52 protein-coding genes and 1 riboswitch (2 of these 53 only partly in view) are annotated in these 54,411 nt (G+C 73.6%); of the genes, 25 read left to right on the forward strand and 27 right to left on the reverse strand.

The genetic code is table 11. The annotated features are described in order from the left end of the window. A protein-coding gene (locus tag ACSLTV_RS15590) for a PPOX class F420-dependent oxidoreductase (RefSeq protein WP_432136443.1) crosses the window boundary here: on the reverse strand, window positions 1-288 show its 5' portion. Its footprint begins 93 nt before the window's first position; the window shows 288 of its 381 coding nt (coding positions 1-288); the start codon lies at window positions 286-288; the stop codon falls past the left edge of the window. A gap of 357 nt (window positions 289-645) precedes the next feature. Here ACSLTV_RS15590 and ACSLTV_RS15595 point away from each other — a divergent pair, with 357 nt between their 5' ends. Beyond that, on the forward strand, window positions 646-1,476 hold the full coding sequence (locus tag ACSLTV_RS15595) for an SAM-dependent methyltransferase (RefSeq protein WP_432155229.1): 831 nt from the start codon (window positions 646-648) through the stop codon (window positions 1,474-1,476). A 110-nt stretch (window positions 1,477-1,586) separates the two neighbouring features. Continuing rightward, window positions 1,587-2,978, forward strand: a complete 1,392-nt coding sequence (locus ACSLTV_RS15600) for a S1 family peptidase (protein WP_432136441.1) — start codon at window positions 1,587-1,589, stop codon at window positions 2,976-2,978. 63 nt (window positions 2,979-3,041) lie between these two features. On the opposite strand, the gene ACSLTV_RS15605 is transcribed toward ACSLTV_RS15600, so the two are convergent. Then, window positions 3,042-3,215 (reverse strand): hypothetical protein, encoded by a 174-nt coding sequence (locus ACSLTV_RS15605; protein ID WP_432136440.1) that lies wholly within the window; start codon window positions 3,213-3,215, stop codon window positions 3,042-3,044. A gap of 156 nt (window positions 3,216-3,371) precedes the next feature. Then, window positions 3,372-4,067, reverse strand: coding sequence for a L,D-transpeptidase family protein (locus ACSLTV_RS15610; RefSeq protein WP_432136439.1), 696 nt, complete (start codon window positions 4,065-4,067; stop codon window positions 3,372-3,374). 182 nt (window positions 4,068-4,249) lie between these two features. Here ACSLTV_RS15610 and ACSLTV_RS15615 point away from each other — a divergent pair, with 182 nt between their 5' ends. Beyond that, entirely contained in the window at window positions 4,250-4,807 is a 558-nt protein-coding gene (locus ACSLTV_RS15615; protein ID WP_432136438.1) for a hypothetical protein, read from the forward strand. Here the strand turns inward: ACSLTV_RS15615 and ACSLTV_RS15620 are convergent. The 4 genes from ACSLTV_RS15620 to ACSLTV_RS15635 form a co-directional block, all read right to left on the reverse strand. After that, complete coding sequence (locus ACSLTV_RS15620; protein ID WP_435612333.1) at window positions 4,798-5,712, reverse strand: SDR family oxidoreductase; 915 nt, start codon at window positions 5,710-5,712, stop codon at window positions 4,798-4,800. The genes ACSLTV_RS15615 and ACSLTV_RS15620 overlap by 10 nt on opposite strands. Before the next feature lie 106 nt (window positions 5,713-5,818). Next, window positions 5,819-6,448 (reverse strand): MBL fold metallo-hydrolase, encoded by a 630-nt coding sequence (locus ACSLTV_RS15625; protein WP_432136436.1) that lies wholly within the window; start codon window positions 6,446-6,448, stop codon window positions 5,819-5,821. Further along, the gene (locus ACSLTV_RS15630) at window positions 6,448-7,533 is read right to left on the reverse strand and encodes an S-(hydroxymethyl)mycothiol dehydrogenase (protein ID WP_435612334.1); all 1,086 of its coding nucleotides are present in this window, start codon (window positions 7,531-7,533) and stop codon (window positions 6,448-6,450) included. The genes ACSLTV_RS15625 and ACSLTV_RS15630 overlap by 1 nt, the downstream gene beginning before the upstream one ends. Window positions 7,534-7,745: 212 nt before the next feature. After that, a complete protein-coding gene (locus ACSLTV_RS15635) occupies window positions 7,746-8,045 on the reverse strand; it encodes a hypothetical protein (RefSeq protein ID WP_432155231.1) in 300 nt (99 codons plus the stop codon). A 172-nt stretch (window positions 8,046-8,217) separates the two neighbouring features. Between ACSLTV_RS15635 and ACSLTV_RS15640 the strand changes: the two genes are divergently transcribed. Both ACSLTV_RS15640 and ACSLTV_RS15645 read left to right on the forward strand, forming a co-directional pair. After that, a complete protein-coding gene (locus ACSLTV_RS15640; RefSeq protein WP_432136433.1) occupies window positions 8,218-8,586 on the forward strand; it encodes a nuclear transport factor 2 family protein in 369 nt (122 codons plus the stop codon). Window positions 8,587-8,662: 76 nt separating this feature from the next. Continuing rightward, a riboswitch (ZMP/ZTP riboswitch) is annotated at window positions 8,663-8,748 on the forward strand. A gap of 22 nt (window positions 8,749-8,770) precedes the next feature. Further along, window positions 8,771-9,616, forward strand: coding sequence for a bifunctional 5,10-methylenetetrahydrofolate dehydrogenase/5,10-methenyltetrahydrofolate cyclohydrolase (locus ACSLTV_RS15645; RefSeq protein ID WP_432136432.1), 846 nt, complete (start codon window positions 8,771-8,773; stop codon window positions 9,614-9,616). A gap of 407 nt (window positions 9,617-10,023) precedes the next feature. Here the strand turns inward: ACSLTV_RS15645 and ACSLTV_RS15650 are convergent, their stop codons facing one another. Next, window positions 10,024-10,392: a VOC family protein gene (locus ACSLTV_RS15650; protein ID WP_432136431.1), complete on the reverse strand. Its 369-nt coding sequence runs from the start codon at window positions 10,390-10,392 to the stop codon at window positions 10,024-10,026. Window positions 10,393-10,883: 491 nt separating this feature from the next. Here ACSLTV_RS15650 and ACSLTV_RS15655 point away from each other — a divergent pair, with 491 nt between their 5' ends. Next, window positions 10,884-12,149, forward strand: a complete 1,266-nt coding sequence (locus ACSLTV_RS15655; RefSeq protein WP_435612335.1) for a YncE family protein — start codon at window positions 10,884-10,886, stop codon at window positions 12,147-12,149. On the opposite strand, the gene ACSLTV_RS15660 is transcribed toward ACSLTV_RS15655, so the two are convergent. The 6 genes from ACSLTV_RS15660 to ACSLTV_RS15685 all read right to left on the reverse strand — a co-directional run bounded on the left by ACSLTV_RS15660 (window position 12,142) and on the right by ACSLTV_RS15685 (window position 18,755). After that, on the reverse strand, window positions 12,142-13,995 hold the full coding sequence (locus ACSLTV_RS15660; protein ID WP_435612336.1) for an endoglycosylceramidase: 1,854 nt from the start codon (window positions 13,993-13,995) through the stop codon (window positions 12,142-12,144). The two genes, ACSLTV_RS15655 and ACSLTV_RS15660, sit on opposite strands and share 8 nt — an antisense overlap. A gap of 115 nt (window positions 13,996-14,110) precedes the next feature. Further along, window positions 14,111-14,596, reverse strand: coding sequence for a metallophosphoesterase family protein (locus ACSLTV_RS15665; protein WP_435612352.1), 486 nt, complete (start codon window positions 14,594-14,596; stop codon window positions 14,111-14,113). A 37-nt stretch (window positions 14,597-14,633) separates the two neighbouring features. Continuing rightward, window positions 14,634-15,590: a dTDP-glucose 4,6-dehydratase gene (gene rfbB, locus ACSLTV_RS15670; RefSeq protein WP_435612337.1), complete on the reverse strand. Its 957-nt coding sequence runs from the start codon at window positions 15,588-15,590 to the stop codon at window positions 14,634-14,636. A 50-nt stretch (window positions 15,591-15,640) separates the two neighbouring features. Further along, complete coding sequence (locus ACSLTV_RS15675; protein ID WP_435612338.1) at window positions 15,641-15,835, reverse strand: hypothetical protein; 195 nt, start codon at window positions 15,833-15,835, stop codon at window positions 15,641-15,643. A 40-nt stretch (window positions 15,836-15,875) separates the two neighbouring features. After that, window positions 15,876-16,241, reverse strand: coding sequence for a DUF6479 family protein (locus ACSLTV_RS15680; protein WP_432136426.1), 366 nt, complete (start codon window positions 16,239-16,241; stop codon window positions 15,876-15,878). Between the two features lie 66 nt (window positions 16,242-16,307). Then, the gene (locus ACSLTV_RS15685; protein WP_432136425.1) at window positions 16,308-18,755 is read right to left on the reverse strand and encodes a SpoIIE family protein phosphatase; all 2,448 of its coding nucleotides are present in this window, start codon (window positions 18,753-18,755) and stop codon (window positions 16,308-16,310) included. A 239-nt stretch (window positions 18,756-18,994) separates the two neighbouring features. Between ACSLTV_RS15685 and ACSLTV_RS15690 the strand changes: the two genes are divergently transcribed. After that, on the forward strand, window positions 18,995-21,145 hold the full coding sequence (locus ACSLTV_RS15690; protein WP_435612339.1) for a SpoIIE family protein phosphatase: 2,151 nt from the start codon (window positions 18,995-18,997) through the stop codon (window positions 21,143-21,145). Between the two features lie 119 nt (window positions 21,146-21,264). Here the strand turns inward: ACSLTV_RS15690 and ACSLTV_RS15695 are convergent, their stop codons facing one another. Next, window positions 21,265-22,608: a S1 family peptidase gene (locus ACSLTV_RS15695; protein ID WP_435612340.1), complete on the reverse strand. Its 1,344-nt coding sequence runs from the start codon at window positions 22,606-22,608 to the stop codon at window positions 21,265-21,267. Window positions 22,609-23,306: 698 nt separating this feature from the next. Here ACSLTV_RS15695 and ACSLTV_RS15700 point away from each other — a divergent pair. From ACSLTV_RS15700 to ACSLTV_RS15725, 6 genes are all read left to right on the forward strand, one after another. Beyond that, the gene (locus ACSLTV_RS15700; protein ID WP_432136422.1) at window positions 23,307-23,522 is read left to right on the forward strand and encodes a type A2 lantipeptide; all 216 of its coding nucleotides are present in this window, start codon (window positions 23,307-23,309) and stop codon (window positions 23,520-23,522) included. Between the two features lie 95 nt (window positions 23,523-23,617). Beyond that, window positions 23,618-24,424 (forward strand): HlyD family efflux transporter periplasmic adaptor subunit, encoded by an 807-nt coding sequence (locus ACSLTV_RS15705; RefSeq protein WP_435612341.1) that lies wholly within the window; start codon window positions 23,618-23,620, stop codon window positions 24,422-24,424. Window positions 24,425-24,540: 116 nt separating this feature from the next. Further along, window positions 24,541-26,658 (forward strand): NHLP family bacteriocin export ABC transporter peptidase/permease/ATPase subunit, encoded by a 2,118-nt coding sequence (locus ACSLTV_RS15710; RefSeq protein ID WP_435612353.1) that lies wholly within the window; start codon window positions 24,541-24,543, stop codon window positions 26,656-26,658. A 1-nt stretch (window position 26,659) separates the two neighbouring features. Next, the gene (locus tag ACSLTV_RS15715) at window positions 26,660-29,494 is read left to right on the forward strand and encodes an NHLP bacteriocin export ABC transporter permease/ATPase subunit (protein WP_435612342.1); all 2,835 of its coding nucleotides are present in this window, start codon (window positions 26,660-26,662) and stop codon (window positions 29,492-29,494) included. 74 nt (window positions 29,495-29,568) lie between these two features. Continuing rightward, on the forward strand, window positions 29,569-30,570 hold the full coding sequence (locus ACSLTV_RS15720) for a Ppx/GppA phosphatase family protein (RefSeq protein ID WP_432136419.1): 1,002 nt from the start codon (window positions 29,569-29,571) through the stop codon (window positions 30,568-30,570). Window positions 30,571-30,616: 46 nt separating this feature from the next. Next, window positions 30,617-30,811, forward strand: coding sequence for a hypothetical protein (locus ACSLTV_RS15725; protein ID WP_432155238.1), 195 nt, complete (start codon window positions 30,617-30,619; stop codon window positions 30,809-30,811). On the opposite strand, the gene ACSLTV_RS15730 is transcribed toward ACSLTV_RS15725, so the two are convergent. Then, window positions 30,808-31,416, reverse strand: coding sequence for a flavodoxin family protein (locus tag ACSLTV_RS15730; RefSeq protein ID WP_435612343.1), 609 nt, complete (start codon window positions 31,414-31,416; stop codon window positions 30,808-30,810). The two genes, ACSLTV_RS15725 and ACSLTV_RS15730, sit on opposite strands and share 4 nt — an antisense overlap. A gap of 23 nt (window positions 31,417-31,439) precedes the next feature. Between ACSLTV_RS15730 and ACSLTV_RS15735 the strand changes: the two genes are divergently transcribed. Genes ACSLTV_RS15735 through ACSLTV_RS15745 form a run of 3 tightly spaced genes read left to right on the forward strand, consistent with a single transcriptional unit; the run spans window position 31,440 to window position 33,350 of the window. Continuing rightward, window positions 31,440-32,444: an iron-containing redox enzyme family protein gene (locus tag ACSLTV_RS15735; protein WP_432136416.1), complete on the forward strand. Its 1,005-nt coding sequence runs from the start codon at window positions 31,440-31,442 to the stop codon at window positions 32,442-32,444. A gap of 53 nt (window positions 32,445-32,497) precedes the next feature. After that, complete coding sequence (locus tag ACSLTV_RS15740) at window positions 32,498-33,154, forward strand: HemK2/MTQ2 family protein methyltransferase (RefSeq protein ID WP_432136415.1); 657 nt, start codon at window positions 32,498-32,500, stop codon at window positions 33,152-33,154. Beyond that, entirely contained in the window at window positions 33,135-33,350 is a 216-nt protein-coding gene (locus ACSLTV_RS15745) for a CDGSH iron-sulfur domain-containing protein (RefSeq protein WP_432136414.1), read from the forward strand. Before ACSLTV_RS15740 ends, ACSLTV_RS15745 begins: the two co-directional genes overlap by 20 nt. 156 nt (window positions 33,351-33,506) lie before the next feature. Here the strand turns inward: ACSLTV_RS15745 and ACSLTV_RS15750 are convergent, their stop codons facing one another. After that, complete coding sequence (locus tag ACSLTV_RS15750) at window positions 33,507-33,929, reverse strand: subtilase-type protease inhibitor (RefSeq protein ID WP_432136413.1); 423 nt, start codon at window positions 33,927-33,929, stop codon at window positions 33,507-33,509. Window positions 33,930-34,254: 325 nt separating this feature from the next. Here ACSLTV_RS15750 and ACSLTV_RS15755 point away from each other — a divergent pair, with 325 nt between their 5' ends. Continuing rightward, a complete protein-coding gene (locus ACSLTV_RS15755) occupies window positions 34,255-34,860 on the forward strand; it encodes a hypothetical protein (protein WP_432155241.1) in 606 nt (201 codons plus the stop codon). 246 nt (window positions 34,861-35,106) lie between these two features. Beyond that, window positions 35,107-36,273 (forward strand): lactate 2-monooxygenase, encoded by a 1,167-nt coding sequence (locus ACSLTV_RS15760; RefSeq protein WP_432155242.1) that lies wholly within the window; start codon window positions 35,107-35,109, stop codon window positions 36,271-36,273. 45 nt (window positions 36,274-36,318) lie between these two features. On the opposite strand, the gene ACSLTV_RS15765 is transcribed toward ACSLTV_RS15760, so the two are convergent. The 3 genes from ACSLTV_RS15765 to ACSLTV_RS15775 all read right to left on the reverse strand — a co-directional run bounded on the left by ACSLTV_RS15765 (window position 36,319) and on the right by ACSLTV_RS15775 (window position 39,001). Further along, complete coding sequence (locus ACSLTV_RS15765) at window positions 36,319-37,968, reverse strand: ricin-type beta-trefoil lectin domain protein (protein WP_435612344.1); 1,650 nt, start codon at window positions 37,966-37,968, stop codon at window positions 36,319-36,321. 406 nt (window positions 37,969-38,374) lie between these two features. Next, on the reverse strand, window positions 38,375-38,752 hold the full coding sequence (locus ACSLTV_RS15770) for a toxin Doc (protein ID WP_432136410.1): 378 nt from the start codon (window positions 38,750-38,752) through the stop codon (window positions 38,375-38,377). 3 nt (window positions 38,753-38,755) lie between these two features. Then, entirely contained in the window at window positions 38,756-39,001 is a 246-nt protein-coding gene (locus ACSLTV_RS15775; RefSeq protein WP_432136409.1) for a hypothetical protein, read from the reverse strand. A gap of 175 nt (window positions 39,002-39,176) precedes the next feature. Between ACSLTV_RS15775 and qcrB the strand changes: the two genes are divergently transcribed. Next, entirely contained in the window at window positions 39,177-40,703 is a 1,527-nt protein-coding gene (gene qcrB, locus ACSLTV_RS15780) for a cytochrome bc1 complex cytochrome b subunit (protein WP_432136408.1), read from the forward strand. 5 nt (window positions 40,704-40,708) lie between these two features. Here qcrB and ACSLTV_RS15785 read toward each other — a convergent pair whose 3' ends face one another. Beyond that, a complete protein-coding gene (locus ACSLTV_RS15785) occupies window positions 40,709-42,949 on the reverse strand; it encodes a glycoside hydrolase family 9 protein (protein ID WP_435612345.1) in 2,241 nt (746 codons plus the stop codon). 384 nt (window positions 42,950-43,333) lie between these two features. Here ACSLTV_RS15785 and ACSLTV_RS15790 point away from each other — a divergent pair, with 384 nt between their 5' ends. After that, complete coding sequence (locus ACSLTV_RS15790) at window positions 43,334-45,703, forward strand: SpoIIE family protein phosphatase (protein WP_432155245.1); 2,370 nt, start codon at window positions 43,334-43,336, stop codon at window positions 45,701-45,703. Window positions 45,704-46,139: 436 nt separating this feature from the next. Here ACSLTV_RS15790 and ACSLTV_RS15795 read toward each other — a convergent pair whose 3' ends face one another. Both ACSLTV_RS15795 and ACSLTV_RS15800 read right to left on the reverse strand, forming a co-directional pair. Then, window positions 46,140-46,682, reverse strand: coding sequence for a flavoprotein (locus ACSLTV_RS15795; protein ID WP_432155246.1), 543 nt, complete (start codon window positions 46,680-46,682; stop codon window positions 46,140-46,142). A 45-nt stretch (window positions 46,683-46,727) separates the two neighbouring features. Next, window positions 46,728-47,186 carry a nuclear transport factor 2 family protein gene (locus tag ACSLTV_RS15800; RefSeq protein ID WP_435612346.1) on the reverse strand — a complete coding sequence of 153 codons (459 nt, stop codon included), beginning with the start codon at window positions 47,184-47,186 and terminating at the stop codon, window positions 46,728-46,730. Between the two features lie 127 nt (window positions 47,187-47,313). Here ACSLTV_RS15800 and ACSLTV_RS15805 point away from each other — a divergent pair, with 127 nt between their 5' ends. Beyond that, window positions 47,314-47,898: a TetR/AcrR family transcriptional regulator gene (locus tag ACSLTV_RS15805; protein ID WP_435612347.1), complete on the forward strand. Its 585-nt coding sequence runs from the start codon at window positions 47,314-47,316 to the stop codon at window positions 47,896-47,898. Between the two features lie 19 nt (window positions 47,899-47,917). Here ACSLTV_RS15805 and ACSLTV_RS15810 read toward each other — a convergent pair whose 3' ends face one another. Both ACSLTV_RS15810 and ACSLTV_RS15815 read right to left on the reverse strand, forming a co-directional pair. Beyond that, complete coding sequence (locus ACSLTV_RS15810) at window positions 47,918-48,133, reverse strand: ferredoxin (RefSeq protein ID WP_432136402.1); 216 nt, start codon at window positions 48,131-48,133, stop codon at window positions 47,918-47,920. Between the two features lie 8 nt (window positions 48,134-48,141). Beyond that, window positions 48,142-49,341, reverse strand: a complete 1,200-nt coding sequence (locus ACSLTV_RS15815) for a cytochrome P450 (RefSeq protein WP_432155249.1) — start codon at window positions 49,339-49,341, stop codon at window positions 48,142-48,144. 340 nt (window positions 49,342-49,681) lie between these two features. Here ACSLTV_RS15815 and ACSLTV_RS15820 point away from each other — a divergent pair, with 340 nt between their 5' ends. Continuing rightward, the gene (locus tag ACSLTV_RS15820; protein WP_432136400.1) at window positions 49,682-50,305 is read left to right on the forward strand and encodes a LysE/ArgO family amino acid transporter; all 624 of its coding nucleotides are present in this window, start codon (window positions 49,682-49,684) and stop codon (window positions 50,303-50,305) included. Window positions 50,306-50,803: 498 nt separating this feature from the next. On the opposite strand, the gene ACSLTV_RS15825 is transcribed toward ACSLTV_RS15820, so the two are convergent. Beyond that, window positions 50,804-51,721 carry a cation diffusion facilitator family transporter gene (locus tag ACSLTV_RS15825; RefSeq protein WP_435612348.1) on the reverse strand — a complete coding sequence of 306 codons (918 nt, stop codon included), beginning with the start codon at window positions 51,719-51,721 and terminating at the stop codon, window positions 50,804-50,806. 204 nt (window positions 51,722-51,925) lie between these two features. On the opposite strand from ACSLTV_RS15825, the gene ACSLTV_RS15830 reads away from it, so the two are divergent. Both ACSLTV_RS15830 and ACSLTV_RS15835 read left to right on the forward strand, forming a co-directional pair. Next, window positions 51,926-52,945, forward strand: coding sequence for a glutathione S-transferase family protein (locus ACSLTV_RS15830; protein ID WP_432136399.1), 1,020 nt, complete (start codon window positions 51,926-51,928; stop codon window positions 52,943-52,945). Between the two features lie 76 nt (window positions 52,946-53,021). Beyond that, complete coding sequence (locus ACSLTV_RS15835; protein WP_435612349.1) at window positions 53,022-53,348, forward strand: DUF4235 domain-containing protein; 327 nt, start codon at window positions 53,022-53,024, stop codon at window positions 53,346-53,348. 153 nt (window positions 53,349-53,501) lie between these two features. Here the strand turns inward: ACSLTV_RS15835 and ACSLTV_RS15840 are convergent, their stop codons facing one another. Further along, entirely contained in the window at window positions 53,502-53,963 is a 462-nt protein-coding gene (locus ACSLTV_RS15840; RefSeq protein WP_432136397.1) for a pyridoxamine 5'-phosphate oxidase family protein, read from the reverse strand. A 202-nt stretch (window positions 53,964-54,165) separates the two neighbouring features. Between ACSLTV_RS15840 and ACSLTV_RS15845 the strand changes: the two genes are divergently transcribed. Further along, on the forward strand, window positions 54,166-54,411 hold the 5' portion of the coding sequence (locus tag ACSLTV_RS15845) for a DUF1304 domain-containing protein (protein WP_432136396.1). Its footprint extends 117 nt past the window's final position; only the first 246 of its 363 coding nucleotides appear in the window; its start codon is at window positions 54,166-54,168; the stop codon falls past the right edge of the window.

Genomic DNA, 54,411 nt, shown 5'->3' on the forward strand with positions numbered 1-54,411 from the left:
GGCGATGAGCTGCCGGTAGCGGCCGGCGGTGGCCGCGTCCACGACCTCGGCGGTGGCCGGGACCTGCTCGCCGGTCGGACGGCCGCGCATGTCGCAGGGGCCGACGAGGACGTCGCCGCGCGCCCGGATCCGGCGCACCTTCCAGGAGTCGGCCGCGGTCCACACCCCGAGGCCGTCCCCGTCGCGCACCACCCACACCGGCGTCGGGACGCCGGTGCCGTTCTTGCGGTAGCTGGTGATCAGCAGGTACTTGCCCGCGCTGAGCGCGTCCAGCGTCGTGTCGTCCATGGCGGGCAGTCTAGGCCGACGCCCCCGCGCCTGTCCGGGTCAACGGCGCCGGGTGGCCGAGGCGGTACGGCGGCGACGACGGGCGACCGCCTGCCGGCGGGCGTGGCCGTGGCGGATCCCGGCCCCGGAGGGGGCCGCTCAGCGCGCGGGGCTGCGGCCGTCCGGTGTACGGCCTCGCCGGGGACTGCCGCCGAGGTGGCCGGATCCAGCCGTGCGTGGCCGGCGCCGCCGCTGCCGGAGGGGAGCCCCTGGGCCGAGCGCGGCGGCCGGGCCGTCGGATATGTGCTGTGGAGATCAACTGCTGGGTCTAGATTGCTCGTTGACCTCTGATTCACCAGCATCCGCAGGAGCCCAGCCGTGACCGACACCTCGCCGTCCGCAGCCCACGCCGCCAAGCAGCTGCGCGACCGTATCAACACCACCCAGCCGCACACCGCCCGGATCTGGAACTACTGGCTGGGCGGCAAGGACAACTACGAGGTCGACCGGGCGGCCGGGGACCAGATCCGGCAGCTCCACCCGGGCATCGGCGACTACGCGCGCGAGGACCGGCTCTTCCTGGGCCGCGCCGTGCGCCACCTGGTGACCGAGGCGGGCATCCGCCAGTTCCTCGACATCGGCACCGGGCTGCCCACCGCCGACAACACGCACGAGGTCGCGCAGCGGCTCGCCCCGGAGTCGCGGATCGTCTACGTCGACAACGACCCGCTGGTCCTGGCGCACGCCCGCGCGCTGCTCACCAGCACGCCGGAGGGCCGCACCGACTACCTCGACGAGGATCTGCGCAACATCGACGTGATACTCGAACACGCCGCCGAGATACTGGACTTCAGCCGTCCGGTGGCGCTGATGCTGCTGGGCGTGGTCATCTTCGTCGGCGACGACGAGGACCCCTACGGCCTGGTGCGGGGGCTGGTCGACCGGCTGCCCTCGGGCAGCCACCTGGTGCTGTCCCACACGGTGACCAGCCCGTCGATGCCGGACGTGGACGAGGCCGTGAAGTTCTGGAACGAGCACGGCACGCCGAAGCTGACCCAGCGCACCCCGGAGGCCGTCGCCCGGTTCTTCGACGGGCTTCAGCTGCTGGAGCCGGGCGTGGTGTCCTGTTCCCGCTGGCGCCCCGAGGGCACCGACGGCACCGAGCCGGAGGAGGTCGCGATGTTCGGCGGGGTCGCGGTCAAGCGATGATCGCCGCCGCCTGAACGCGGCCGGGCCTCGGCCCGTATGGAATGTGGGCACTCGACGACCGGAGCGCCCCGCGGTGTCGAGGCCGCGCGTTCGGTGTTCGGGAGCCATGCATGAGGCACGTACGACGACGAATCGTCCGGCGGGTGACACGGCTGGCGGCCGTCGGCGGGCTCCTCCTGGGAGGGGCGATGGTCACACAGGCGGCGCTGGCGAGCGAGCCGGCGGACGGTTCGGCGCTCCCCCGGGGCGCGGCACGGACCTTCGCGGAGACCGGCGCGGAGCTGGTGGCCCGGCTCGGTGACTCCCGTACGGCGGGCAGCTGGGTCGGGGCCGACGGGCGGACGGTGGTCGCGGTGACCGACGAGCGGACGGCGGCGCAGGTGCGGCGCTCGGGCGCCGAGGCGAAGGTCGTCGGGCACAGCATGAACGAGCTCAGGTCGGCCACGGAGGCGCTGCGTTCGGCGCCCCGGGTGCCGGGGACCGCCTGGGCCATGGACTATCAGCACAACCGGGTGGTGGTGCGCGGCGACAGCACGGTGTCGGCGGCGGACTGGGCGCGGCTGACCCGGGTGGCGGACCGGGTGGGGAGCTTCGTGAGGATGGAGCGCTCCGAGGGGACCTTCTCGCCGCGTCTCAACGGCGCCCAGCCGATCCTGTCGACCGGCGGCCGCTGCTCGGCCGGGTTCAACGTCACCGACGGGCGGCGGGACTACATCCTGACCGCGGGGCACTGCGGGCCGCAGGGTTCGGTGTGGTTCGCGGACACCGGCGGCAACCGGCAGGTGGGGCGCACGGTCGCGGCGAGCTTTCCCGGCGGGGACTTCTCCCTGGTGGAGTACGCGGGCGGCACGGCGGGCGAGGGCGCCGACGTGGTCGCCATCGGCAGCGGCACGGGGGTGCGGATCACGGGCCTGGGCGACGCGTCGGTGGGGCAGCGGGTCTTCCGCAGCGGCAGTACCAGCGGGCTGCGCGACGGCCGGGTGACCGCGCTCAACGCGACGGTGAACTATCCGGAGGGCACGGTCACGGGGCTGATCGAGACCGACGTGTGCGCCGAACCGGGGGACAGCGGTGGACCGTTGTTCTCGGAGGGGATCGCACTCGGCGTGACGTCCGGCGGCAGTGGCGACTGCGCGTCGGGCGGCACGACGTTCTTCCAGCCGGTCACGACGGCGCTGAGCCAGTTGAAGGTGAAGCTGATCGTGTCCGCGGGAGGCGCGGGCGGCCAGGGGGCCGGCAGCCAGAACGCGCCGTCGGCGGCGGCTCCGCAGCCGTCGGCACCGGCGAGCGCGCCGGACGCGGTCTCCCCCGGGGCCTCGGCTCCGGTGACGGACGGCACGGCCGGGCGGACGCTGGCCGCGCGACTCACCGACCCGCGCAACCTCGGGCCGGGTCTGCTGGTGATCGCGGGCAGTCTGGTGGCGCTGGCCGCCACCCGCTACATCCGCACGGAGCAGGATCGCAGGGCGTACCAACGCCATTACTCGACGACGTGGGGCTGAGGAGGGATCCGAGGGATCCGGGGGTCGTGGCGAGGGGGTCGGCCTCGCGCGGTGAGGCGGTGGTCAGGCCGCCTTCGCCCGCTGCGGGGCCACGGCGGCCCACTCCATGACGAGCCGCTGGTATTCCTCACGCTGCTCGACGCTCAGTGTCCCGCCCGACCGGAGCCACAGGGCCCGGATCTCCTCGTTGACCTCCACGGCCGATCGCTCGGAAACGGATTCAACACTGGTGGACATGGTGTGAATCTTACGGGGTAGGAGGTGAAGGCCGTGTGAGTTAATACGTAATATTCCAGACATTTCGGACCGTGTTACTGATCACGCGCACCACCGTGCCCCTGCACCGAGAGGCCGGGGCGGTCGGACCGCCCCGGCCTGGCCGGCTCAGGGTGCTCAGGTGCCGGGCTTGCGCCCGTAGACGTAGACGTCGTCGCCGTTCCTGAGCAGCGACCAGTACTTCGCGGCCGCCGTCTTGGTCATGTTCACACAGCCGTGGGAGCCCGGCGGGTTCCACATGGACACGCCGACCGAGTGGAAGGCCTGCCCGCCGTCGAAGAACTGGCTGTACGGCATGGGCACGTGGTAGATCGTCGAGAAGTGGTTCTTGTTGCGCCAGTAGACCTTCTTCAGCCCGGTGCGGGTCTCGTACCCGTCACGGCCGGTGCGCACCGGCACCGGACCGTAGACGAGCCGGCTGCCGTCCTGGATCCAGCTGATCTGCAGGCTGAGGTTGACGCAGGCGATGCGGCCCTTGTTCGTGGGGCACTTGCGGTCCCGGTTGGGGTTCTTGCCCACGGCCTTCTGCTTGTTCATGAGATCCATAACGCCCCAGGTGACGGGTCCCGCGTAGCCGATGTTCGGGCTGATGCCGTGCTTGGTCTGGAAGGCCTGGACGGCCTTGCAGTCGGCGGTGGACTGCCGGCCGTCGACGGGACGGCCGAGGAACCTCTCCACCTGCTTCTGGTACGGCCCCGCCTTCGTGGTGCAGCTCGCGGCCTCGGCCGGCGCCGCCCCCAGCACCATGGTCAGCGGCGCGACCAGCCCCGCCACCCCGAGGGCGACCACCCCTCGTCTGCGTACGTCCCCCATGCTGCTCCCTCATTCCGGCGTGTCGTCCGCGATGTCGTATTCCTAGACAGCCGGACGGCGCCCAGGGTTGCCCCGGCCGCGAGCCGTGACGAAACGGTGAACTTCGCCGCCCGGCGACCGTCGCGGTGCCGTGACCGCTGTGCGAGGCCCGCGCCGGCCGACGCTGCGGATACCGTGCGTCCATGTCTGCCTTCATACAGCAACTGCCCGCACTCATCGGCGTCGTGATCGGCGCGCTCGGATCCTACCTGGCCGTCGTCCGGGGTGACCGGGCGCGGTTCCGGCGGGAGCGGGCGGCACACTGGGAGGAGCGGCGGCTCATGGTCTACAGCGACTACGCGCGGGCGGTGAAGAAGTCGGTGACGGTCGCCTACCGGGTCGCCGCCCACCTGGGCAGCGGCTCGCATCCGCATCCCCTGTCGCCCGCGGAGGCGGAGCCGCTGCTGGTGGCGGCGGCGGACGTCCGTGATCCGGCCGGGGAGGCGCTGATCATGCTGGGCAGCCGGGAGGTGGTGGAACGGGCGCGGGCGTGGGTGACCGTGGTGATGGAGATGGAGGGGTCCGTCCGCGCCGGCGAGCGCGACCGGGCCGCCTGGCAGGCCCTGCTGGACCGGCAGCGGGCCGGCCGCGAGGGCTACTACGCCGCCGTGCGGGAGGACCTCGCCCTGCCGCCGGGGCACTCGGCACGCTGGCCGGTGACCGGACGGCAGGGAGCCGGGGCCGGTGATGCTCAGCGGTAGCCGGTGGTGTCGGCCGGCTTGCCCGCGTCCTGGACCTCCACCAGGTAGCGCCAGGCGTCCGGCCGGCTGCCGTCGAGGTCGGTGAAGCCGTACACCCGGGCGAGCCCGCCACTGGAGAGGGACTGTCCGTTCCAGCGCGCCACGTCCGGGTCGGCGGCGAGGGCGGCGACCGCCCGGCCGACGTAGCGGGGCGACTCCGAGATGGCGAAGTGCGGGACCTGTTCCAGGGCGTCGCGCCAGGTGTCCTCGCGGACGCCGAACTGGTCCAGCATGATCTCCGAGCGCAGCCAGCCCGGGGTGAGCGCGACGGCGGTGGCGCCGCGCGGGCCGAGTTCCCGGCCGAGGGCGAAGCCCATGCGCAGCACTGCGGTCTTGGCCAGGTCGTAGAAGAAGCTGTTGCGGTAGGTGTCGCGGTTGTACTCGGCGGTGCCGTCGGTGACCTCGACGACGAGTCCGCCGGGCCGGCGCAGCATCAGCGGCAGCGCGTGGTGGCTGGTGATCGCGTGGGTGTCGACCGCCAGCCGCAGCAGTCTGAGCCCGTTGTCGAGGTCGTGCTCCCAGACGGGGGTGTCCCACGCGAAGAGGTGTTCGCCGCCCCAGATGTCGTTGACGAGGACGTCGAGTGCGCCCTGTTCCTCGTCGATGCGGGCGATCAGCGCGCGCACCTGGTCGGGTTCGAGGTGGTCGGTGGCTACGGCTACGCCCCGGCCGCCGGCCCGGGTCACCAGGTCGGCGGTGTCCTCGATGGTCTCGGGGCGGTCGTACTCCGAGCGACGCGTTCGGGTGGTGCGGCCGGTGACGTAGACGGTGGCGCCGGCCGCGCCCAGTTCCACGGCGATCCCGCGGCCCGCGCCGCGGGTCGCCCCGGCCACCAGTGCCACCTTGCCGTCGAGCGGTCCTGACATGTCCTGCTGCCTCCCGGTCCCTTGTCTGCGGTGTCCCCTCAGGGTGGCGTGGAAACCGGACACCTTCTGTCGCCGTTTCCGGAGGGACACCGGACGGGCGGACCGCTCAGTGCCCGCGCCGCTCCCACTCCGCCAGGTGGGGAGCCTCGGCGCCGATGGTGGTGGAGTCGCCGTGGCCGGTGAGCACCTTGGTGCCGGCCGGCAGGGTGAGCAGCCGGTCGCGGATCGAGGCGACGATCGTCGGGAAGTGCGAGTACGACCGTCCGGTGGCCCCGGGGCCGCCCCGGAAGAGGGTGTCGCCGGTGAAGACGACACCGAGCCCGGGGTCGTGGAGGCACACCGCGCCGGGAGCGTGGCCGGGGGTGTGCAGGACGGTCAGGTCGGCGCCGCCGGCCTCGATGACCTGACCGTCGACGAGGTGCCCGTCGGGCTCGCGGTGGGGGTGAGTGAGCCTCCACAGCGGCAGGTCGTCGGGGTGCAGCCAGATGGTGGCGCCGGTGAGTTCGGCCAGCGCGGGGGCGGCGTCGATGTGGTCGTTGTGGGCGTGGGTGCAGACGATGGCGGTCAGCCGGCGGTCGCCGACGGCCTCGGCGACGGCACGGGCGTCGTGGGCGGCGTCGATGACGATCGCCTCGTGGTCGTCTCCGACGATCCACACGTTGTTCTCGACGTCCCAGCTGCCGCCGTCGAGGGTGAACCGGCCTGAGGTGACGAGGCGTTCGACGCGGGCGCCCATCACAGCACCACCACCGAGCGCAGCACGTCGCCGTGGTGCATCCGCTCGAACGCCTGCTCCACCTGGTCCAGCCCGACGGTCTCGGTGACGAACGCGTCGAGCGGCAGGCGGCCCTGCAGGTGCAGGTCGATCAGCATGGGGAAGTCGCGGGAGGGCAGGCAGTCGCCGTACCAGGAGGATTTCAGCGCCCCGCCCCGGCCGAAGACGTCCAGCAGCGGCAGTTCCAGCTTCATCTCCGGCGTGGGCACGCCGACGAGGACGACCGTGCCGGCCAGGTCCCGGGCGTAGAACGCCTGCCGGTAGGTCTCGGGGCGGCCGACCGCCTCGATGACCACGTCGGCGCCGAAACCGCCGGTCAGTTCGCGGATCGCCTCGACGGGATCGGTCTGCTCGGCGTTGACGGTGTGGGTGGCGCCGAGGGTACGGGCGGTGTCGAGCTTGCGGTCGTCGAGGTCGACGGCGATGACGCGGGCGGCGCTGGCCAGGTGCGCTCCGGCGACGGCCGCGCCGCCGACGCCGCCGCAGCCGATGACGGCGACGGAGTCACCGCGGCCCACGCCGCCGGTGTTGATCGCGGCGCCGATGCCGGCCATGACTCCGCAGCCGAGCAGTCCGGCCACCGCCGGGGAGACCGCGGGGTCGACCTTGGTGCACTGGCCGGCGGCCACCAGGGTCTTCTCGGCGAACGCACCGATGCCGAGGGCGGGCGAGAGCTCGGTGCCGTCGGTGAGGGTCATCTTCCGGGCGGCGTTGTGCGTGGCGAAGCAGTACCAGGGGCGGCCGCGCAGACAGGCCCGGCAGTTCCCGCACACCGCACGCCAGTTGAGGACCACGAAGTCGCCGGGCGCCACGTCGGTGACGTTCTCGCCGACCGACTCGACGACGCCCGCCGCCTCGTGGCCGAGCAGGAAGGGGAAGTCGTCGTTGATGCCGCCCTGTTTGTAGTGCAGATCGGTGTGGCAGACGCCGCACGCCTGCACCCGCACCACGGCCTCGCCGGGTCCGGGGTCAGGTACGACGACGGTCTCCACCCGTACCGGTTCGTTCTTGCCCGGTGCGATCACGCCGCGCACTTCCTGCGCCATCAGGCTGCCCCTTCCGTCGCGGATTGCTGTCCCTGCGACGACCCTAGACGCCGCTGATCGCCGAGGGGACCATCACGGCCGTCCGCCTGCGGGGGCGGCCCGGGCCCTGGGCGTATCGCCCCGCGACCTCGTACGGACGGAGGAGCGGAGCGGCGTCGGACGCTGAGAGGGGCCGCCCGGCCGGACGGCCCCTGGGGCGGTGCGGGCGGCGGTCAGGCCTGGACGGCGGGGAGCAGCCCGGTGACGGGGGCGACCAGGTCGGTGACCTGGTGGAGCTCGTTGAGCCGGTTCAGCTCGTTCACCTTGTTCAGCTCGGCCAGCTGGCGGGACACGCGGGGCATGTCGTCCCGGTGCTCGGCGGGGATGTCGCTGACGGCGAGCGAGTCCAGCGTGGCGATCGGGTTGATCTGGCCGGTTTCCGGGGCGCCGGCCGCGTTCGCCATCGGCGCGCCGAGGCCCGTGGCCCCGACGGCGAGACAGGCGGCGGCGACGATGCGTCGAGTGGAGATCATGCCCTCAGCAACGCGCGGAGGCCTGCCGCGGACACGGCCGGGCCGCACCGCTCACCCGTGAGGCGCACAGGCGGCCCTGCGCTTGCCGACCCGGTCGGGGCGGAGGACGCTCGGAGGTGAGGGTCACGCGGCATGTCTCCGCTCGGTCCGCGGCCCTCTCAGGGAGGTCACCATGGGCACCGCGACGGGCTCCAGCTTCGACAGCGAGACGCTGCGCAGGGCTGTGGAGGGAAACACCGGCAACAACCTGCTGTCGCTGTACGCCGACGACGCGGAGCTGCGCATCGTCGACCGCAACAGCCAGCCGAGCCACCCCACAGTGCTGCACGGCCGGGGTGAGATCGCCCGGATGCTCGACGACGTGTACAGCCGCGACATGACGCACCGGATGGAGGGGTGTGTGGTCCAGGGCGACCGGGCCGCCTACAGCGAGTCGTGCGAGTACGCGGACGGCGTCCGGGTCCTGTCGGAGTCGATGATCACACTGCGGGACGGCAAGATCGCCCAGCAGATCATGATCCAGGCGTGGGACGAGGAGTAGCCGAACGAGGAGGGCCGGTCGTCCGGGCCCGGGTCGCCCGTCCGGCGATCCGGGCCTTCTCACGTGCCGCTATCCTGTTCGAGGCCGTGACTGGCGCTGAGGTGGAGCACCACCGGGGAGCGGCCGGACAGACATCCGATGCCGTGCGCCTGGGCGACAAGCTCGACCAGCTCAGGAGTGGATCATGTCTCAGGCCCGGCTCATGGACGGCACCGCGCTCGCCCGCCGCATCGTCGAGGAGACCGCGAAGAAGGCGGCCGACCTCACCGGCCGCACCGGTACGACGCCCTGTCTGGCGACCGTCCTGGTCGGCGAGGACCCCGCGTCCGTCACCTACGTGCGGATGAAGCAGAACCGCTGCCGCAAGGCCGGCATCGGCTCGCGGCACGTGGCGCTGCCCGCCGCCACGACCACCGAGGAACTGGTGGACACGCTGGGCGCGTTGTCCGACGACCCGACCGTGCACGGCATCCTGCTGCAGCACCCGGTGGGCGACCACATCGACGAGCGGGCCGCGTTCGAGGCGATCGCTCCGCACAAGGACGTCGACGGGGTGACCTTCGCGTCGTTCGCGGCGATGAGCTTCGGCCTGCCGGGCTTCGTGTCCTGCACCCCGGGCGGCATCATGCGGCTCCTCGACGAGTACGACGTCGACCCGGCCGGCAAGCGAGCGGTGGTCGTGGGCCGCAGCGCCATCCTCGGCAAGCCGGCGGGCATGCTGCTGCTGGCCCGGGACGCCACCGTGACGTACTGCCACTCCCGCACCCGGGACCTGTCGGCGGCGGTGCGCGAGGCGGACATCGTGGTCGCCGCCGTGGGCCGTCCCGGGCTGATCACGGGCCGCGACCTCAAGCCGGGCGCGGTCGTGCTCGACGCCGGATACAACCCGGGCAACGTCGGCGACGTCGACTTCGACTCGGCCGTCGAACGGGCCTCACTGATCACGCCGGTACCGGGCGGCGTCGGCCCGATGACCATCGCCGTGCTGCTGGAACAGACGGTGCAGGCGGCGGTCCGGCAGCTCGGGTGAGCCGGCGGGCTCCGGCGCGCGGGGTGCGCAGAGGTCGGAGTATGTCGGGCAGACCCGGGGGGCCGGCATCATCCCCGCCCCCCGACCGGCCTCACGCCGGGCCCGGATGCCACCGCCACGCCGCAGCCCGCTCCACACGTCCGTCCCGGCTGTCGCGGGTGGGGGACCGCCGTCTCGACGCACCGCCCCGGTGCGCGGGTGGATCTCCACCGGAGCCAGGGCGGTTCACCACCTCGCCGATTCTCTGCGTGGCGGTCCGACGGCGATACGGTCCGCGTGGCGGGCGCCGGCGACCTGCAGGATCGCGCCCCTTGTCCTGGCCGTGCTGCGGCACGACCCGCGCTTGGCGGCCGACGGCGACGACGTGTCCGTCACCAGCGTCCGGCGCCCGGGTGACGAGAACGGCGTCACTGGGCCGGGATCGGCTGGGTGAGGTTCACCGGATTACCGTCGGGGTCCTGGATGTGGGCGACGCGCTGTCCCCACGGCATGTCGTTGGGGCCACCGCTGACCGAGCCGCCCAAGGCTGTCACCCGGGCCAGCGTCTCATCGACGTCGTCGACACAGATGCTGAGCAGGATTCGCGACGACTCCCGGTCCCCGGGGTTCGCCTTGGCCACCAGCCCGAGGTCGGTGTCGCCGATGCGCAGGCCGAGGTAGAAGACCGGGCCTTCCTCCGGTACCCGGAAGATCTCCTCGGCGTCGAACAGTTGCGTGTAGAAGGCGAGCAGGACGTCGTGGTCGGCGGTCAGGATGACTGGCTGGATGGTGGACATGGCACCCCTGTCGAGAACGGTCGTATCGCCGGGTAGACCGTTCGAGGACGGTGAACTCATCGGCCACCGCGCTGCCGGAAGAACTGCACCCCGCACCGCCGAGACGGTTCAGCTTCGGTGACGACCGCTCGGCCGGCTGCTCGCTGCCGTGGCCTGAAGCGCCGGCGCAGGTCCTTGTGCAGGACCAGGTACGGCAGCCCGGCCCCGGCCGGTCGTTGAAGGCTCAAGTCGGCTCGCGGGGAGACTTGGACTGGTCGCGCTGCGCGATCCTCCACGACAGCCAAGCGCTCGAACCACTCGTGCGGGGCACCCCGCCCATCCGCCCCCGCCATGTCGGTCACGGATCGATTTTGTCGTGTCCGCAGTCTTGTGGCGGAGGGCACCCCTTCCTTACTTTCCAGTAAATCCGCGTGAACGCAGCCGTGTTCAGTGACGGAAGAGCCGTACCGCCTTGCCCCCACACACCATCGCCCGCAGAGGAGGGAGCCCGCATGCCTGCCTTCAGACCCAGGTACCTGCGCTCCGTAGCCGCCGCCCTCGTCCTGACCGCCGCCGTCCCCGCGACCTCGGCCGGCGCCGCGTCCGACTCCGGTGCCGGCTCCGCCGGCGGCCTGCGGGAGGTGATGTTCGTGGGCAACAACTGGGACGGCACCGCGGACGTCATCAAGTCCTCCGGTGACTTCGCCAGGATCGGGCGGATCGACGTCGTCCCCGACAAGGACGCGCGGATGGCGGAGATCAACGCCAACCCGATCCGGTGGATCTACTTCATGGCGATCCGCAACAGCGTCGGCGAGGGCCACGACCAGTTCGTCGACGACATGTACTCCACGCCGGACGGCACCTCGGTGGTGGTGTCCCGGCCCAGCTTCGCCGACGTGGTGTCGATCGACCTGGCCACCGGGGCGGTCAACTGGCGCTTCCCGGTGTCCGGTTACCGCTCCGACCACATGGCGGTCTCACCGGACGGCAAGCGCGTCGCGGTCTCCGCCTCCCTGTCGAACACCGTGCACGTGCTGGACATCGACACCGGCGCGGAGCTGGGCCGCTTCGCCACCGGCGACAAGCCCCACGAGAACATCTTCACCAGGGACGGCAAGTACATCTACAACATGTCGATCGGCGACGTGAACACGGCGACCGACGCCCCCTGGCTGGACTGGACGAAGGGCGACCGGCACATCACCGTCGTCGACGCCACCACCTACCAGCAGGTCAAGGTCATCGACATGCGCTCGCGCCTGGACGCCATCGGGCTCAAGGACTACTCGGACGCGGTGCGCCCGGCCGTGTTCTCCCCCGACGAGTCCAAGCTGTACTTCCAGGTGTCGTTCTTCAACGGCTTCTTCGAGTACGACCTCGCCACGGACCGGATCACCCGGACGAAGACGCTGCCGAAGAACCCGGCCACCGGTGACGACCGCACCACGTTCGTCAACGACTCCCGCCACCACGGGCTGTCGATGAGCCCCGACGGCGCCAAGCTGTGCGTGGCGGGCACCATGGACGACTACGCGACGGTGGTCGACCGGGCCACCCTCCAGGAGGGCCCGCTGGTGACCGCGGCCAAGCCGTACTGGGCCACGGTCAGCGGCGACGGGAAGAGCTGTGTGATCTCCGAGAGCGGCGCCGACCAGGTCACCGCCATCAGCTTCGCCACCGGGCGCAAGACGGTGTCCGTCCCGGTCGGCGACCACCCGCAGCGGGTGCGTGTCGGCCACGTGGCCGCCGACTGGACGAGCCCGTCGGCTAGCTGATCCGCGCGGCCCACGCCGTCAGCTCGGCGCGGGCCGCGGCCAGCAGGTCCGCGGTCGGAGCCGTCGCCCCGTTGGTCACCAGCGCGTAGTGGACCCCCGGTTCCGGCGCGGTGAGCAGCAGGCGGCGGCTTCCCGTGCCGCCGGGCTCGGGCGCCACCGCGACCGGTGCGGCCGGGGTGTAGGACGGCGGGGCGTACACCGTGCCCAGGTCGGAGACGACGGTCGTCGCCGAGGCGGGGAAGGACGCCGGGAGGTGCAGCTCGGTGGGCGCCGCGGTGCCGTCGGAGCGCCAGACCAGCACGCCGTACTGGCCGGAGCCGACCAGCCGGGCCACGCTCGGCAGGGAGCCCGGCACCGGGTTCCAGGTCAGGACCGTGGAACCGTCGCGGGAGCGGTCCTCGTAGGTGAAGGCCAGGGTGGTGCCGGCGGTGGCGCTCGGGTAGAGGCGGTCCAGCAGCCGGGCGTCCTGGCGGAGGGTCACCGCCCCGCTGTCGTCGAGGCGTACGGCGGAGAGGTCCTCGTCGTTCCAGGCGTCCGCGGCGGTCAGGACCTTGTCCGGGTTGCCGTTCATCGGCTCCTGGTGGCGGCCGTGGTAGATGTCCCACTGCCACTGCTGGCCGGACAGGACCGGACCCGAGGCGGCCGGGTCGGACCACCAGGCGGCGCCCTTCACGCGGGAGTCGAGGCCCTGGTACATGGCCTTCAGGACGGTGGGGGCCTTGCCCGCGACCGTACCGGAGAGCGGGTGCCCGAACTCGCTGACGACGGCCGCGGTCCCGGCCGCCGCCGCGCGGTCGCGGACGGCGCCGAGGTCACCGGCGTACTGGCCGTCGGAGGCGTTGCCCCACATCAGGATCCCGGAAATGGCCTTCTGGTCGTAGAAGTGGGTGTTCAGGACGTAGCGCGGGCCGAGCCGGCCGGCGTCGAGCAGGCCGCCCTCGTGCCGCTGGAAGGAGATGTTGGAGTTCCAGAAGAGGTTCGGCTCGGCCAGGACGGGCTTGTCCTGCCAGCCGGCCGCGTCCATGCGGGCACGGAAGGCGGTGTAGAAGGGCCAGAGCAGGTCGCGCTCCCACACCCGGCTGCTCTGGCCGGGGTCGTAGGTGCCCGCGAACGGCTCGTTGTACGGGTCGAAGCCGACGATGTGGGCGAACTGCCCTTCGGTCAGGTGCTCGCGGATGTACGTCATGGTCCGCTGGGCGGTGGTGAGGAAGGCGTCCCGGAGGCCGTGCCGGTTGTGCCAGAAGTCGTACTGGGCGGCCTTCACGGCACCGTTCTGGGTGATGTTCTGGCCCCAGAAGAAGCAGATGCCGCAGGATTCGTCCGGGTAGCCGCCCAGGTCGACCGCCCATCGGGGAGCGCCGTCGCCCGTGTACCAGCTGTCCGGGTCGAACAGGTGACGGGAGTACAGGTCCTGGTGGAAATCGGGGTAGACCCGGAGACCGGCGTCGAGGAAGGCGCGCATCTGGTCGGTGGCGGCGGCCAGGTAGGCGGTGTCGACCCGGCCCCGCACCGGTTCGGCGTAGGCCCAGGAGAGCAGGAAGCGCACCGAGTTGCCGCCGCCGAGGGCGCGCAGCGCCCTGGCCGACGTGCGGGCGTCGGTGACGGAGGCGAAGGGCAGGCCGCCGTTCTCGGCCAGCTTGGCCTCGCCGGAGACGTCGTAGCCGCGCAGCACGACCTCGCGGCCGGTGGCGTCGGTGAAGCGGCCGTTCGACACGGTGAGCGCCGTGCCGTCGAACCAGAGGGAGTCGGGTGGGGTGGCGGCGGTGGCGGGCGGGGAGCCCGCCACCGTCAGGAATCCGCTGAGGACGACCAGAACAACGAGCAGACGGGCTCGAGTATGCGGCATGTCCCCCACCGTCCGGCGAGGTGCGTACCACGTCAATAGCTTCTGACCCATCAGTAAGTTGACTGATGGTCAGATAGACCGTGGTGTGATGCCGGCGGACGGGGCGGGCGCTGCTTCAGCGCGGCGGGAGCCGGTGCAGGGTCACGTCGGCGAGACGGCCGCCGGCCAGCTCCGCGGTCATGTAGGTGCAGTGGGGCTGCCGGCGCCGGTCGGTCGGCGACCCCGGGTTCAGCAGGCGCAGGCCCGTCGACGTGGTGGTGTCCCACGGGATGTGGCTGTGCCCGAAGACCAGGACGTCCAGGTCGGGGAAGCGGGCCGCGCAGCGCTCCTCGCGGCCCCGGGCGGGTCCGGTCTCGTGCACGACACCGAGGCGCAGGCCGGCCAGCTCGGCGTGCGCCACCTCCGGGAGCCGGGCCCGCAGCTCGGGCCCGTCGTTGTTGCCGTACACCGCGACGAGCCGTCGGCAGCGCCGCTCCAGCAGGTCGAGGGTGGCCGTGTCGACCCAGTCCCCGGCATGCACCACGACATCCGCCTGCGGGAGTTCGGCCGGCAGCGGCGCGGGCAGCTCCCGGGCGCGCCGGGGCAGGTGGGTGTCGGACATCAGCAGCAGACGTACCACGCGGGTCTCCCTCCTTCCGTCAGCGGTGCCGCTTCAGCGGCTCCCACCAGTCCCGGCGGTCCCGGTACCAGGCCACGGTGTCGGCGAGGCCGGTCGCGAAGTCGCGGCGCGGGCGGTAGCCCAGTTCCGTGCGGGCCTTGGTCCAGTCGAGGCTGTAGCGCCGGTCGTGGCCCTTGCGGTCGGCGACGTGGGCCACCCGGTCCCAGCCGGCTCCGCAGGCCTCAAGGAGCAGACCGGTCAGTTCCTTGTTGGTGAGTTCGGTGCCGCCGCCCAGGTGGTAGACCTCGCCCGGGCGGCCGCGGGTGCGGACCAGGTCGACGCCCCGGCAGTGGTCGTCGACGTGGAGCCAGTCGCGGACGTTGCCGCCGTCGCCGTAGAGCGGGACCCGTTCCCCGTCGAGGAGGTTGGTCACGAACAGCGGGACCAGCTTCTCGGGGAACTGGCGCGGGCCGTAGTTGTTGGAGCAGCGGGTGATCCGCACGTCGAGGCCGTGGGTGCGGTGGTAGGACAGGGCGATCAGGTCGGCCGACGCCTTCGACGCGGCGTACGGGGACGTCGGCCGCAGCGGCTGGTCCTCGGTCCAGGAGCCGTGCGGCGTGGATCCGTAGACCTCGTCGGTGGAGACCTGCACGAACGGGCCGGTGCCGTGCCGCAGCGCGGCGTCCAGCAGTGTCTGCGTACCGAGCACGTTGGTGCGCACGAAGGCGGCGGAGCCCTCGATCGAGCGGTCCACGTGGGACTCGGCGGCGAAGTGGACGACCTGGTCGGCGTCGGCGGTCAGCCTGCCGACGAGGCCGGCGTCACAGATGTCGCCGTGCACGAAGTCCAGCCGCGGATGGCCGGCCGGCAGGTTGGCCGGGGAGCCCGCGTAGGTCAGGGCGTCCAGCACGGTGACGTCCGCGACGTCCGCGGCGAGCAGGTGGCGGACGTAGGCGGAGCCGATGAAGCCGGCGCCTCCGGTGACGAGAAGGTTCATGGCCTGATCTCTACCTCGCCGGGGGCGCCGCGGGCCAGTGGGGGCCGGGATCAGTCCTCACCGCGGACGATGGTGCCCTCCACGCCCCGTCGCGTCCCCTGAGCCGGGTCCGGGCCGATCACGGCGGGTATCCAGGTGCGCAGCGCCCGGTCGGCGCGGCGCAGACGACGGGCGCGTGCCCAGCCGGTCTCGGGCCGGCGGGCGGCGGCGGGCTTCTCCTCGGCGTGCGCGGTCACGACGTTCATCACCTTCCTGCGGTGCGAGCGGCACCGTTCTCCGTGCGTGTCAGCGGACACCCGGCCCGCCGCTGCCGAAGGAGCCCCCGGTGCCGTCCTCCCAGCGCGGCCGGCGCTGTTCGCGGCTGTCCCGGCCCCCGGTGGGCCGCAGCTCGTGCGGCGTCAGCCGGATGTCGTCGGCGGGATCCGGCATCTCGTTGGGCTCCCGGGTACTGCGGGTCTCGTAGACCGGTCCGTTCGCGGGCGGCCGGGGCTGCTCGGCCGCCCCGGGCGGGGTGGGTTCGCGCCGACGCACGCCGATGCCGAGCCGTACGGCCCAGATCAGCGCGCCGGTGACGATGACGCCCGCGACCAGAACGGCGACCAGGCCCAGCGCATTGCCCGCGTCGGCGGCTTCGGTGACCGTAATGTCCATGTGGGCCCGGGTACCCACCGCTCGCCGGGCGATGCGCCCCCGCCCCGCGCTTCCCGCGCGTCCCCCTCACCGCCCGAGCACCACCTCGGACCACACCTGCTTGCCGCCGCTCACCGGCAGTGTGCCCCAGGCCTCGGACATGGCCTCCACCAGGAGGATGCCGCGCCCGCCGGTGGCCTCCCAGCCGAGGCTGGTGGGTTTGACGGGCGTGCGCGGTGAGGCGTCGGTGACGACGACGCGCAGCCGGTGGTTGATCAGCGTGAGGTCGAGGCGGACCCGGCCGTCGGTGTGCACGAGGGCGTTGGTGACCAGTTCGGAGACGACGAGCAGCGGGACGTCCATGGCGTCCCGGGGCACACCCCAGGCGCGCAGGGCGCGCCGGGTGAAGCGGCGGGCGTGACCGGCGGCCTCGGGGACCCGCCACACCGTCCAGCCCTCGCGCAGCGGCCGGACGGCCATGCCGTCGTAGCGCATCAGCAGCAGCGCCACGTCGTCGCCGCGGTGGGCGCCGCCGAGCAGCGCGTCGGCGACCAGACCGAGGTGGGCGGGGTCGGAGACGGCGAGTTCCGAGGCGAGCCGGTCCAGGCCGGCGTCGATGTCGGAGTCGGCGGACTCCACCAGCCCGTCGGTAGTCAGCGCCACCACGGTGCCGGGCAGCAGCCGCAGCGGGGTCATCGGGAAGTCGGCCTGGGTCAGCACGCCGAGCGGCGGCCCGCCTTCACCTTCGACGATGTCGGTGACGCCGTCCGGGTGACGCAGCACGGGCGGCGGGTGCCCGGCTCGCACGCACCAGGCGGTGCCCGCCTCCATGTCGAGGTCGACGTAGCAGCAGGTGACGAAGAGGTCGGTCTCCAGCTCCATCAGCAGCCGGTTGGCGTGGGAGACGACGACGTCCGCCGGGTGGCCCTCGGCGGCGTAGGCGCGCAGCGCGGTGCGCATCTGGCCCATGAGGGTGGCGGCGGCGGTGCTGTGGCCCTGCACGTCGCCGATGACCAGGGCGACGTGGTTGTCCGGCAGCGGGATCACGTCGTACCAGTCGCCGCCCACCTCCAGGCCCGCGGTGGCCGGGAGGTAGCGGGCGACGGCGACGCCGCCGGGGAGCTTGGGCAGGCGGCGCGGGAGGAGCTGGCGCTGGAGCATGCCGACGAGTTCGTGCTCGGCGTCGAAGGCGTGGGCCCGCATCAGGGCCTGGCCGACCAGGCCGGCGGAGGCGGTCAGCAGGGCGCGCTCGTCGGCGCCGAAGTCGTGCGGGGTGTCCCAGCCGATGAGGCAGGCGCCGGCCATGCGGCCCGCGGCGGGCAGGGGCAGGACGGCGAGGCCGCCGGGGCCGACCTCGGCGAGGGCGGGTTCCAGGGGGGTGCCGGCGGGCCAGATCCGCGCCCGGCCCTCGCGCAGCGCCGCGGCGAGGGTGGGCATGGCCCGCACCGGCGCGTCGGGCCATTCGGTGCGCCACTCCAGTCGCCACAGCTCGGGCCAGGAATCCGGTTCCGGCGGGTCGAGGACGGTGACGACGAGGCGGTCCCCCTCCAGTTCGGCGAGGGCCATCCGGTCGGCGTGCAGCGGTCGGCGCAGGGCGGCGACGACGGCCTGGCTGACGTCGCGGACGGTGCCGGCGGTGGCGAGGGCCGCGGCCAGACGCTGGACGCGGGCGACGTCGGTGACCTCGGGCCGCAGCGTGGACACGTCGGCGACGGTGCCGACCAGGCGGGCCGGGCGGCCCTCGCCGCCGGGCAGCAGATGGCCGCGCAGCCGCAGCCAGCGGGGCGGTCCGGCGGGCTGCAGGACCCGGAACTCCAGCTCCCGTTCGCCGATGGTCATGTGGTCGGCCTCCACGACCGACATCAGCGCGGGCAGGTCCTCGGGAACGGTCAGGCCGAGCAGGGTCTCCACGCGGCCGTCGAACTCGTCGCGGGTCACCCCGAACAGCTCCAGGATCTCGTCGCCCACGTCGGCCCGCCCGGTGTCCATCGCGAGGGTGAAGGAGTCCGCGCGGGGCACGCCGACCTCGTGGGGCACGGGTGGGCCGGGGGGCCGGGTGACCGCCTCGGCGACGAGTTCCAGGCAGGTTCGGCCGTCCGGGTCGAAGCCGTCGGGGCGCTCGGTGACGGCCAGCAGGCAGCCGCCGGTCTCGTCGGGCACCGGCAGGGCCGCGACATGGACGTCGCCGGACGGCATGCGCCGCGACTCGGCGCGGTCGGCCAGCTCCTCCGGCCCCAGCCACACCGGCCTTCCCCCGCGCTGCGCCTCGGCGGCCGGGGAACCGCCGTCCAGGGTGTAGCTCTCCCGCAGCCCGTAGACGGTGCGGGGCACGCCGGCCGACTCCGCCAGGCTGAGCATGTCACTGTTCTCCACGGCGACGTACACGCCGGCGAAGGAGGCGCCCGCGAAGACCAGGGCCTGTTCCAGCACCCGCCGAGTCCGCTCGGGCGAGAGGGGTCCTTCCGTGATCGCCCTGAGGGCGGCCTCGACGCGGGGCGTCCTCGTCCCGCGTCCTGTCGCACCCTGACTGACCACGTCCGCAATTACAGCGCGTATGGGGCGTGCGCGCAGCCCCTGGGACCGTTCGGTGCAGCCGCGTGCGCGCACCCGGCTGCCGCCGTGGGCCCGTTCGACGGCAGCCTGGCATATGCCCAGGTCTGTCGGGGTACCCGGGCGTTCCGGCATCGGTCGGCGCCGGTGCGCTCCGTCGTGTGCGCCGGGCAGTGACATGGCCGAGCGCCCCGCGCGGGCGGCCCGGGCGAGGAGATGATCGCGTGCGTGACGAGCAGACCCCGCGGCGGGCGACCGCCATCGCCGGCCCGCCGGCCGACGGGCCCCTGCTGTCGTCCGCGCTGCGGTCGCTGATGGACGCGACGGGCGCCCACTCGGGCGCCATGTACCTGCTCGCGGACGGTGAGCCGGTGCTGGAGATGGCGGTGATGGCGGGGCTGCCGCGGGCGTTCGCGGCGCCCTGGGAGCGGGTGGGCCTGAACACGCCGGTCCCGGTGGCCGTGGCGGCCCGCGAGCGGCGTCTGGTGTGGGTGGACGGCGAGGAGGAGATGGCCCACAGCTATCCGCGCATCGCGGTGGTGCTGCCGTACCCGTTCGCGCTGGCGGCGCTGCCGGTGGCGACCGAGGACCGGCTGTACGGCGCCGTCTTCGTGACGTGGCCGGGCACGCGTCCGCTGGAGCTGTCGGAGCGGGAGCGCCGGGAGCTGGTGGAGGGCTGCGACCGGCTGGCGCGGCTGCTGGAGGCCGCGGCGGCGGAGAACCGCTCCCCGCGTGCCGGGACGGACCTGCCGGGCCGGGTGCCCGTGTCGGGCGCCGCCGACTCGCTCGGCACGATGGAGGCGGCCCGGATGGTCGCCCGGCTGCCGTACGGGATGTGTTCGCTGGACGTGCACGGCCGGATCGGCTTCGCCAACGAGGCCGCGGGCGAGCTGCTCGGTGTGCCGGCCGACCGGCTGCCGGGCACCCGGCTGTGGGCGTCGGTGCCGTGGCTGGACGACCCGGTGTACGAGGAGCGTTACCAGGCCGCGCTGGTCAGCCAACGGCCGACCTCCTTCGTGGCGCTGCGGCCGCCCGCCGACTGGCTGTCGTTCCGGCTCTATCCCGACACGACGGGGCTGACCGTGCGGATCGCGCGTGCCCCGTCGGTCGCCGGGCCCGGGCGGTGGCCGGTGGGCCCCGCCGCCACGGAGCAGCACCCGCTGGTGACGATCGCGCAGGCGCTCAACATCGCGGGGGCGCTGACCGAGACGGTGGGGGTGCAGGACGTGGTGCGGCTGGTCGCGGACCAGATCGCGCCGGCCGTGGGGAGCAGGGCGCTGGCACTGCTCGCGGCACGGGCGGGACGGCTGCACGTGCTGGGGCACCACGGGTATCCGGACCCGCGGGCCCTGGAGCGGTGCGACGGGACGCCGCTGAGCACGCGCTCCCCGGGGGCCCAGGCGCTGACCAGCGGGGTGCCGGCGTTCTTCGACTCGTGGGAGCAGTTGGAGCGGCTGTACCCGGAGCGGCACGCGGCATCGGACGGCTTCGCGGCCTGGGCCTACCTGCCGTTGATCGCCTCGGGACGGCCGGTGGGCGCGTGCGTGCTGGCGTACGCGGAGCCGCACGTCTTCTCCACCCACGAGCGGGCGGTGCTGAGCAGTCTGGCCGGGCTGGTCGCGCAGGCGCTGGACCGGGCGCTGCTGTACGACGCCAAGCACCGGCTGGCGCACGGGCTGCAGCAGGCGCTGCTGCCCCACTCGCTGCCGGAGGTGCCGGGTTTCGAGGCCACCGCCCGCTATCTGCCGGCCACCCGGGGCATGGACATCGGCGGTGACTTCTACGACCTGGTGGCCACTCCCCCGCCGGCGGCGGTGATCGGGGACGTCCAGGGGCACAACGTGACGGCGGCGGGTCTGATGGGGCAGGTCCGTACGGCTGTCCGGGCGTACACGGCCGTCGGCCAGGAGCCCGGTGAGGTGATGCGCAGCACCAACCGGCTGCTCGTCGACCTCGGCTCCGACCTGTTCGCGAGCTGTCTGTACCTGAGGCTCCTCCCGCGGCGCGGGCGGGCGCTGATGGCGCGGGCCGGGCATCCGCCGCCGCTGCTGCGTGACGCCGACGGGCGGGTGCGGGTGCTGGACCTCCCGGGTGGGCCGCTGCTGGGCATCGACGGCACCGCGTCCTACCCGACGACCGAGGTCGGCCTGCCGCCCGGCTCTCTGCTCGTGCTGTACACGGACGGGCTGGTCGAGAGGCCGGGCACGGACATCGAGGAGGCGGTGGCCGTCCTTGCCCGGCGGCTGGCGGTGTCGGGCGACCGGCCGCTGGAGGAGGTCGCCGACCGGCTGGTGGGACATCACGCGGTGGCGGAGGAACGGCTGGACGATGTGGCGTTGCTGCTCCTGCGGGCGCGGGCCGACGGCACGGAGTGATCCGGGGCCCGTCGCAGGGCGTGCCCCGCGGGTGCCGGGCCCGGGGCCGGGCACGCGGGTACCGGTGCCCTGTGACGCAGTGTCCCGCGGGCCGCGTCACAGGGCCGTGGCCGAGGCGTCTAGCGCGTCGTCACGGCGTTCTGGTCGGCGCCGCCGCGGGCCCGGCCGCCGCCGGTCCGATCACCGCCGGCCTGGCCGCCACCCGCCTGGTCGTCGCCGGCCTGACCCCCGCCGGCCTCGTTGCCGCCCGCCTGGTCGCCTGCCTGGTCGCCTGCCTGGTTGTCCCCCGCCTGATTCCCGCCGGCCTGGTCGCCGCCGGCCTGGTCACCGGCTCCCGCGCCGCCCTGGGCGCCGTTGTCGCCGAGGGTCGCGCCGACCGCCGCGAGGGCGGTGGTGACGGGCTGGAAGAAGGTCTCACCGCCGTTCGTGCAGTCGCCGCTGCCACCGGAGGTCAGCCCGATCGCGAGGCCGTCCTGGGTGAAGAGGGAGCCGCCGCTGTCACCCGGTTCGGCGCAGACGTTCGTCTGGATGAGGCCGGTGACGGTGCCCTCGGGGTAGTTCACGGTGGCGTTCAGGCCGAGCACCTGGCCGTTGGCCAGGCCGGTGGTGCTGCCCATCCGGAAGACCTGCTGGCCGACGGTCGCGTCGGCGGCCCGGAGGATGGGGACGCGCTGGTTGCCGACGTCGACATCGCTGGGCGCCTGGGTGTTCGGGTCGTCGTACTTCACCAGGGCGAAGTCACCGGCGCCGGGGAAGGTGGCCTGGTCGACGGTGGCGATCGGCTGCCCGTTCGCGGAGTCCGACCACCGCTCGGCGGCGACGCCGCAGTGACCGGCCGTCAGGAAGGCGGGACTGCCGTCGCCGGCCACCACGTTGAAGCCGAGGGAGCAGCGTGATCCGGCGCTGAAGATGGCGTCGCCGCCGGAGACGAGGGGCTTGAAGGTGCCGGACGACTTCTTGAGGGTCGCCATGCCGGAACCGAGGCTCCGGACGGTGCTCTCCAGCCGGTTCCACTTGCCGCCGGTGACGGTGCTGTCGGCGGTGACGAGGATCTTGTTGGTCCTGGGGTCGACGGCCCAGGCGGTGCCCGCGATGGCGGCCCGGCTCTCCAGGGTGTGCGCGGCCGACTCCAGTTCGGCGGTGCTGTTCTCGACCTGGCGGACGGTGGCGCCTGCCCGCTCTGCCCGGTCGATGACGCTGCCGTCGGCGCCGTCGGCGACGTTGACCACGAGCCGTCGGCTGCCGCTGTCGTAGTAGGAGCCGGCGAAGGCGTCGCCGAGCAGCCGCTGTACCTGGACGGCGACCTCCGACGCGTCCGCCGCCTTGAGGGTCTTCGGCGCGGCCGAGGCGCCGCCGTCCTGGGAGGCGTTGGCGTTGGGCAGCAGCAGCGCCGCGGCTCCGAGCGCCGCCACACCGCCCACCGCTATCGCGGCCTTGCGCTTCGGCATTCGCTTGTGACTCAACTTCTCGACCTCCTGGGGGGAACGGGGTCTGCTGCCCTGCGGCAGCTCCGTACAGCGGCGCCTGGTCGGCCGTTGGTACGAGGGAGGCGCGCGGTGCGTTCAATTCCGTTTTTCGGCGCGCGGTCCGAGCCCTCGCGATCCGGCCATCCCACGGTCCCTGCCGAAGGTCTGACGCACCGCCCCGCGCGCCGGTGCGGCGGGGCGACGGCCGACGGCCCGCAGGACTGCGGTGACCGCCCCGGATGTCCTGAACGCATCGGTGACCGGCCGGCCGGTCCGGCGCCCGGTGCGCGACGTTCGGTGACCGTTCCCTGACGGAACGTCGCGCACGAGGAGCGGAATGACCGCTTCAGGGAATCTGCACACCGATTGCCCACCGGGGTCACCGCGGTCGGCACTCCTGCACAACTCCGCGACGGCGACCGCGCCTTTGGGACGGGAGTGCCGGTTTCGCCGCGCCGACGTCCCGCGCTCGTCCGAGCGGAGCCGGCCCGAGCTGTGAAGAAGTCGCCGCCAAGCCGTGCCCACACCCTCACGCTTTGACGGCGACGTGACGCAAGACCGCAGGTGGGAAGGGGCGTTGAGTGGAGTCGGCGGCCGGGGACCTGCTTTGATCCATCGCACCGCGGGGGTCCGCCAGACACCCGCGCTCCCCCTTTGTGAAAGACCCTGATGATCCATAGGAAGGGAAGTTCCTCATGAACTCCACCCCCCAGGTCGAGACCGCCGAGATCTCCGACGCCGACCTCGACAACGTCTCCGGCGGCCTGTCCGTGAACGCCCTGGGCACCGTCACCGGCCTGGTGGACGGCATCGCCCCGGTCAACGGCCTGGTCGACACGGCCGTCGGCACCGTCGAGGGTGTCACCGGTCTGAACACGGCGCCGGTCACCAACCTGGTCGCCGGTCTCTGATCGCGCCCGCGTCATCGTCGAGTCCCGGAGCCGCCTCCCGGCTCCGGGACTCTTCGGTGCCCCGGCCCACGTCGTGCCGTCGCAGAGGAGGTTCCATGCAGTTCCGCCAACAGGCCCTCGCCAAGCTCCAGTCGCCGGAGGAGCTCGACCTCCCGGTGCGGCTGGCCCGCCCGCAGGGCCGGCTGGTGCTGGCCGTGACCGTCGTCGCGCTGGCGGCCGCGTCCCTGTGGGCGGTCACCGGCTCGGTCACCGCCACGGTCGGCGCGCCCGCCGTCCTCACCCACGGCCAGGGCAGCTACATCCTGCAGAGCCCGGCCGCCGGCCAGGTCACCGCCGTCCTGGCGGAGGAGGGCGAGCGCCTGCCCGCCGACGCCCCCGTGCTGAGGGTCCGCACCGGCGAGGGCGAGGCGACCGTGCGCATGGTCGCCGCGGGCCGGATCACCACGCTCGCGGCGACGATCGGGCAGATCATCGCCACCGGCGCCGACGTGGCGGCCGTCGAGAAGGTCGCCCACGCCGACGACCCGCTGTACGCGACGGTGTACGTGCCCGCGCGGAACGCGGCGGCGATCCCGGAACACGCGGCCGTCGACCTGACCGTGCAGACGGTGCCGGCCGAGCGGTACGGGGTGCTGCGCGGCCATGTGGAGTCGGTGGACCGCACCGCCCAGTCGGCGCGGCGCATCGCGGCGTTCCTCGGCGACACCCAGCTCGGCGAGCAGTTCACCGCGGGCGGCCGCCCGGTCGCCGTGCTGGTCCGCCTGGACACCTCGGCGTCGACGAGGAGCGGTTACCGCTGGTCCTCCGAGGACGGCCCGCCGTACCCCCTCGCCTCCATGACCCTGGCCACCGGCTCGATCCGGCTGGCCGACCGGCATCCCGTCGATTGGCTGCTCCCGTGACCACCGCACGGCAGACCACCGCACGGCAGACCCGCGGCCGGCGCCGAGCGGCTCCGCCCCGGCGTGCCCTCCCCAAGGTCCGGTCCAGGGCCGTGCGCACCCCGACCGTGCTGCAGATGGAGGCCGTCGAGTGCGGTGCCGCCTCCCTCGCCATGGTCCTCGGCCACCACGGCCGGTACGTCCCGCTGGAGGAGCTGCGGATCGCCTGCGGCGTCTCCCGTGACGGCTCTCGGGCCGGCAACCTGCTCAAGGCGGCCCGCAGTCACGGTCTGACGGCCAAGGGCATGCAGATGGACCTGGCGGCCCTCGCGGAGGTCCGGGCGCCCGCGATCCTCTTCTGGGAGTTCAACCACTACGTCGTCTACGACGGCATGGGCCGCCGCCTCGGGCGGCGCGGGGTGTTCGTCAACGACCCAGGCACGGGCCGCCGCTTCGTGCCGCTGGAGGAGTTCGACGGCAGCTTCACCGGTGTGGTGCTGGTGATGGAGCCGGGCGAGGGCTTCACACGGGGCGGGCGCCGCCCGGGGGTTCTGGGCGCCCTGCCGGCCCGGCTGCGCGGCACGGCGGGCGCCCTCCCGGCGGCCGTTCTGGCGAGCCTGCTGCTGGTGCTGGTGGGCGCGGCGGTGCCGGCGCTCAGCCGGACCTACATCGACATGTTCCTGATCGACGGTCAGTCCTCCCTGCTGGGCACGCTGTTCGCGGCCATGGCCGTCTGCGTGCTGCTGACGGTGGCGCTGACCTGGTTGCAGCAGGCGAACCTGCACCACGGCCGGATCGTCTCCTCGACGCTGTCCAGCGCACGGTTCCTGCGCCATCTGCTGCGGCTGCCGGTCACGTTCTTCGCACAGCGCAGCCCGGCCGACCTCGTGCAGCGGCTGCAGTCCAACGACGCGGTGGCCGAGACCCTGGCCCGCGATCTGGCGGCGGCGGGCGTGGACGCGGTGGTGGTGGTCCTGTACGCGCTGCTGCTGTACACCTACGATCCCCAGCTGACGTTCGTCGGCATCGGGGTGGCGCTGCTGAACGTCGTGGCGATGCGGGTGGTGGTGCGGCTGCGGGCGACCCGTACGGCCAAACTGCGCGCGGACACCGCGCGGCTCACCAACACGGCGTACACGGGTCTGCAGCTGATCGAGACGATGAAGGCGACCGGCGGCGAGGACGGCTACTTCCGCAAGTGGGCCGGCCAGCACGCCACCACGTTGGAGGAGCAGCAGCGGCTGGGAGTGCCGAGCGCCTGGCTGGGGGTGGTGGCGCCGACGCTGGCGACGCTGAACAGCGCGCTGATCCTGTGGATCGGCGGCATGCGGGCGATCGAAGGCCATCTCTCGGTGGGTCTGCTGGTCGCCTTCCAGGCCCTGGTCGCCCGGTTCACCGCTCCGCTGACGCGGCTGAACGGCGTGGCGGGCCGCATCCAGGACTTCGCGGCGGACGTGGCCCGGCTGAAGGACGTGGAGAACTTCCGGGCCGACCCGCGCTACGACCGCCGCGGCGAGGCGGACTCGACGCGCCGGCTGCACGGGCACGTCGAGCTGGAGAACGTCACCTTCGGCTACAGCCCGCTGGACAAGCCGCTGCTGACCGGTTTCGACCTGACGGTCGGGCCGGGCCGCCAGGTGGCGCTGGTGGGCGGCTCCGGCAGCGGCAAGTCGACGGTCTCCCGGCTGATCGCGGGGCTCTACACCCCCTGGGAGGGGGTCGTCCGCATCGACGGGCAGCGCCTGGAGGACATTGCGCGCGGTGCGCTGGCCGCCTCGGTGGCCTTCGTCGACCAGGACGTCTTCCTGTTCGAGGGCACCGTCCGCGACAACGTGGCGCTCTGGGACCCGTCGATCCCGGACGACGCGGTGGTGGAGGCGCTGCGGGACGCGGCGCTGTACGACGTGGTGACGCGCCGGCCGGGCGGCATCCACGGCAAGGTCGAGCAGGACGGCCGGAACTTCTCCGGCGGGCAGCGCCAGCGCCTGGAGATCGCGCGGGCCCTGGTGCGCCGGCCGAGCGTCCTGGTGCTCGACGAGGTGACCAGCGCGCTGGACGCGGAGACCGAGCTGGTGGTCATGGACAACCTGCGCCGGCGCGGCTGCGCGTGCGTGGTGATCGCGCACCGGCTCAGCACCGTGCGGGACAGCGACGAGATCGTCGTCCTGCAGCACGGCACGGTCGTGGAACGCGGCCGGCACGAGGAACTGGTGGTGCGCGGCGGGGCGTACGCGGCGCTGGTCCGGGAGCGGTGAGATGACGGCCGTGTACGAGGGCGGCGCCGTCCACGACGGCGATCCGGTGCTCGCCGCGTTCGGCGGCGCGGGTACCCGGATCGACTGCGCGGGCCTCGCCCGGCTCGACCTGGAAGGGCCGCAGACGTTGTGGCTGGTGGCGTCCGGGGCGCTGGACCTGTTCGCGGTGGACGCCGGACATCAGGGGCACTGGCACCACCTGGGCCGGCTGGAGCCGGGCTGTCTGCTGCTCGGCCCGGTCGCCGGCCCCCGGCACACGCTGGTCGCCCGCCCGGTGCGGGACTGCGTGGTGCACCGGGTCGGGCTGCGTGAGCTGTACTCGCCCGCACCGGCCGGGACCTGGGTGTACGACGAGTACGGCACCGCCCGGTGCGTTCCGCCCGCGGCGAGCGCGCTGGAGCACGCGCTCGCGCTGGGAGTCGGCCGTGGCCTGTCGGTGCTGTTCGAGGCCCCGGTGGCCGGGCAGGACCCGGCGGCGGTCGCGGACGACGACGTGTTCTGGATGCAAGTGCCGCCGGGCGGTGTGCAGTACGGGTCGCTGTACGGTGCGGAGGCCGCCGCCGACCTGCTGATGGACCCGGCGGTGTGGCAGGGCATGGTCGATCAGCAGTACCGGCTGCTGACCGCGCTGGACCGCTGGATCGAGCAGCTGGAGCGCACCCACGAAAGCCGTGCGGCCGCCGGGATCAGGGCGGGCGAGGCGGTGAGGGCGCGGGCCGACCGCACTCTGCTGGCCTCGATCGGCCGGTCACCGGTCAAGCGCCCCACGGCCGCCGACGCCGACGCCACGTACGCGGCATGCGGCCTGGTCGCCCGGGCGGCCGGGATCAGCCTCGCCGAACCGGCGCGCACGGGGGCGGACGGCGACCGGCTCGATCCGGTGGAGCGGATCGCCCTCGCCTCCCGGGTGCGCACCCGTGCGGTCCGGCTGCGGGACCGCTGGTGGCGGGAGAACGTGGGCCCGCTGGTGGGCCGGCGGGCGCTGTCGGGCGCGCCGGTCGCACTGCTGTGGCGGCGCGGCGGCTACGTCGCGGTCCATCCCTCGACGGGGCGGGAGACCCCGGTGGAGAAGGCCAACGCGGCCGAGTTCGAGCCGCGCGCGGTGATGTTCTACCGGCCGCTGCCGGACCGGCCGCCGAGTCCCCTGCGGCTGGCGCGGTTCGTGCTGCGCGGCACGGGCGGTGACCTGGCCAACCTGCTGCTGAGCGGGCTGGTGACGGTGGCGGTCGGGGCGCTGGTGCCGATCGCGACGGGCAAGGTGCTCGGCGAGTACGTCCCGAGGGCGCAGGCCGGCCCGATCACCTGGCTCTGCCTGGCGGTGATGGTCGGCGGCGTGGTCGCGGCGGCGTACACGCTGCTGCAGAACCTGACCATCCTGCGGCTGGAGGGCCGGGTGGAAGCGACGCTCCAACCAGCCGTGTGGGACCGGTTGTTGCGGTTGCCCACCGCCTTCTTCGCCCAGCGGTCCACGGGTGAGCTGGCCAGTGCCGCCATGGGGGTCAGCTCGATCCGCCGGCTGCTGGCGGGCCTCGGGCCGTCGGTGGCGCAGTCCCTCACCGTCGGCGCGATGAACGTGGGCCTGCTGCTGTGGTACAGCGTGCCGATGGCACTGGTGGCGATCGGCATGCTGGTCGTGATCGCGGCGGTGTTCCTGGTGCTCGGGCTGTGGCAGGTGCGCTGGCAGCGGCGGCTGGTCACGCTCACCAACAAGCTGAACAACCAGGCGTTCCAGACCCTGCGCGGGCTGCCGAAGCTGCGGGTGGCGGCGGCCGAGAACTACGCCTACGCCGCCTGGGCCGCCCAGTTCGCGCGCAGCCGCGAACTGCAGCAGCGGCTGGGCCGGATCAGGAACCTGAACGCGGTGCTGGGCTCGGTGTACCTGCCGCTGTCCTCGCTGCTGATGTTCATGCTGCTGGCAGGTCCGGCGCGCGGCGCGCTGTCCGCGGCCGAGTTCCTCACCTTCACCACGTCGGTGACGATGCTGCTGACCTCGGTGACATCGCTGACCGGCGCGTTCGTGTCGGCGGTGGCCGCGCTGCCGCTGTACGAGGAGATCCGGCCGGTGCTGGAGGCGGCGCCCGAGGTGCGCCCGGCGAGCACCCGGCCGGGTCCGCTGTCGGGGGCGGTGGAGGCGCGGCGGCTGTCGTTCCGGTACTCCGACGACGGGCCGCTGGTGCTGGACGACGTCTCCCTCGACGTGCGGCCGGGGGAGTTCGTGGCGGTCGTCGGACCGAGCGGGTGCGGCAAGTCGACGCTGCTGCGGCTGCTGATCGGCTTCGACCGGCCGGTGTCGGGCAGTGTGCTCTACGACGGTCAGGACCTGGCCGCCCTGGACCAGTCGGCGGTGCGCCGGCAGTGCGGGGTGGTGCTGCAGCACGCGCAGCCGTTCACCGGCTCGTTGATGGAGGTCATCTGCGGCACCGAGTCCTACAGTCCCGAGGAGGTGATGGCGGCGGCCGAGCTGGCGGGTCTCGCGGAGGACATCCGGCGGATGCCGATGGGCCTGCACACCATCGTCTCGGGCAGCGGATCGGTCTCGGGCGGGCAGCGCCAGCGGCTGATGATCGCGCAGGCGCTGATCCGGCGCCCGCGGATCCTCTTCCTCGACGAGGCGACCAGCGCCCTGGACAACGAGACGCAGCGCGTCGTCATCGAGTCCACCCGTAAGATCCAGGCCACTCGGGTGGTCATCGCGCACCGCCTGTCCACGGTGCTGGACGCCGACCGCGTCGTCGTCATGGAGCGCGGCAGGATCATCCAACAGGGCACCCCGGCACGGCTTCTCGCGGACACCGGGGGCCGTCTGCACGAACTGGTGCGGCGCCAACTCGCTTAGCGTGGGCGGCCGGTTTCACGCCCGGCGGCCGCCGTGAGGGGCAGGAAGGGCGCCGTCTGGGTACTCGCCCGTCCATGAGAATCAGTGTGGTGGACGTGGGATCGAACACGGTCCGGCTGGTGGTGGCGGACGCCACGGGCGGGGTGCCGTTGCCGGTGCACACGGTCAAGTGGCGGCTGAGGCTGTCGGAGCTGGTCCGGCCGGGGGAGCCCATCCCCGAGGAGGCCGTGGAACGGCTGGTCGACGCGGTCGGGGCGGCGGACCGTACGGCGGCTCGGTGGGGTGCGGCGGGGCCGCTGGCGTTCGCGACCGCGGTCGTGCGGGGCGCGCCGAACCGCACGGAGGTGCTGCGCGCGGTGCGGGAGCGTACCGAGGTGGCGCTGTGCACCCTGCCGGGCGAGGTGGAGGCCGAGCTGACGTTTCTGGGGGCACGGCGCTGGATGGGGTGGCGGTCGGGTCCGTTGACCCTGCTGGACATCGGCGGCGGCTCCTTCGAAGTGGCTTTCGGCCGGGGGCGGTTGCCCGATTTCGTGGCGGCGCTGCCGCTCGGCGCGGGCCGGCTCACCCATGAGTTCCTGCTCGCGGAGGACCCTCCCGACCCGGAAACGCTCCGGGCGCTGCGCCGCAAGCTGCGGCACGAACTGCGGGACGCCGCGGCCCGGATCCGCTGGGAGGGACCGCGCACGGCGGTGGCCACCTCCCGCACCTTCCAGCAGCTGGGCCGGCTGTGCGGGACGGCGCCCGGCCGGCACGGCCCCTTCGTGGAGCGGACTCTGTACCGGCGCGACCTGGGGCGGGCGGTCGAACGACTGTCCCTGCTGTCGGCGAAGGAGCGGGCGGCGCTGCCTGGGATCTCCGCGCCGCGCGCCGCACAGAGCCTGGCCGGCGCGGTGATCGGGCACACGGCGATGAAGCTGACGGGGCTGAAGTCGGTGACGCTCTGCCCCTGGGCGCTCCGGGAAGGGGTGCTGTTGCGCCACATCGAGGACGGCCCGTCCTGGTGGGCGGAGGTCGGCCGGCTCTCCGACGGGGCGCTGCCCCGTGAGCCGGCACCCCTGCGGGTCGCGGGCCGCTGACCCGGCAGATCCGGGTGAAATCGAACGATCAGGAGAGGAGCAGCACGTGTCCGAGCAGAAGAACCCCCGGGAACCGTCCGAGACGGCGCTGGAGGAGGTCATGCGGGAACTGTCGGAGGCCGCGCACCGCGTCACCGACCCGGAGGACGAGCCGGGCCGGGACGGCGGTGAGGCGGGCGAGGCGATCACGCCCAACGTCCGCGCCCAGGAGGAGTCCCAGGGCGACGGGGGCCGGCCCTAGCCGGGCGGCGCTCCCAGCGGACGTTCCGCGAGGGCCCGGGCCACGCCGTGGAGGTTGGCGGCCATGGCCCGGCCCGTGCGGTCGGACCGTTCGTGGCCGCGCTCGTCGTCGAGGTAGTCCGGGCCGGGCCCGGGGCCCAGGTGCCAGTAGGTCCAGGCCTGGCCGGGGACGGTGTAGCCGATGTCGGCGAGCGCCCCGGAGATCTCGCTGATGACGTGGTGGGCGCCGTCCTCGTTGCCGGTGACGACCACGCCGGCCACCCGGTTGTAGGCGACCGGCCGGCCCTCGTCGTCCGTCTCGGACATCATGGCGTCCATCCGTTCCAGGACGCGCTGCGCGACGGAGGAGGGCCGGCCGAGCCAGGTCGGCGAGGCGACGACGAGGATGGCGCTGGACAGCAGCTTGTCGTGGACGCGGGGCCACATGTCGCCGTCGTGCACCGCCTCGCTGGTCACACCGGGGGCGATGTCCAGGTCGACGGCCCGCACCACGTCGACCTCCACGCCGTCCTTCTCCAGCTGGTCGGTCACGACGCGGGCCAGCGCCTCGGTGTTGGAGGAGTCGGGCGACCTCTTGAGAGTGCAGTTGATCACGAGTGCCTTCATGCCGCCCCGGGTACCCACCGCACATGACCTACGACCATCGGGATCCCGTCCTGCCCCCGGCCCGGGGTCCGGTCTCCGCGGCCGTCGAGCGGTACCTGACGGGTGACGGCCCGCCGCCGTCCCCCGCGGCCGCGGCGGCCGCCCCGCCGTACGACGACGACCTGCAGCTGGCCCTGTACCTCTGCTACGAGCTGCACTACCGGGGTTTCGCGGGAGTTTCCGGCGACCGGGAGTGGGATTGCGCGCTGCTGCGGGTCCGGGCCGCGCTGGAGGACCGTTTCCTGACCGCGCTGCGCGCCGACGTACCGGCCCGTGCGAGCGTCGACGACGCGCTCGCCGAGCTGCTGGTGGAGCCGGTCGAGGGCGACGGGGTCAGCCATTTCCTGCGGGACGAGGGCACCTTGGAGCAGTTGCGGGAGTACGCGGCGCTGCGTTCGGTGTACCACCTGAAGGAGGCCGACCCGCACGCCTGGGTACTGCCGCGGCTGTGGGGCCGGGCGAAGGCGGCCATGGCCGCCGTGGAGTACGACGAGTACGGCGGCGGCCGCGCCGACCGGGTCCACGCGGTGCTGTTCGCCGACCTGATGGCGGACCTGGGCCTGGACACCGCGTACGGCCGCTATCTGGACGCCGCGTGCGCCGAGGTCCTCGCCACGGTGAACCTGATGTCCCTGTTCGGGCTGCACCGATCGCTGCGGGGGGCGCTGGTGGGCCATTTCGCGGCGGTCGAGATCACCTCGTCGCCCGGTTCCCGGCGGCTCGCCGACGCGCTGCGCCGTACCGGGGCGGGGCCGGCGGCGGTGCGTTTCTACGACGAGCACGTGGAGGCGGACGCGGTGCACGAGCAGGTGGTCCGGCACGAGGTGATCGCCGGTCTGCTCGGGGCGGAGCCCGGGCTGGCGCCCGACGTGGCGTTCGGGATCGACGCCACCGGCCTGCTGGAGGGCCGGCTGGGCGACCGGCTGCTCACCGCGTGGCGCTCCGGCCGTTCGGCACTGCGGCTGCGGCCGGAGCCGGTCCCGGGATGACCGGAACCACCTGAACAGACCATATTTCCTTTTTGTCCGGGTACTGGGATCGGATGAATCCGTTGGCACCCCCGGGCGTCTACGCACCGCAGGAGGACACCGCCCTCCTCGCCGGAGCTCTCTCCCACGAACCGCTCCCCGAGGACGCGGACGTCCTCGACGTCGGCACCGGCACCGGCGCGCTGGCCCTCGCAGCGGCCCGGCGCGGCTCCCGCGTCACCGCCGTCGACGTCTCCCGGCGCGCGGTGTGGACCGCTCGGCTGAACGCGCTGCGGGCCGGGCTGCCGATGCGCATCCGGCACGGCGACCTCTTCGATCCGGTACGCGGACGGGCCTTCGACCTGATCCTCGCCAACCCGCCGTACGTCCCCGCCCCGCCCTCCGACGGCGCCGTGCCGCACGGTCCGGCGCGGGCCTGGGACGCGGGACGCGACGGGCGCCTGCTGCTGGACCGGATCTGCCGCGAGGCGCCGGCCCTGCTGCACCCCGGCGGGGTCCTGCTGCTGGTGCACTCCGGGCTGAGCGATCCCGGCCGGACCCTGACGCACCTGCGGGCATCCGGCCTGAAGGCGTCGGTGACCCTGCGGCGGCGCGTTCCGTTCGGGCCCGTCCTGCGGGAGCGCTCGGCGTGGCTGCGGGAGCGGGGGCTGCTGCCCGCCGACGAGGAGAGGGAAGAGCTGGTGGTCGTCCGTGCCGAACTCCCCCGCTGACCGCCCCCGCCGGATCGCCGCGCGACGCCGGGGCCCGCTACTGGTGGAAGGCCCCGTGGAGATCGAGCTGGAGGACGGCACGGTCGTCTCCAGCGACCGGTTCCGGGTGGCGGTGTGCACCTGCGGCCGCAGCCGGCGTTTCCCCTGGTGCGACACCAGTCACCGGGACCGGGCTCCCGCCCGACGGCGGGAGTGAGCCGCGCACACGAATGACCCCAGGGGTCGGACAGGCGGCCCCACTCCGCCCGTCCGACCCCTGGGCAACGAGATCGCTGCGGTCCCGTGTCAGGACTCGCACTCCCCAGTCACGAGCCTCTCGCGGCACTCACGGGGAACCACGCGATCCCGGTCTCTAGAACGCGAAGAGGCTGCTGCCGCTCGCGTTCATCAGGCACTCGTTGGCAAAAGTGCGCTCGTAGGAGACCCGCAGACCCTGCCAGACACCGTCGACGGTGACGACCACGGGCGCGTACTCCCTGGTGCAGATGGCGGGCCCGGGCTCCGCCAGCGCGTCCAGATCGCCGTCGGCGGCGCGCAGTTCGGCGCAGGCCGAGGCCGGCGCCGGATGCGTACCGGAGGACGTCGGCGCGCAGCTCAGGGTGACGGCTCGGGACGGGTTCACCTGGGCCGCGCTCTCGCCGTGGCCCATGGTCAGCACCAGGGCGGACGGGGCGTAGAGCGAGTCGGTGGCGGCGACCGCGCTCCCGGCCAGGGGAGCGCAGACGGCGGTGGCCGTCAGGGCCAGGGTCGCCGCCCAACGCGCGGTGTTCCGCATTGTGTGCATCCTTCCGCTGAAGTTCGAGGGTGGGCCGGCCCGCACCTGTGGGTGCCGGACGCGGCGAGCGCGAGTCTGCCGAGTCCGCGGCGGAAACTCACATCGACCCCACGGGTTTCAGTAACCTTGCGTATTGAATCAGTGGCGCGAAGTCACGGAGTTCGAACGTTCAAACCCCGGAACCAGGCGGCTCCCGCTCCGCCCGATCAGCCACCTGGCCGAAAACCCTATGCTCGTTAATCGTCCTGAAACATTCAGCTTCCGCCCTCCGGGGACCACTTGGCGACCCCTTGCGTTCATGGACCTGCGCGGTAATGGTCATTACATGACCATGAGCGAGCCGACGAGCGGGCGGGGCGAGGCGGTGCGCGGCTGGTTCGCCGACCATGTGCCGCACGGCCTGTTCGACGAGCTGACCGAGGTGCGCGTCGACCGCGAGGAGATCACCGTGATCGGGCGGATCCCCGCACCCCCGCTCGCCGCCGGGACACCCGCCGCGGAGCGCGTCGTGGCGGTCGAGGCCCGGGTCCAGGAGTTCCGGGAGCGCACCCGGCAGAGCCGCACCGCCGTCGCCCGCGAGGCGCGGCAGCGCTTCGGCCGGACGGTGTCGTGGGGCGTCGACTGCGCCGGGGAGCGGGTCCTGTTCGCCCCGCTGACCACACCGGTGATGACACGGTTGCGGCAGCCCGAGCGCCAGGTGCTGGACACCCTGATCGCCGGGGGCGTCGCCCGCAGCCGCAGCGACGCGCTCGCCTGGTGTGTCCGGCTGGTGGGCCGCCACACCGGCGACTGGCTCACCGACCTGCGCTCCTCGCTGGAGGAGGTACGCCGGGTGCGGGAGCGGGGCCCGGACGTGGAACACCCCTACGGCGCGAGGGCGGACGGTCGGCGAGCCGGCAAGGACGCGTCGGCGGGTGACGGCGCCGGGTGACCGCGCGGGTGAGTGCGGCGGGCGAGTGCGGCGCATGACCGCTCCGGCATCCCTGCCGGAGGCCGTCGGCCGGACCGGCCCCTCGGGGCGCGGCGGCGGGGACCGGTCACGAGCGGGCGCACGGAGCCGGTAGCCCCCGGACACCGGGCAGCACGACTCCCGTCGGGATCTGGCGCCCCGGTCCCGCATACCCGCCGGTATGGTCGGGCGCGGCGCATGCTCGACGACGAGAGGCGGGACGGCCCCATGGCCAGGCACTGGGCGGACTTCCAGTACGAGATCTACCTCAACGGCATGACGGGTGCGGTGCCCCGGCTGCCCACCGAACTGGGCCGTCTCGAAGAACTCACCGAGCAGCGGCTCGGACCGGGTCCGGTCGGCTATGTGGCGGGCAGCGCCGGCGACGGGAGCACCGCGCGGGCGAACCTGGCGGCCCTGGAGCGGCGCAGGATCGTGCCGCGCATGCTGCGCGACGTGCGCGAGCGGGATCTCTCGGTGGAGGTGCTGGGCCGCACACTGCCCGCGCCGCTGGCGCTCGCCCCGATCGGCGTGCTGTCGATCATGCATCCGGAGGCGGAGCCGGCCGCCGCCCGGGCCGCCGCCGCGCAGGGCGTGCCGTTCGTGTTGTCCTCGGCGTCCAGCACACCGATGGAGCAGGTCGCCGAGGCGATGGGGGACGCCGAGCGCTGGTTCCAGCTGTACTGGTCCAAGGACCGCGAGGTCACCCGCAGCTTCCTCGGCCGGGCGAGGGCCAGCGGGTTCTCGGTGCTGGTCGTCACGCTGGACACCCCGCTGCTGGCCTGGCGGCCGCGCGACCTGGACCAGGCGTACCTGCCGTTCCTGCACGGCGTGGGCACCGCCAACCACTTCACCGACCCGGCGTTCCGGGCGGGCCTGGCCAAGCCGGTGCACGAGGACCTCAACGCGGCCGTGCTGCATTTCGTCAACCTGTTCGCGGACCCGGGGAAGACCTGGCCGGATCTGGCGTTCCTGCGGGAGAACTGGGACGGGCCGATCGTGCTGAAGGGGATCCTGCACCCGGACGACGCCCGGCTGGCGGCGGACGCCGGGATGGACGGCGTGGTGGTCTCCAACCACGGCGGCCGGCAGGTGGCCGGCTCGGTCGCCGCCGCCGACGCGCTGCCGGGTGTGGCCCGGGCGGTCGGCGACCGGCTGACCGTGTTGTTCGACAGCGGGGTGCGCTCCGGGGACGACGTCTTCAAGGCGCTCGCCCTCGGCGCCCGGGCGGTCCTGCTGGGCCGGCCGTACGCGTACGGCCTGGCCCTGGACGGGCAGCCCGGCGTCGAGCACGTGATCCGCTGCCTGCTCGCCGAGTTCGACCTCACGCTGGCCCTGTCGGGCCACGCCCGGCCGGGCACCGTCGGTGCGGACGACCTGGTCGATGCCGGGTGACCGACCGGTCCGGGGCCGGGCGCCGACGTCAGGCGGTGCGGTCGGTCAGGCGGTGCGGTCGGTCAGGTCCACCTGCCGCGCCGACGCCCCCGCGGTACCCCTGATCGACAGCGATCCGGCGCCGGCGGCCACCGGGTCGGTCCGCCAGCGCTGCCCGGACGAGCCGTCGCGGACCTTGGCCACGAGATCGGCGCCGGCCTCCCCGCCGACGGGGGCGAGCGCGAGGGCCTCGTCCCAACGGGGCAGCAACTCGCCCTGCACGGTGAGGTCGTAGCGGACGTCGTCACCCCGGGCGGAGTCCGGCTCGGCACACGCGCCGAGGATCACCACCCCGGCGTCGGCGTGCGAGTCCAGACACAGCTCGGGCGCGGCGACGCTGCGCAGCTGGCCGTCGTTCTCGTACGTCCACTGCTGGGCCCGGTCGGCGGAGCAGACCGCCAGTTCGACGCCGGAGCCCTGCTGCGGCGCGCCGCCGGTGGCGAGGCACAGTCCGGAGGCGGTGTTGCGCAGTCTGGCCGGTTTGGGCACACCGGTCGCTCCCCCGGTGCCGGGGGTGGTCGGGGCGCCGGTGGCGGGGGCCTGGGCGCCGGTGCCGGGGAGGGCGCCCCCGCCGGTGGCACTGGTGGAGGCGGCCGGGTCGGCGCCCCCGCCGTCGGACCACATGCCGGCCGCGAGCAGGGTGGCCAGCAGACCGGCCGAGGCGAGTCCGACGCCGGTGAGCAGCGCCCGCGGCGAGTTCTTGGCGCCCTGCACGCGTCGTACGGAGGCGGGGACACGGTCCCGCAGCCGCCGTCGGGTGCCGCGCGGGCGGCCGCCGCGGTGCCGGGCGGAGCCGCGCAGCAGCGCCGGCTGCTGGCGGAGGCGGCCGGGGCGGGTCTCCAGATAGCGCTGGGCGCCCAAGCCGAGCACCGACTCGGCGAGCAGTAGCCCCAACTCCCGCTCGAAATGGCTGAGTTGTTCTGCCGCGGCCCGGCAGTAGCGGCAGTCGTCGAGGTGCCGGCGCACATCGGGGAGCAGTTCGCGGCCGCGTCGCAGGGGGACGTCGAGGAGGCGGTTGTGGAAGCGGCAGTCCTTGCTCGGCGCGAGTTCCCGGTGGGCGCGGACGATGCCGTCGCGCAGCTTCTCCCGGGCTCCGTCGAGCGCGGCGGCCGCGGTGTCGGCGGGTATGCCGAGCAGCACGGCGGCGACGGCCACCGGCTCGGCCTCGACCTCGACGTGCCACAGCACCGAGCGCTCCACGGCGGGCAGGCCCTCGAAGGACTGTGCGGTCAGCGTCCGGTGGTCCGGTGTCGGCGCACCGACGGCACGCAGGGCGCGCGCACCGGACGGCTTGCGCAGCGCGGGCAGGACGCCGGTGAGGCGTTCGGTGCCGGCCCACAGCAGGGCGGTGTCGCGTACGGTCACCAGCAGCCGGGGGCGCAGCGCGGTGCCGGGCTCGCCCAGCTTGAGCCGGTCGAGGACCTGGTGGAAGGCGGCGCCGGTGACCATGGCCGAGACGCTCGCGGCGGAGTCCAGGCAGATCACCGCGTAGTCGTGGACCGGCTTCCAGTGCCGTGCGATGAGCAGGGCGGTGGACTGGGCGACCTGGTGGTCGGGGCCGCCGCGCACGCCGAGGGCGAGCGACTCGTCGGACTCGGCCTCGGCGGTGCCGGGCGGCGGCGGGTACGACGGACGGGGCGGGTGGGGGGTGGGCACTGAGCGGATTCCTTTGGTACGAACCTGGTTCGGCACGGTGGGGAGGCCCTGCCGTCACCCCCGCGCGAGTGGTTCACCCTTGCACAGCGGAGTCGTGCGCAACAAGGCACTCGATCGAGATCGGCCTTATTGAAAGAAAGTCGACAGGGCGGGCCAAGTCGGACCCCTCGCGCACTTGTTCGCTCCCCCTGGCGCTCCGGCGCGCACCCCGTGTGAACCGAGCGCACGCACCGCAGTCCCGCGCACGCTCCCGGCCCGCCGGACCGGGGAGTGGACTGGAGGCCGGCCTTTCCTCCGAGGCCCCGCGCGGAACGGCGGCTCTTCCGCGCGAAACGGCCGCCGGCCCTGTTCCCCCCGCCCCGGGCCGGCGGCGCGGGAGTGCGGCGTGCGCAGTCGGCCCCGGGGCTCAGATCTGCCAGGAGCGCAGGCGGTCGGCGGCGCCGTACACATCGGACTTGCCGGACATCAGATCCCGGGCGAGGTCCACCAGCGCGCCGTAGGGCGGATCGATGCCGACGCCGCTGACGTACATGTAGGCGAGGGCGGTGGCGCAGGCGAAGCGCGCGTTCGCCGACGGCAGCGGCTTGAGCACGGCGAGGGTGTGCAGCAGCGCGGCGGCCCGCCAGGCCGGGTCCGAGTCCACGCCCAGGCGGGGCGGGTCGACCCGGTGCCGGGCGACGGCGGCGACCAGCGCGGAGAAGTCGTTGATCGTGGGCTGGTCGGGGAGCACCTCTTCATGGCGCTGCAGCAGCCAGGGCACGTCGATATGGATGACGGGTGTCATCGGTCAGGCGACCCGCCCCTCGCCCCGGACGGGCGTTTCGTCGTCGGGGAACGCGGCCGCGAACTCGTCGGCGTGCCCGGCGAAGAACTGCCGGAAGGCCTCCGCGCCCTCCTGCAACGCGCGGTGGCGGGCTATGTCGGCGGCGGCCGCCTCGCGGACGAGCGCCTTCATCGACGTACCGCGCTCCTTGGCGATCTGGCGGAGGTCCTCTAGCTCGCGATCGCTGAACTCCACGTTGAGAGCTGGCATGACCTCACGGTACCGCTCGGGTACTGCGGCGTAAATATCCCCAGGTCAGGTGTGCGACTCGCTGGTACCGGCCGACGGGGGGCGCTGAGACCCGCGTCACACCTGGCCGTCCCCTGTCACATTCCCGCCCGCTGCCGTGTCCCAGGGGTGAGCGCGCCACCGGGGAGGTCCACGCATGTCCGAAACCGCTGTTCCGGAAGTGACCGGCAGATCCGCGGGCGGGGAGGGGGGACGAGGTGAGCGGGTCGCCGACTGGTTCGACGGACGCCTCGGCATCCACACCCTGGGCCGCAGGTACCTGCGCAAGGTGTTCCCGGACCACTGGTCGTTCCTGCTCGGCGAGATATGCCTGTACAGCTTCGCCGTGCTGGTCCTGACCGGTGTCTGTCTGACGTTCTTCTTCCACCCGTCGATGAACGAGGTGACGTACCACGGCGGGTACGCGCCGCTCAACGGCGTCCGGATGTCGGAGGCGTACGCGTCGACGCTCGACATCAGCTTCGAGGTGCGCGGCGGTCTGCTGATGCGGCAGCTGCACCACTGGGCGGCCCTGGTCTTCGTGGCCGGGATGCTCACCCACATGATGCGGCACTTCTTCACGGGGTCGTTCCGCAGGCCCCGGGAGGTGAACTGGCTGTTCGGCTGGGCGCTGCTGTTCCTCGGGCTGTTCGAGGGCCTGTTCGGCTACTCACTGCCGGACGACCTGCTGTCGGGCACCGGGCTGCGCTTCCTCGACGGGGCGCTGCTGTCGGTCCCGGTCGTCGGGACGTATCTGTCGATGTTCCTGTTCGGCGGGGAGTTCCCCGGCCACGACGTCGTCGGCCGGCTCTACTCGCTGCACGTCCTGGTGGTGCCGGGAATCATGGCGGCCCTGGTGGTGGTGCACGTCTTGCTGGTCGTGTACCACAAGCACACCCAGTTCGCCGGTCCCGGACGCACCGAACGCAACGTGGTGGGCGCCCCGTTCATGCCGGTGTACCTGGCGAAGGCGGGCGGCTTCTTCTTCCTCGCCTTCGGGGTCCTCACCCTCGTGGCGACGGTGGCGACGATCAACCCGGTCTGGGCCTACGGCCCCTACCGGCCCGACCAGGTGTCCACCGGCGCGCAGCCGGACTGGTACCTGGGCTTCGCCGAGGGGCTGCTGCGCATCATGCCGGGGTGGGAGATCACGCTGGGCGGCCACACCCTGGCCCTCGGGGTACTGGTCCCGATCGTGGTCTTCCCGCTGCTGCTGGTCTTCCTCGGCGTCTACCCGTTCCTGGAGGCCCGGGTCACCGGCGACCGGCACGAGCACCACCTCCTGGACCGCCCCCGCGACCGGCCCGGCCGCACGGCGATCGGTGCGGCATGGATCAGCCTCTACCTGGTGCTCCTCGCGGGCGGCGGCAACGACATCGCGGCGACCCGTCTGCACCTGTCGGTCAACGCGGTCACCTGGGCGATCCGCATCGGCGTGTTCGTCGTCCCGGCCCTGGTCTTCGTCGTCACGCGCCGCGTGTGCCTCGGCCTGCGCCTGCGCGACAGGGAACTGGTCGAGCACGGCCGGGCGACCGGTGTGATCGTCCGGCTGCCGCACGGCGAGTACGTGGAGCTGCACGAGCCCCTGGACGCGGCCCGCCGCCACACCCTGACCGCCCGTGAACGGCCGGGCCCGCCGGTGGCGCACGGGAGCCCGGCCGAACCGGTGGAGGGTGAGCGGTAGCGCGCCTACGCCTGGTCGGCCACGAAGGACGCCATGCGGGTCAGGGCGGAGTTCCAGTTGATGGTGTGCTCGTTCGTCGACCAGGACTGGATGTCGTCGATGTAGCAGAACTGGCCGACGCAGCCCTGGAGCTTACTCTGCGCCAGCGGGTCCTGGATGCTGGAGTTGGGCCCCCCGGCAAGGGTGCCGGCCGGCGGGTTGGGCTGGCTCGGGTCGAGCTGGTGGGCGTACCAGCGGGCGTGCTGGTTGTGCGAGTTCACCTCGCCGTAGCCGGTGACGTAGGACGTGTTGAGGGCGTTGCGGCCGAGGATGTAGTCCATGCTCTGCACCGCGCCGTCCCGGTACTTGCGGGCCCCCGTCAGGTCGTAGGCGGTGGCGAGGACGACCGCGTTGTGCAGGACCTGATGGTTGGATCCCCAGTCGTAGAGGTTGTCGGCGGGGGCGTACGGCATGCCGTACGGGTGGGCCCGCAGCGTGGCCAGGTAGCGGTTCGCGCCCTGGACGACCGACCGGCGCACCTTGTCCCGCCCGGGCAGCCGGTTGGGCACCAGCGCCAGGTCGAGCCGGCCGGCGGCGGCGGTGTTGCCCCAGTCGTAGCTCACCGGGCCGAAGATGTCGGCGGTGTGCACCGGGGAGTTCAGGATGTGGTCCTGGAACTGCTTCTCGCCGGTGGTCAGGTACAGCTCGGCCGCGGCCCAGTAGAACTCGTCGGCGACGTTGTCGTCGGGGTAGGCGCCGCCGCCGGTGCCGTCGTCCGGGTCGGCGTAGACGTCCGGGTGGGCGAGCGCGGCCGTCCATGCCTTGCGCGCCGCGGTGAGCGCCTCGGCCGCGAACTCCCTGTCGTACGAGCAGTACAGCCGGGCCGCCTGGGCGGCGGTGGCCGCCAGGTTGAGGGTGGCGGCGGTGGTCGGCGGGTGCAGCTCGCGCTTCTGCGGGTCGTCGGCGGGCATCAGGGGCAGTCCGGTCCACTGCTCGTCGTGGATCTTGTGGTGGGCCATGCCGGCCAGCGGCTGCCCGTCCGGCACCTGCATCTTCATCAGGAACTCCAGCTCCCAGCGCGCCTCGTCGAGGAGGTCCGGCACGTGGTTGCCGCTCTCCGGGATGGCGAGGGTGCCGTCGCCGAGCTTGTCCTGCCGCCCGGTGCGGGCGTACCGGGCGCGCTCGTAGGTGCTGAGCAGTTCCCAGGCGGAGATGCCGCCGTTGACCACGTACTTGCCGTGGTCGCCGGCGTCGTACCAGCCGCCGGTGACGTCGAGCCGGTAGTCGCAGACGCCCGGCTGGCAGGGCACGTCGGAGTCGCCCTGGTTGGGGGCGACGCCGACGTGGCCGGCGGCACGGCCGTAGCCGGGGCGCAGGTCGTCGCGGACCGGGATGCCGCTGCGCTGGGTGTAGTAGTACTTCGCGGCGTCCAGGCGCAGCCGTTCGTAGGCGGCGGTGCCGAGGTCGAAGGGGTGGCTGGTCTCGCCGTCGGCGACCAGGGTGAAGCCGGTGCCGCGGCCCCGGTAGGAGCCGAAGTCGATGGAGTGGACGTTCTGCCCGGAGGAGGCGTCCGTGCCGCGCGGCACGGTCCAGCCGTGGGCGACGGTCCAGCCCCGGGCGTTCTTCAGCTTCCAGCGCAGACGGGTGGTGGCGTCGGTGACGAGGGTGGCGTTCTTGGGGCCCGCGGGCAGGTAGCCGACCTGGTTGACGCGGACGCGCGGCCCGGTGTCGGGTTCGTACACCTCCGGGGGCACCCCGCCGAGCAGCGAGACGTCGTCCACGCAGAACCGCCAGGAGTCCGCGCTGCCGCCGACCTGGAAGGCGACCTGGCCCTGGGTGGTGTCGACGGGCGAGGTGAAGGTGTAGCTGTAGGTGTCCCCGCTCTCGGTCACGACCGGGGCCGCCTCCTGCCAGGTGTCGTAGGGCGTGACGGCGAGGCCGACGATCGCGCGTACGACGTGGCCGTCGGGCAGTCCGGAGGCGCTGAAGGAGAAGCGGTAGGTCTCGCCCTTGACCAGGGTGATGTCGTTCTGGCCGATGGCGGAGTCCCAGCGGTTGGCCGTGCCGCCCGGCACGTCGGCGCACAGCCGGCCGTCGGCGAGGCCGGCGGTGACGTTGCTGGTCCACCAGGGGTCGGTGGTGGTGTCGAAGGTGCCGTTGCGGACCTGTTCCACCTCGTCGGCACCGGCCTGCTGGGCGGGCAGCGCGGTGAGCGCGGCGCCCAGCAGGGCGGTGAGGGTGAGCAGGCTGGTTCTGCGTCGTTGCACGTCTGGGCTCCTCGGGGAGGTGCGGGTGCGCTGAGCCTCTGGGAGCGCTCCCATGAATTGGGAGCGCTCCCAGTGGACGGACGCAGGCCATGTTTGTGGGAGGTATGACATGCCGTCAACGGTCCGGACGGCACTTGCCGCCGACCGGACCGGAGGATCCCGCTATGCCGTGAACCTGCTGATTCCCGCCGCCCGGTGGGGGTGGCCGGGGTCCGACGCCGGTCAGCGAGGGCCTCAGCGGGCAGTCCGCCGGCCGGCACGGGCGCGGCGCTTCCGGCGCTCCCGGCGGTGGGGGTCGACGTCCACCCGCGGGCATGACGCACTAGGCTGGAGCCCGACGTGACGTGCCTGCTCACTGTGAGTGTCCGCGATGGAGTGGCGAGGATGAGCCCGGTCTATCCGTTCGACGATGCCGCGACGGCACGCGCTGTCGTCGACGACGCCGGCATCCTCGTCGAGTGGAGTTCGGGCGCCCGGGCGCTGCTGGGCTGGGACGCGGCCGAGGTCGTCGGCCGTCCCGCAGGCCTCCTGCTGGCCGACGGCGCCATGCCGGTGCCCGCCGGGCCCCGCTGGGACGGCACTCTCACCCTGCGCCACCGGCGGGGCGGAACGGTCGCGGTGTGGCTGCTCGCCCACCGTCGCCCGCCGCCGGACGACGGGCCGGGGCAGTGGCTCCTGGTCACGCCGCTGCGCGCGGACCTGCCGCCCTCCCCCGACGACCCTCTCGCCGAGGCGGGCCTGATCCAGTCGCCGTGCGCGACCGCCGTGTACGACGAGTGGCTGCGGCTGTACCGGCTCAATGACGCGATGGCCGAGGTCATCGGGCTGCCGGAGGAGCGGGTCCGGGGGCTGCGGCTGTCCGAGATCGGCGGCAAGCCGCAGAGCGAGGAGCTGGAGGCGCGGCTGCGGCGGGTGCTGGCCACCGGCCGCCCCGACGAGGTGCAGATGTACCTGCGGGCCGGCGGCGAGGAGCACGCGCACGCCTGGCTGGCCCGGATGGCCCCGGTCACCGACTCCGGAGGCCGGATGCGGGGCGTGACCCTGGCCGTCCACGACTTCACCGACCACTACCGGGCCCGCGAACGGCTGCGGCTGGTCAACGAGGCGAGTGTGCGCATCGGCACCACCCTCGACGTGGTCCGCACCGCGCAGGAACTGGCCGACGTCTGCGTCCCCGCGCTCGCCGACTTCGTCAGCGTCGATCTCCTGGATTCCCGGGAGGGCGAGCCCCCGGCCAGGCTGACCGCCCCGGTCCGCCTGCGCCGGGTCGCGCACCGGTCGGTGACGCCGGGCAACCCCCAGGCCGTGGCCGAGCCCGGCGACGTGCAGGCGTACCCGGCCGGATCGCCGCAGGCCGACTCTCTGCTGGCCGACCGGACCATCGTCGGAGCGGTGGCTGGCGGCGGCCTGGACCCCTGGCTGGCCCAGGACCCGCTGCGCCGGGCGCGGGTGCGCGAGTTCGGCATCCACAGCACGATGTCCGTGCCGGTCCGGGCGCGCGGGGTGACCCTCGGTGTCGCGGTCCTCACCCGGTTCGACCGCCCCGACCCGTTCACCTCAGACGACGTGCTGCTCGCCGAGGAGATCACCGCTCGGGCCGCGATCTGCGTCGACAACGCGCGCCGGTTCTCCCGCGAGCGCGAGACCGCCCTCGCCCTGCAGCGCAGCCTGCTCCCGCGCAGCCTGCCGCGCACCGCCGCCGTCGACGCCGCCTTCCGTTACCTGCCGGCCGCCCGCGCCGGGGTGGGCGGCGACTGGTTCGACGTGATCCCGCTGTCCGGGATGCGGGTCGCACTGGTCGTGGGCGACGTCGTCGGGCACGGCATCCAGGCGTCGGCGACGATGGGCCGGCTGCGCACCGCCGTGCGCACCCTCGCCGACATCGACCTCGCGCCCGACGAACTGCTCACCCACCTCGACGACCTGGTGGTCCGGCTGTCGCAGGAGTCCGGCGGGGAGGGCAGCCCCGGCGAGCTCGGCGCGACCTGCCTGTACGCGGTGTACGACCCGGTGTCGCGCCGCTGCACACTGGCCCGGGCCGGGCATCCGGCTCCGGTTCTGCTGCCGCCCGGCGGGACGCCGCACCCGGTGGAACTGCCCGCCGGACCGCCGCTCGGGGTCGGCGGGCTGCCCTTCGAGTCGGCGGAGCTACGGCTGACCGAGGGCAGTGTGCTCGCCTTCTACACGGACGGGCTGACCGGGGCGCGCGATCCGGACACCGGCCCCGGACACCGGATGCTGTGCGGGGCGCTGGCGGCGTACTCCGAGTCGCTGGACGAGACCTGCGACCGGGTCCTGCACACCGTGCTGCCACCGGGCGGCGTCGCCGACGACGTGGCGCTGCTGCTGGCGCGCACCCGGGGGCTGCCCGCCTCGCAGGTGGCGACGTGGGACATCCCGGCGGACCCGGCGCTGGTCGCGCCGATCCGCAAGCAGGTGGTGGCCCAGCTGGACGAGTGGAGGCTGAGCGAGGCCGGCTTCACCACCGAGCTGGTGGTGAGCGAGCTGGTCACCAATGCCATCCGCTACGGTGCCCACCCGGTGCGGCTGCGGCTCATCCACGACACCGCGACGCTGATCTGCGAGGTTTCCGACACCAGCCACACCGCGCCGCACCTGCGCCGGGCCAAGACCTGGGACGAGGGTGGCCGGGGTCTCCTGCTGGTCGCCCAGCTGACCCGGCGGTGGGGCAGCAGACACACCACCGAGGGCAAGACCATCTGGGCCGAGCTGGGGTTGCTGGAAGAGGAGTGAGCGGGGCGTCGCGGCCCGGGGGCGGACGCCGTGGGCGAGAGGACGACGGCGAGGTGCCCGCCCTCCGCGCGGCCGCACGGTGGCGGCGACTCACCGGCCGCCGACCGGACCCGGCCGGCGGTCGCCCAGCTGGAGCGCGAGGGCCGGCCGACCCGGCGGACCGCTCCTGGACACCCGGGGCGCCCTCGCCGCTCCCGGCCGGGACCGGTGGGCGGAAGGGCCCCGGGAACGTACACCGCGGCGCGACCGCGCGCTCGACCCTGACCCTCCGGTGCTCCCCCGCGACCGCCGCCCGCCCCGCGCGCGCCGTGCCGACGCCGGGCCTGCGGGTGCCGGGCCTGCGGGTGCCGCGGCCGCCTCGCCACCGTGCGGCCGTTACCACTCCCCACCGAGGACGGTGCCACTGCCGGTCCCCCTCGGCAGCGTGCGGACCGCTTCAGCCGACCGTGTCCGGCAGCAGGTCGAACGCCCGGGACCAGCCGAAGCCGCGGGGCCGGCCGTCCTCCCCCGCCTCTCCGTCGTAGGGCGCGCCGAAGCGTACGCCCATCGCGCTCAGCCGGGTCAGGGACTCCCGGTAGGCGGGGTGGGCGGCCAGCGCCCCGGCCACACAGGGCAGGACGGCGATCGGAACACCCAGTCCGGACGCCTCGCACAGGGTGCCGACGGCGAGCGTGTCGGCCAGGCCGGCGGCCCATTTGTTGAGGGTGTTGAAGGTGGCGGGGGCGACGACCACGGCGTCGGGGGCGGGGAAGGGGCGCGGGTCACCGGGGCGGCGCCACGCCGAGCGGACGGGGCGCCCGGTGCGGGCCTCGGCCTCGGCCACGTCGAAGAACCCGCCGCTCACGGCGAGCGGGGTCGCGATGACGCCGACCTCCCAGTTCCGCTCCTGGGCGGCGCCGATCAGCTCGCCGACGCCCGCGGCCGCACCCGCGGCGCAGACGACGACGTAGAGGCAGGGCTTCGCGTCCTGTTCGATCACGGGGACGACCCTACTGACGATTCCGCCCGGAGTTCCAGGGTGGCCCTAGCGCAGCGGGAAGCTCTGTCCGCGCTCGGCCTCGGGGCGCGGGCCGAAGATGCGGCGGTCCGCCTCCTCGATCGGCACGTCGTCGATGCTCGCCTCGCGCCGGGTCATCAGCCCCCGCTCGTCGAACTCCCACAGTTCGTTGCCGTACGAGCGCCACCACCGGCCGCCGGCGTCGCGGCACTCGTACTGGAAGCGGACGGCGATGCGGTTGCCGTCGAAGGCCCACAGGTCCTTGCGCAGCGCGTACTCCCGCTCGCGCGCCCACTTGGCGGTGAGGAAGGCGGTGATCTCGGCGCGGCCGGTGAGGAAGGTGTCGCGGTTGCGCCACACCGAGTCCGGCGAGTAGGCGAGCGCGACCTGGTGCGGGTCCCGGGTGTTCCAGGCGTCCTCGGCGGCCTGCACCTTCCGCGCGGCGGTCTCCCGGGAGAACGGGGGCAGGGGCGGGCGGTCGGTCATGGGTGAACCTCCGTGCGACGGGCTGGGCCGGGCGGCCGGGCTGGGCGGACGCAAGGGAGAACGGCCGTTCTCAACCTGCCCTGCTACCGTAGGAGAACGTGCGTTCTCAGGTCAAGGAGGGTCCCGCATGGACAGCGCCACAGCCCGTGAGCGGGCGCTGGACGCCGCCGAGAAGCTGTTCTACGGACGGGGCGTCCAGTCGGTCGGCATGGACGACGTCCGGGGCGCGTCAGGGGTCTCGCTCAAGCGGCTCTACCAGCTCTTCCCGGCGAAGGAGCGATTGGTGGTGGCGTATCTGGAGCGGCGCGACGTGCGCTGGCGGGCGGAACTCGCGCGCCACGTGGAGCGGCACCCCGAGCCGCAGCGGCGGATCCTGGCCGTCTTCGACTGGCTGGAGCGGTGGTTCGGAGCGGAGGACTTCCGCGGCTGCGCCTGGATCAACTCCCACGGTGAACTGGGCGCCGTCTCGGAGCCGGTGGCCGAGCAGGTGAGGGCCCACAAGCGGGCGTTCCGCGACTGGCTCGGGACCCTGGTGGCCGACGCCGGGCTGCCCGACGCCCTCGCCGGGCAGTTGTTCCTGCTCGCCGAGGGCGCCATGGTCACGGCGGGCATCACCGGCTCCGTCGAACCCGCCGGCGAGGCCCGCGCGGCCGCGCGGCTGCTGCTGCGGGCCCCGGCCGCGTCAGACGCCGGCACCGCGCGAGCGGGTTGACGGCCGGCCGGATCCGGGGTCACTCCGTGACGGTGATCGCCCGGACGGGGCAGGCGCGAGCGGCCTCCCGGACCGTGGGGTCCATCGGGCCCCTGCCGTCCGCGGGGTCGATGCCGTCCTCCCGGCCGGGCAGGAGCGTGCCGAAGCCGTCGTCGTCCTGGGTGAAGACCCCCGGGGCGGACAGGGCGCACTGTCCGGCGCCGATACAGAGATCCGTGTCGATGTCGATCCGCATGAGACCTCTCACCAGGTCACGGGGAGTTCCAGCATCCCCTGGATGGTGTCGCCGGGCTTGTGCGGGATCTCCTCGGCGGGGACCGCCAGCCGCAGGCCGGGCAGCCGCTCGAACAGGGAGCGCAGGGCGATCTCCAGCTCGGCCCGGGCGAGGTTCTGGCCGAGGCACTGGTGGACACCGAAGCCGAAGGCGAGGTGATGGCGGGCCGGCCGGTGCCAGTCGAGGCGGTCGGGCTCGGGGAAGGCGCTCTCGTCGCGGTTGATGACGGAGGTCGCGAAGACCACCCCCTCGCCGGCCCGGATGGTCACCCCGCCCGCCTCGATGTCCTCAGTGGCCAGCCGCAGCAGGCCGTCCGCGATGGACAGCACCCGCATCAGCTCCTCGACGGCGGCGGGCAGCAGCGCCGGATCGGCGCGCAGTTCCGCAAGGCGGTCCGGATGCTGGAGCAGGGCGAGCACGCCGAGGGAGATCATGTTCGCGGTCGTTTCGTGGCCCGCGACCAGCAGCACCAGGGCCAGGGCCGCCGCCTCCTCCCGGTCCAGCTCCCCGTCGCGCAACTGCTGGTGCACCAGGGCGTCGAGCACGCCCGAACCCTGCGGTTCCCGGCTCTTGCGGTCGATCAGCGCTCCGAGGTAGTCGTCCAGTTCGGCACGGGCGGCCCGGACGTCGGCCGGGTCCCGGCCGCGCAGCAGGCGCCGGGACCGCTCCTCGAAGAACTCGTGGTCGGCGTACGGGACGCCGAGCAGGGCGCAGATCACCATCGAGGGCACCGGCAGCGCGAAGGCGCCGACCAGGTCGGCGGGCGGGCCCTGGGCGACCAGCGCGTCGATCCGTCCGTCGACGACGCGCCGGATGGCGGGCCGCAGTTCGGCGGCGCGCTTGAGGGTGAAGCTGGAGACGAGCATCCTTCGCTGGGCACGGTGCCGGGGCTCGTCGACCCCCACCAGGGCGACGCTGCGGTCACGCAGCGCGGCGACGCGGGCCGCGGTCGCCGGGTAGCCGGGGCGGGTGCGGTCGGAGGACAACCGGGGATCGGCGAGCAGGGTCCGGGCGAGGGCGTGACCGGTGACCAGCCAGGCGGTGCGGCCGTCGTAGAGCGTGACGCGGCTCAGCGGCCGGTCGGCGCGCAGCGGGTCGTAGGCGGCGGGCGGGTGGTAGGGGCAGGTGCGGTCCTGGGGGTAGGCGACCGGGGCCGGGAGTTCCGTCATGGGGGGCCTCGCAAGCGGTCGGAAGCAGGTGCCGATCATCATTAGATGCCCCAGGCACTTATAGGGCGACGCGGAGTTCGGCCACATCGACGAAAGGGGCACTCTGGCCGGAACCCGGTGTGCCGGGAGCGTGCGGGCCCCTGCACGGCCCGCTGTCCGCTGCCGTGCCCGTTCGCCACCGCAGCCCGGACCACGGCCGAATTCGGTTGCCCTCGGGACGGGTCCGGCTCCAGGATCCGGCCATGACCTTCTTCGACGCCCTGCCGCTGTCCGCCGCCGTCCGTCCGGCGCGCCGACAGCAGCGGTCCCGCCCGTCCCGGAGGCCCGAGCCCGCGCCCCGATGACGGGCGCGCTCCTCGCGGGGCTGATCGCGGGCTACGGCATCGCGGTGCCCGTCGGCGCCGTCGCCACCTACCTGGTCTCTCTCACCGCCCGGACGTCGCTGCGCATCGGGGTGTGCGCCGCGCTCGGCATCGCCACCGCCGACGGGATCTACGCGCTCGCGGCCACCGTCGGCGGGGGCGCACTGGCCGACGCGCTGCGGCCGGTGCTGACACCACTGCGCTGGGTCTCGGCGGCGGTGCTGCTGGCGCTGGCCGTACGGGGTGCGGTCGCGGCGGTACGGGGCTACCGGGCGCACCGCCTCGCCGTTCGGCCGGAGCCGCCACCGCCCACCGCGGCCCGCGCCTACCTGGCGCTGCTCGGCATCACCCTGCTGAACCCCGTCACCGTGATCTACTTCGCCGCCCTCGTCGTCGGCAGCGGGACGGCCGGCACCGCCGGCGCCCTGGAGGAGGGGGTCTTCGTCCTCGCCGCCTTCACCGCCTCGGCCAGCTGGCAGCTGCTGGTCGCCGGCGGCGGCGCCCTGCTGGGACGCACCCTGACCGGGCACCGGGGCCGTCTGGTGACCGCCCTGCTGTCCGGTGCGGTCATCGCGGGGCTGGCGGTGGAGATGGTGGTGTGACCCGGGGCGTCAGGGCTGATGACGGGGAGGGCGGGCGGCGACGGCAGCGGCGCCCGACGTACGCGGCCGGTGCGCCGCCCGTGGCCCGCCGCCGGGGGCCCTGCAGGAACACGGCCCGAGCGCGCGCGGGGCCGGAGCACCGCCCCGGCCCCGCGGGCCGGAGAGCTTCCGTGGCGCCGCGGCCGGTCGTGGGGCGACACGCGCGCCCGGCGCGCCCCCCCCCCGCTGTCCGCACGGCTGACGCGATCTCCGGAGCGGCCCGACCGGCGCCCCGCCCGTCTCCGCGACCACGACACGGCCCCGGGGGGCCGGGGAGCCCGCACGACGACCCTGCCGCGCAGTGCCCGGATCGGCGCCGCCGGCGTGGCTCCCCCGACCCGCCCGAACGGCGCGGCCCCGGACGCCGCGGGCGGGCCCGGGACACGCGGCGGTCCCGTGATGGACCACGTGGTGGGTGCAGCGGCAGGCATGAACGCGGTGTCTCGGGGGACCCGGAGGTCAGGCCCCGCCGCGTTCCCCCGTCGCGGCGGGGCTCTCCTGTCGCCCCGTGGCGCTGTCGGTGATGTCGAGGAAGATTTCCCCGGCCTCGGGCACGGTGAGGGCGATCGACCGCTTGATGCGGTCGGCGACCACCTCGACGCGTTCGCTGTCCAGGCCGGGCGCCAGGTCGACCCGGGCGGCCACCAGGGCGGAGTCCAGCCCGGTCTTCATGGTGTAGAGGGCCTCGACGCTGTCGATCTCCGGCTGGGCCGCGAGCAGTGCCCGGATGCGGTCGCCGGCCTCGGAGTCGGCGGCCTCCCCGATCAGCTGGTCGCGGGCCTCACGGCCGAGGCGGTAGGCGACGAAGACGAGCAGCGCACCGATCGAGAGGGAGGCCGCCGCCTCCCACACCGGGTTCCCGGTGGCCATGTGCAGGGCCATGCCCCCGGCGGCCAGCGTGACGCCGAGAACCGCCGTGCCGTCCTCGGCGACCACGGTGCGCAGCGCCGGGTCGCGCATCCCGGCGGCCGCGCCGCCCTGCAGGTGGACCTGGTGCAAGGCGCGGACCAGGGAGGTGCCCTCGGCCAGGAAGGCCAGACCGAGCACGATCAGGCCCGCGACATAGCCCCGGAAGTCCTCGTCGGCGCCGCCGTGCAGGGCCTCCGCGCCCTGGAAGAAGGAGAAGCAACCGCCCATGACGAAGATCCCCACGGCGGCGAGCAGGGACCAGAAGAAGCGTTCCTTGCCGTATCCGAAGGGGTGGCGCCGGTCGGCGGGGCGCCGGCTGCGGCGCAGCGCGGCCAGGAGGAAGACTTCGTTGAGGCTGTCGGCCACGGAGTGCGCGGCTTCCGACAGCAGGGCGGGTGAGCCCGCCATCAGGCCGCCGACCGCCTTCGCCACGGCGATCAGCAGATTGGCCCCCAGAGCCACGAGCACGGTGATCCGCGTACGACGATCGGCCCCGTGCCCGCTGCCGGTCCCGGGGTTGCTGTCCGGCTCATTCAAAGCTGTCTCACTCACCTCACGCCGACTGCCCCCGCCCGGCGGGTCCATTCCGTGCGGTGGGCACAAATCGGGGAACGCACGAATCGGGGAACGCGGAACAGACACGAGGCGGACCGGACGGAACCGGGAGGACCCATGAGCGCCGGCGGCGACGGCAACGCGCAGTACGGACACAAGCAGTTCCGGCGGTCGCGCAGTCACTTCACGGACCGGATCACGGCGGACGGCCGGGACGGCTGGCCGGTGGAGAGCGGCCGGTACCGGCTGGTGGTCAGCCGTGCCTGTCCCTGGGCGAGCCGGGCGGTGGTCTCGCGGCGGCTGCTGGGCCTGGAGGACGCCCTCCCGATGGCCGTCACCGACCCCGTGCAGGACGACCGCAGCTGGCGCTTCACCCTGGATCCCGGTGGCCGGGATCCCGTCCTCGGGATCCGTTTCCTCAGCGAGGCGTACGAGAGGCGGGAGCCGGGTCACCCCGGCGGGGTGAGTGTGCCCGCGGTGGTGGACGTGCCCACGGGGCGGCTCGTCACCAACGACTACCAGCGGCTCACCCTGGACCTGGCCACCGAGTGGACCGCGTGGCACCGGCCGGGGGCACCGGACCTCTACCCCGAGCGGCTGCGCGACGAGATCGACGCAGTGATGGCCCAGGTCTACGAGGACGTCAACAACGGGGTGTACCGGGCCGGGTTCGCCCCGGGGCAGGAGGAGTACGAGGAGGCGTGCGCCGCGGTCTTCCGGCGGCTGGAGGCGGTCTCCGGGCGACTGGCCGGGCAGCGGTACCTGGTCGGTGACACGATCACCGAGGCGGACATCCGGCTGTTCACCACGCTGGTCCGCTTCGACGCCGTCTACCACGGCCACTTCAAGTGCAACCGCTGGAAGCTGACGGAGGACCCGGTGCTGTGGAGCTACGCCCGTGATCTCTTCCAGACGCCGGGCTTCGGTGACACCGTCGACTTCGACCACATCAAGCGGCACTACTACCGGGTGCACACCGGCATCAACCCGACCCGTGTCGTGCCGCTCGGACCGGACCTGTCCGGCTGGCTGACACCGCATCACCGGGAGCAGCTGGGCGGGCGTCCGTTCGGTGACGGGACGCCGCCGGGGCCGGTCCGGGCCGAGGAGGAGGTTCCGGCGTCCGGGCGGCCCTGACGGGGCGTCGGGCGGCGTCGGGCGGCATCAGGTGCGAGCCTGGCCGATGATCGCAGGAACACACTAGGAGGCCCACGTGGCGAAGAAGCGGAAACTCTCCCTCGTCTACCAGCCCATCGGACTCGCGTTCGGCTGGGCGGGCGGGGCCTTGGCGGCCTACGCGTTCCGCAGGACGTGGCAGGCCCTGCGGCACGAGGACGACGCCCCCGACCCGCTGGACCGGGAGCGGAGCTGGGGGGAGGTGCTGCTGGCGGCGGCGATCCAGGGCGCGATCTTCTCGGTGGTCCGCGGCGCCGCGGACCGCGCCGGCGCCAAGGCGATCGAGCGGTCCACGGGCGTCTGGCCCGCCAAGGAGCCGAAGGACGCGAAGGGCCGCGGGGACACCAAGTCGGGCCGCGCCTGACTCCCGGCCACGGGCCCGCCGGGGTCCCGCCCGGCCGTTCCTTGCCTTGCCGGGGGACGGGCGGCCGGGGCCCCGCGGGGCGGTCGCACGGGGGCGCGTAGTCGGCCGGGGCGGGTCCGCGGGACCTTCCAGGCCCGGCGCGCTGCCCGGCGGTCAGTCGGTGGGGAGCCACTTTCCGTCGCGCATCAGCTCGCGGCCGTCGATCTCGTTGGCCTCCCGCCAGGCCTGGACGCGGTGGGGGTGGAGGCGGAAGTAGAGGTAGGGGGTGGACAGTTCGCGGGGGTCGAAGCCCGTCTTGGCGGCGAAGACCTCGGCGTCCTCCTCGGGCAGGTCCCGCGGCTCGACCGCGTCGGCGGTGACCTCGACCATGACCACGTCCCGGGTCGGGCCGATGCCGAGGCGGGCCCGCCGGGTGCGCCGCAGGTTGCGGCCGGTGACGCCGGCGGCCGGCGTGGCGATCAGCAGCGTGGCGCCGTCCCAGACGAAGGACAGCGGGACGAGGTGTGCGCCGCCGTTGTCTCCGGCGGTGGCGACCCAGGCGTCGACGTCCTGTTCCAGCCGCCGCAAGGTGTCGTGTCGGCGCTGCTCGGCGGTGCGTGCGGGTTCTTCGCTCATGCCCCCAGTGTGGCCGCCGACCGGCCCCGCATACGCGTGTTTCCGCCTTGTCGCCCGGATGGCGGTTCCAGCCCGCCCCCACCTGCGACGGGGCGCCGACGCTGGCGAGTGAGCAGCATCACGCCACTTCCTGGACACCTGTCCAGCTATAGTGAGCCGCACTGCTGGACAACTGTCCAGGAAGTAAACGAGGGGAGTCTCGATGGAAACAGTGGCGAACGTGCTGGTCGGACTGGTGGCCGCGCTTCACGCGTACATCCTGGTGCTGGAGATGTTCCTGTGGCAGAAGAAGCCGGGGATGTCCTTCCACGGCTTCGACCGGGAGATGGCCCGCGCGACCGCCGCGATGGCCGCCAACCAGGGGCTGTACAACGGCTTCCTGGCGGCGGGCCTGATCTGGGGTCTGGTCGCCGCCGATCCGACCGGGTTCCGCGCCCAGGTGTTCTTC

Origin of the sequence: Streptomyces sp. bgisy159 (assembly GCF_965341775.1) — a bacterium.
In the GTDB taxonomy this organism is placed as follows: domain Bacteria; phylum Actinomycetota; class Actinomycetes; order Streptomycetales; family Streptomycetaceae; genus Streptomyces.

Excerpts from the sequence above, each read along its gene's own strand:
- ACSLTV_RS15600 (WP_432136441.1), top strand. The coding sequence starts at position 1,587 with ATGAGGCACGTACGACGACGAATCGTCCGGCGGGTGACACGGCTGGCG.
- ACSLTV_RS15605 (WP_432136440.1), bottom strand. The coding sequence starts at position 3,215 with ATGTCCACCAGTGTTGAATCCGTTTCCGAGCGATCGGCCGTGGAGGTC.
- ACSLTV_RS15610 (WP_432136439.1), bottom strand. The coding sequence starts at position 4,067 with ATGGGGGACGTACGCAGACGAGGGGTGGTCGCCCTCGGGGTGGCGGGG.
- ACSLTV_RS15615 (WP_432136438.1), top strand. The coding sequence starts at position 4,250 with ATGTCTGCCTTCATACAGCAACTGCCCGCACTCATCGGCGTCGTGATC.
- ACSLTV_RS15620 (WP_435612333.1), bottom strand. The coding sequence starts at position 5,712 with ATGTCAGGACCGCTCGACGGCAAGGTGGCACTGGTGGCCGGGGCGACC.
- ACSLTV_RS15625 (WP_432136436.1), bottom strand. The coding sequence starts at position 6,448 with ATGGGCGCCCGCGTCGAACGCCTCGTCACCTCAGGCCGGTTCACCCTC.
- ACSLTV_RS15630 (WP_435612334.1), bottom strand. The coding sequence starts at position 7,533 with ATGGCGCAGGAAGTGCGCGGCGTGATCGCACCGGGCAAGAACGAACCG.
- ACSLTV_RS15635 (WP_432155231.1), bottom strand. The coding sequence starts at position 8,045 with ATGATCTCCACTCGACGCATCGTCGCCGCCGCCTGTCTCGCCGTCGGG.
- ACSLTV_RS15640 (WP_432136433.1), top strand. The coding sequence starts at position 8,218 with ATGGGCACCGCGACGGGCTCCAGCTTCGACAGCGAGACGCTGCGCAGG.
- ACSLTV_RS15645 (WP_432136432.1), top strand. The coding sequence starts at position 8,771 with ATGTCTCAGGCCCGGCTCATGGACGGCACCGCGCTCGCCCGCCGCATC.
- ACSLTV_RS15650 (WP_432136431.1), bottom strand. The coding sequence starts at position 10,392 with ATGTCCACCATCCAGCCAGTCATCCTGACCGCCGACCACGACGTCCTG.
- ACSLTV_RS15655 (WP_435612335.1), top strand. The coding sequence starts at position 10,884 with ATGCCTGCCTTCAGACCCAGGTACCTGCGCTCCGTAGCCGCCGCCCTC.
- ACSLTV_RS15660 (WP_435612336.1), bottom strand. The coding sequence starts at position 13,995 with ATGCCGCATACTCGAGCCCGTCTGCTCGTTGTTCTGGTCGTCCTCAGC.
- ACSLTV_RS15665 (WP_435612352.1), bottom strand. The coding sequence starts at position 14,596 with ATGTCCGACACCCACCTGCCCCGGCGCGCCCGGGAGCTGCCCGCGCCG.
- rfbB (WP_435612337.1), bottom strand. The coding sequence starts at position 15,590 with ATGAACCTTCTCGTCACCGGAGGCGCCGGCTTCATCGGCTCCGCCTAC.
- ACSLTV_RS15675 (WP_435612338.1), bottom strand. The coding sequence starts at position 15,835 with ATGAACGTCGTGACCGCGCACGCCGAGGAGAAGCCCGCCGCCGCCCGC.
- ACSLTV_RS15680 (WP_432136426.1), bottom strand. The coding sequence starts at position 16,241 with ATGGACATTACGGTCACCGAAGCCGCCGACGCGGGCAATGCGCTGGGC.
- ACSLTV_RS15700 (WP_432136422.1), top strand. The coding sequence starts at position 23,307 with ATGAACTCCACCCCCCAGGTCGAGACCGCCGAGATCTCCGACGCCGAC.
- ACSLTV_RS15705 (WP_435612341.1), top strand. The coding sequence starts at position 23,618 with ATGCAGTTCCGCCAACAGGCCCTCGCCAAGCTCCAGTCGCCGGAGGAG.
- ACSLTV_RS15710 (WP_435612353.1), top strand. The coding sequence starts at position 24,541 with ATGGAGGCCGTCGAGTGCGGTGCCGCCTCCCTCGCCATGGTCCTCGGC.
- ACSLTV_RS15715 (WP_435612342.1), top strand. The coding sequence starts at position 26,660 with ATGACGGCCGTGTACGAGGGCGGCGCCGTCCACGACGGCGATCCGGTG.
- ACSLTV_RS15720 (WP_432136419.1), top strand. The coding sequence starts at position 29,569 with ATGAGAATCAGTGTGGTGGACGTGGGATCGAACACGGTCCGGCTGGTG.
- ACSLTV_RS15730 (WP_435612343.1), bottom strand. The coding sequence starts at position 31,416 with ATGAAGGCACTCGTGATCAACTGCACTCTCAAGAGGTCGCCCGACTCC.
- ACSLTV_RS15735 (WP_432136416.1), top strand. The coding sequence starts at position 31,440 with ATGACCTACGACCATCGGGATCCCGTCCTGCCCCCGGCCCGGGGTCCG.
- ACSLTV_RS15740 (WP_432136415.1), top strand. The coding sequence starts at position 32,498 with ATGAATCCGTTGGCACCCCCGGGCGTCTACGCACCGCAGGAGGACACC.
- ACSLTV_RS15750 (WP_432136413.1), bottom strand. The coding sequence starts at position 33,929 with ATGCGGAACACCGCGCGTTGGGCGGCGACCCTGGCCCTGACGGCCACC.
- ACSLTV_RS15755 (WP_432155241.1), top strand. The coding sequence starts at position 34,255 with ATGACCATGAGCGAGCCGACGAGCGGGCGGGGCGAGGCGGTGCGCGGC.
- ACSLTV_RS15760 (WP_432155242.1), top strand. The coding sequence starts at position 35,107 with ATGGCCAGGCACTGGGCGGACTTCCAGTACGAGATCTACCTCAACGGC.
- ACSLTV_RS15770 (WP_432136410.1), bottom strand. The coding sequence starts at position 38,752 with ATGACACCCGTCATCCATATCGACGTGCCCTGGCTGCTGCAGCGCCAT.
- ACSLTV_RS15775 (WP_432136409.1), bottom strand. The coding sequence starts at position 39,001 with ATGCCAGCTCTCAACGTGGAGTTCAGCGATCGCGAGCTAGAGGACCTC.
- qcrB (WP_432136408.1), top strand. The coding sequence starts at position 39,177 with ATGTCCGAAACCGCTGTTCCGGAAGTGACCGGCAGATCCGCGGGCGGG.
- ACSLTV_RS15790 (WP_432155245.1), top strand. The coding sequence starts at position 43,334 with ATGAGCCCGGTCTATCCGTTCGACGATGCCGCGACGGCACGCGCTGTC.
- ACSLTV_RS15800 (WP_435612346.1), bottom strand. The coding sequence starts at position 47,186 with ATGACCGACCGCCCGCCCCTGCCCCCGTTCTCCCGGGAGACCGCCGCG.
- ACSLTV_RS15805 (WP_435612347.1), top strand. The coding sequence starts at position 47,314 with ATGGACAGCGCCACAGCCCGTGAGCGGGCGCTGGACGCCGCCGAGAAG.
- ACSLTV_RS15810 (WP_432136402.1), bottom strand. The coding sequence starts at position 48,133 with ATGCGGATCGACATCGACACGGATCTCTGTATCGGCGCCGGACAGTGC.
- ACSLTV_RS15815 (WP_432155249.1), bottom strand. The coding sequence starts at position 49,341 with ATGACGGAACTCCCGGCCCCGGTCGCCTACCCCCAGGACCGCACCTGC.
- ACSLTV_RS15820 (WP_432136400.1), top strand. The coding sequence starts at position 49,682 with ATGACGGGCGCGCTCCTCGCGGGGCTGATCGCGGGCTACGGCATCGCG.
- ACSLTV_RS15830 (WP_432136399.1), top strand. The coding sequence starts at position 51,926 with ATGAGCGCCGGCGGCGACGGCAACGCGCAGTACGGACACAAGCAGTTC.
- ACSLTV_RS15840 (WP_432136397.1), bottom strand. The coding sequence starts at position 53,963 with ATGAGCGAAGAACCCGCACGCACCGCCGAGCAGCGCCGACACGACACC.